Genomic DNA, 56,619 nt, shown 5'->3' on the forward strand with positions numbered 1-56,619 from the left:
TGGCTGGCATAACCGGCCCGCAGTTCCTGGAGCAGGCGCCGCAGGCTGAACGCCATGCCATGGTTGCGCAGGCGCCCGGCCTGCAGTTCGGTGAGGATGAGGATATCGTCGACCATCGCCATCATGTCCTGGGCCGAACCGGTGGCGGTACGATGGTACTGAGCCTGCTCGGCGCTCATGGGCAGGGTGTGCAGCAGCTCCAGCGAACCGATCACGCCGTTCATCGGCGTGCGCAGTTCGTGGGTCACGGTGGCGAGGAACTCGTCCTTGAGCCGGTTGCTGCGTGCCAGTTGCAGGTTCAACTGCTCAAGGGTGCGCCCGGTGTCGCGCAGGGCCTGGGCCTGCTGCTCACGCAAACTGTTGATGCGGTCGGCCAGGGCCAGCGACAACAGCGCCACCTCCAGCGCAGCGCCCAACTGACTGGCGTACATGGTGATGAACAGGTTGGGCAGGTACCCCAGCACCATCAAGGTGTTGACCAGCCCGCCGACGAGGAAGGCCGTCCAGGCGATGATGAACCAGCGGGCCACGCGCAAGCCGCGCCACCAGGCATACAACCCCGCACTGAAGATGCTCACGGTGAACAACAGCGCCAGCAGCGTGGCCATGCGCAGCGCCACGCCGTAACGCAGGGTCACCGCCAGCACCATCACCAGCGCGCCGCCAGCCATCAACCCCTTCAGCAGGCGGTCGAGCCCACGGCTGAGGTTGCCCAGTTGCAGGAAGTGACGGGCGAACTGGCAGCCGAACAGCCCGGCGGCGCCGATGAAAAATGGCGTGGCGGCGTTGGCCCACCAGGGGCTGTCGGGCCAGAAGTAGGCGATGCCGGCACCATTGACCGAGACCTGATAAAGGCCGAACGAAGCGATGTAGAGGATGTAGTACAGGTAGCTGACATCACGCACGCTGAGGTAGAGGAACAGGTTGTACACCAGCATTACCAGCAGCACGCCGTAGATCATGCCCAGCACATAAAGACGCGTGGGCTGGTCTTCCAGATAGGCCTGGGCCGACCACAATGTCAGCGGCGCCTGGATCGAACCCTGGCTGTGCAGACGCAGATAGGCGGTCGTCGCCTGGCCGGGGCGCAGTGGCAGTTCGAACAGGTAGTTGTTCTGGCGGATCTGCCGGCTGGCATAGGGCAAGGCATCACCCGTGCGCTGGGCCAGCCGATAATTGCCCTGGGCGTCCGGCAGATAGAGTTCCAGATGATCCAGCGGCGGGTAGGCAAGCTCCAGCAACCACTGGCGTGGTGCTGGCGAAGGTGTGGCTGCATAGGTGAGATCGACACGGAGCCAGAAAACGGAGGTCGAATAGCCGGCGTTGAGCACCTCGTCGTGATGGGCATGAAAGCGTCCGGCGAATGCGGCGGTACTGACCTGGGCGATGCTGGCGCTGCCATCGTGGTCTTCATAGACCTGCATGTAGCGGCCCAGCGGCAAGCGCCCGGTGGCGTCGTCGAATTCGACCGCTCCGGCCAGCAGGGGCAAGCAGCCCAGAAGCACAATCAGCAAATAGCGCATACAGCCCCAGCATGGCCTGTCCGGTCGCGTCGCGGTTGCCTCCCTTCCCTTTGAGACGACGTGATCCGGCAGAACCCGTTCATCGAGTTATCCGAGCACTCTAGCATAGCCTCCAGCACTGCTCAGCAGCTACTGAGAATTTCAATGCAGAGGCTCTAGAACGCACGTTTCAGAATATCCAACAAAACCAACCTGACCACTTGATCAGCAATTCTCTCGCCGCGACCGAACCGCACAAAAAGGTTTGGTGATAAGCTCGCCGACCATGAATACCTACAGCTCCCGCCCCGTTGTCCTCTGTCTCTCCGGCCACGACCCCAGTGGTGGCGCCGGGCTGCAGGCAGATATCGAAGCCCTGATCGCCCAGGGTTGTCACGCCGCACCCGCCGTGACCGCCCTGACCGTGCAGGATACCGTCAACGTTTCCGACTTCCGCGTGCTTGACCGTGAGTGGGTGCTGGCCCAGGCCAACGCCGTGCTGGCCGACTCCACGGTAGCCGCAGTGAAGCTGGGCATGCTCGGTTCGATCGAGATGGTCGACACCGTCGCCGAACTGCTGGCCGCCCACCCGCACCTGCCACTGGTCTGCGACCCGGTGCTGCGCGCCGGTGGCGGTGGCCGCCTGGGCAAGGACGAGGTCGGCTACGCGTTGCGCGAACGCCTGCTGCCGCTGGCCACCATCGCCACGCCGAACCTGCCGGAAGCACGCATTCTGGCGGAACTGCCCGAAGGCACTGCGGACGAGTGCGCCGAGAAATTGCTGCCGTTCTGTAGACACCTGTTGATTACCGGCGGTCACGGCGACGAGGTGGAAATCCACAACCGCCTGTACAGCCGCGACGGTCAGCAGCACACCTGGACCTGCCAACGCCTGCCGGGGAGCTACCACGGCTCGGGCTGCACCCTGGCCAGCGCCCTTGCCGGCCGCCTGGCCCTGGGCGAAGCATTGAGCAGCGCCGTGCGCAGCGCCCTGGACTACACCTGGCGCACCCTGCGCGACGCAGAACAGCTGGGCAAGGGCCAGTACGTGCCGCGCCGCCTGCCACTGGATTTCTGTTCCTGACACGAGGCCATCCGATGAAGCTCCGCGGTCTGTACGCGATCACCGACAGCCAGCTGCTGGCCGGCCGTTTCCTCTCCCACGTTGAAGCGGCGCTGGAAGGTGGCGTTCGTCTGTTGCAATACCGCGACAAGAGCGACGACACCGCCCACAGACTGCGCGAGGCCGAAGCGCTGAAGACGCTCTGTGAGCGTTACGGCACCGAGCTGATCATCAACGACGACGCCGAACTGGCTGCCCGCCTGGGTGTTGGCGTGCACCTCGGCCAGACCGATGGCCCGCTCACGCCGGCCCGCGCCCTGCTCGGCCGCCAGGCGATCATCGGCTCGACCTGCCACGCCAGCCTCGAGCTCGCCCAGCAGGCCGCCAAAGAGGGCGCCAGCTATGTCGCCTTCGGTCGCTTCTTCAATTCCGTCACCAAACCGGGCGCGCCCGCCGCCAGCGTCGAGCTGCTGGAGCAGGCCCGCGCCCAGGTCAAGCTGCCGATCGCGGTGATCGGCGGCATCACCCTCGACAACGCCGCCCCGCTGGTCGCCCATGGCGCCGACCTGCTGGCGGTGATCCACGGCCTGTTCGGTGCCGACAGCGCGCAGGAAGTCACCCGCCGCGCCCGCGCCTTCAATGCCCTGTTCGCTTGCTGATTTCGAGAGAAGATCCCATGTCCCGTTCCGAAGCCCTGTTCGCCCAAGCCCAGAAACACATCCCCGGTGGCGTCAACTCGCCGGTGCGCGCCTTCAAGAGCGTCGGCGGCACCCCGCTGTTCTTCAAGCACGCCGAAGGTGCTTACGTCATCGATGAAGACGACAAGCGCTACGTCGACTATGTCGGTTCCTGGGGCCCGATGATCCTCGGCCATGCCCATCCGGACGTGCTGGACTCCGTACGCAAGCAGTTGGAGCACGGTTTGTCCTACGGCGCGCCGACCGCCATGGAAACCGAGATGGCCGACCTGGTCTGCTCGATCGTGCCGTCGATGGAGATGGTGCGCATGGTCAGCTCCGGCACCGAAGCGACCATGAGCGCCATCCGCCTGGCCCGTGGCTACACCGGCCGTGACGCCATCATCAAGTTCGAAGGCTGCTACCACGGTCACTCCGACAGCCTGCTGGTCAAGGCCGGCTCCGGCCTGCTGACCCAGGGCGTGCCAAGCTCGGCCGGGGTGCCGGCAGACTTCGCCAAGCACACCCTGACCCTGCCGTTCAACGACATCGCCGCCGTCGAGAAGACCCTGGCCGACGTCGGCCAGACCGTGGCCTGCATCATCGTCGAGCCGGTGGCCGGCAACATGAACTGCGTGCCGCCGGCGCCGGGCTTCCTCGAAGGCCTGCGCGCATTGTGCGACAAGCACGGCGTGGTACTGATCTTCGACGAGGTGATGACCGGCTTCCGCGTCTCCCTCGGCGGTGCCCAAGGCCACTATGGCATCACCCCCGACCTGTCGACCTTCGGCAAGATCGTCGGCGGCGGCATGCCGGTCGGCTGCTTCGGCGGCAAGCGCGAGATCATGGGCTGCATCGCCCCGCTGGGCCCGGTCTACCAGGCCGGTACCCTGTCGGGCAACCCGTTGGCCATGGCCGCCGGCCTGACTACCCTGAAGCTGATCAGCCGCCCGGGCTTCCATGACGAGCTGAGTGCCTTCACCAGCCGCATGCTCGATGGCCTGCAACAGCGTGCCGACGCTGCGGGTATCCCGTTCGTAACCACCCAGGCGGGCGCCATGTTCGGCCTGTACTTCAGCGGCGCCGACGATATCGTCACCTTCGACGACGTGATGGCCAGCGATGCCGAACGCTTCAAGCGCTTCTTCCACCTGATGCTCGAAGGCGGCGTGTACCTGGCGCCAAGCGCCTTCGAGGCGGGCTTCACTTCCATCGCCCATGGCGACAAGGAACTGCAGATCACCCTGGATGCGGCCGAGCGGGCATTTGCCAAGCTGAAGTAAGGGTGTTCCTGTCTCGGCCTGATCGCGGGCTTGCCCCACGATCAGGCCGGACCAAGCAAGCCTGTGAACCCCATCACAACCCGCCACGTCCCATCCTGCTGTAGAAATTCGCGTAAATCTTTGTAAGGTAGGCGCTGCTTATCCCATAATGTGCCACCAGAGACATTGGCCGTAGCTTTGCAGAGGTAAGTCGATCCCCATGAACCGCACCGGCCGCGCCCTTACCCTGGGCTGCCTGTTGCTTCTTCAGCCCCTGCTGGCCTTGGCGGAGGGCGGTAATTCGTTGCTGATTCCAACGACGGGCCGCTGCGCCCTCGATACCGCGCCCGAAGACCTGCCCAATGCCCTGAAGGCCTGCGAGCAGACCGCGCAGACAGGGGACGCCGAAGCGCAGTACGAGCTGGGCGAGTTCTACTACAGCGGCACACCGCGTCAACTCGACAACGCGCTCAAATGGTTCGAGAAAGCCTCGCTGCAAGGCCAGGCGCAAGCACAGTACCGCCTCGGCTCGATGTTCTTCCACGGTGAAGGGGTCAAGGCCAACAACGTGCAAGCCTACATCCTGCTCAAGATCGCCGCGGTCAACGGTGCCGAAGACGCCCTGGACATGGCCGACGAAGTCACCGAGCAAATGCCCCGCGACGAGCTCGAACACGCCACCCAGGTACTCGGCCAGATCTTCCGCAAATACCTGCTGGAACTGCAGAACGCCGAAGGACGCACGCCCTTCTCCCCGCTTCCCTGAACCGTTGCCCGGCCCGGCGCTGGCCCCGGCATCATCGATTCGTCAACTTGCCCTGCCATGCTTGACGCACGGATCGGACGCTTCCCAGCGACCCTTGATCGTTTCAGTGCTTTCGCCACTGCCACTCAAGGGTTATTCTTGAGTTCACATTCATTGCCGTCGAGCGGCTAAAAACGACCTTGAACGCACCCATACAACCCCATCGTTTCATCCTCGAACCCTTCGAGGCCCACCGTTTCGCCAACCTGTGCGGCCAGTTCGACGAGCACCTGCGCCTGATCGAACAACGCCTGGCCATCGAGATCCGCAACCGCGGTAATCAGTTCGAACTGATCGGCGAACCCAAGACCACTTCTGCCGCCGAACAACTGCTGCGCCGCCTCTATCGCGAGACCAAGGCCACCGACCTGTCGCCGGAAACGGTCCACCTCTACCTTCAGGAATCGGCGGTGGAGAGCCTCGAGAATCCGGCCGTCAACGAAGTCAGCGTCTCGCTGCGCACGCGCAAGGGCAACATCCGCCCGCGCGGCGTCAATCAGCAGCGCTACGTCAAGGAAATCCTGGCCAACGACATCAACTTCGGCATCGGCCCGGCCGGTACCGGCAAGACGTACCTGGCCGTGGCCTGCGCGGTCGATGCGCTGGAGCGTGAACAGGTGCGCCGCATCCTGCTGGTGCGCCCGGCGGTCGAAGCCGGCGAAAAGCTCGGCTTCCTGCCCGGCGACCTGGCCCAGAAGATCGACCCGTACCTGCGCCCGCTCTACGACGCGCTCTACGAGATGCTCGGCTTCGAGCACGTGGCCAAGCTGATCGAGCGCCAGGTGATCGAGATCGCGCCGCTGGCCTACATGCGCGGGCGCACCCTGAACAACAGCTTCATCATCCTCGACGAGAGTCAGAACACCACACTCGAACAGATGAAGATGTTCCTCACCCGCATCGGCTTCGGCTCGACCGCGGTGATCACCGGTGACATCACCCAGGTCGACCTGCCCCGCGGCACCAAGTCGGGCCTGGCCCATGTGATCGAGGTGCTCAAGGACGTGCCAGGCATCAGCTTCACCCATTTCCAGCCCAAGGACGTGGTACGCCACCCGTTGGTGCAGCGTATCGTCGAAGCCTACGACCGCTTCGAAGCCCGTCAGTCCAAGCCCGAGGCACCCGGCAAAGATGCTTGAACTCGACCTGCAACGGGCCACGGACGCCGTTGCCCCCGATGACGCCGCCTTCCGCCGATGGTGCGAACTTGCCCTGCGCCAGCGCAGCGCCGACTCGGAAATGACCATCCGCCTGGTCGACGCCGCCGAAGGCCGCGAGCTGAACCACACCTACCGGCACAAGGACTACGCCACCAACGTGCTGTCCTTCCCCGCCGACGTCCCCGACGAGCTGCTCGACATCCCGTTGCTGGGCGACCTGGTGATCTGCGTGCCGGTGGTCGAGCGCGAGGCCGCCGAACAGGGCAAGTCCCTGGAGGCGCACTGGGCGCACCTGGTCATCCACGGCTGCCTGCACCTGCTCGGCTACGACCACATCGAAGACGATGAAGCCGAGGAAATGGAAGCGCTGGAACGACAATTGCTGGCGGAACTGGGTCATCCGGACCCTTACGCCGACGACGAAACCGAAACCATCACACACTGATACTGCAAGGATCACGAGTAACCGCCATGAGCGAAGACCGATCGAGCAACGGGCAAAAGTCCTGGTTGGGTAAGCTGACCCAGGCTTTTGCCCATGAGCCGAAAAACCGCCAGGAGCTCCTCGAGCTGCTGCGCGAAGCCCATCAGAACAAGCTGCTCGACAGCGAAGCGCTGACCATCGTCGAAGGTGCCATCCAGGTCGCTGACCTGCAGGTGCGCGACATCATGGTGCCGCGTTCGCAGATGATCAGCATCAAGGCCAACCAGTCGCCCCGCGAGTTCCTGCCGGCAGTGATCGATGCCGCGCACTCGCGCTACCCGGTGATTGGCGAGAGCCACGACGATGTGCTCGGCATCCTGCTCGCCAAGGACCTGCTGCCGCTGATCCTCAAGGAGAACGGCGACAGCTTCAACATCAAGGACCTGCTGCGCCCGGCCACCTTCGTGCCCGAGTCCAAGCGCCTGAACGTGCTGCTGCGCGAGTTCCGCGCCAACCACAACCACATGGCCATCGTCATCGACGAATACGGCGGCGTGGCGGGGCTGGTGACCATCGAGGACGTGCTTGAGCAGATCGTCGGCGATATCGAGGACGAGCATGACGTCGAGGAAGACAGCTACATCAAGCCGCTGCCCAGCGGCGACTTCCTGGTCAAGGCACTGACCCCGATCGAGAACTTCAACGAGTTCTTCGACAGCGAATTCTCCGATGACGAGTTCGATACGGTCGGCGGCCTGGTGATGAGTGCGTTCGGCCATTTGCCCAAACGTAACGAAACCACCGAGATCGGCGGCTACCGCTTCCGCATTCTCAATGCCGACAGCCGCCGGATACACTTGCTGCGCCTGACACCGATCAACCGTTAAGGACGAACATGCGCTGGATCACCCGCCCCGGCTGGCCCGGTAACCTGCTGGCCATGGCGGCCGGCGCCTCCACCCTGCTGGCCCTGGCCCCCTTCGACATCTGGCCGTTGGCCCTGCTGTCCCTCGCGCTGTTCTATGCAGGGCTGCGCGAACTGAGCCCGCGCCAGGCCCTGGGCCGGGGCTGGTGCTTCGGCTTCGGCCTCTACGGTGCCGGAACCTGGTGGATCTACGTCAGCATGAACACCTACGGCGGCGCCTCGCCGCTGCTGGCGACTCTGCTGCTGCTGGCGTTTTTCGCCTGCCTGGCCTTCTTCTTCGCCTTGCCCGCCTGGCTCTGGGCACGCTGGTTGCGCCGCGACGAGGCGCCGCTGGCCGACGCCTTGTGCTTTGCCGCCCTGTGGTTGCTGCAAGAGGCTTTCCGAGGCTGGTTCCTCACCGGTTTCCCGTGGCTCTACGCAGGTTACAGCCAGCTCGATGGCCCCCTCGCAGGCCTCGCGCCGCTGGGCGGCGTGTGGCTGATCTCGTTCGCCCTGGCGCTCACCGCCGCCCTGCTGTGCAACCTCCATCGCCTGCGCCAGCGCAGCTCGTTCCTGGCCATTGGTGTCGTGTTGCTGGTGGCACCATGGATCATCGGCCTGGCCCTGAAGGATCACGCCTGGACCAAGCCAGCAGGCGATCCGCTGAAGGTCGCGGCCCTGCAAGGCAACGTCGAGCAGGACCTGAAGTGGGACCCGGCGCACGTCAATGCGCAACTGGCGCTGTACCGCGACATGAGCTTCAGCTCGAAACCCGTCGACCTGCTGGTCTGGCCGGAAACCGCCGTGCCGGTGCTCAAGGACCAGGCACAGGGCTACATCGACATGATGGGCAACTTTGCCGCCGAGAGGCACTCGGCACTCATCACCGGGGTGCCGGTGCGGCAGATGGTCCACCACCAGCGCCGCTACTTCAACGGCATCACCGTGACCGGCGAGGGCGACGGCACCTACCTCAAGCAAAAGCTGGTGCCCTTTGGTGAGTACGTGCCATTGCAGGACATGCTGCGCGGCCTGATCGAGTTCTTCAACTTGCCGATGTCGGATTTCGCCCGTGGCCCCGAGGATCAGTCACTGCTGCAGGCCAAGGGATACCAGATCGCCCCGTACATTTGCTACGAAGTGGTCTATCCCGACTTCGCCGCAAGCCTGGCCGCACGCAGCGACCTGCTGCTGACCATCAGCAACGACACCTGGTTCGGCACCTCGATCGGCCCGCTGCAGCACCTGCAGATGGCCCAGATGCGCGCGCTGGAGGCCGGCCGCTGGATGATCCGCGCCACCAACAACGGTGTGACCGCGCTGATCGACCCGTTCGGCAGGATCACCGCGCAGGTCCCGCAGTTCCAGCGGGCCGTACTGTATGGCGAGGTGGTGCCGATGCAACAACTGACGCCGTACCTGCAATGGCGTTCGTGGCCGCTGGCGATCGTCTGCGTGCTGCTGCTGGGCTGGGCCTTGCTGGCCGGGCGTATTGCACGGACCGTCTGAGGTATCCCGGGGCCGCTTAGCGGCCCCAGTCCTTAGTAGAACAGGCGATAACCCACCAACCCCGCCGCCTCGTTGAGCAACTGCCCGCTCTGCCACATTGCCCGGTTTTCCGGCAGCAATCCCGCGAACGGCCGCGCATGATCGCGCCCCAGGAACCCCACCGGCGCCGGCACCACTTCGAACCCGGCCCGCTCGAAACTCCAGCGCGAGCGCTGCATGTGCCAGGCCTGCGTCACCACCACCACCCGCTTGATACCCAGCGGCTGCAACACCTTGGCGCTGAACTCGGCGTTTTCCCAGGTGGTGTGGCTGGCTTCCTCTTTCCAGGAAACCTTTACGCCAAAGTCCGCCTCGAGGCGGTCAGCCATCAGCTGGGCCTCACTGGGCGGCGTGCCATAGTGCAAGCCACCGCTGGTCAGCACCGGCAACCCTGAAGCCTTGGCCAGTTGAGCGGCGTAGCGCATGCGCTCGAGGGCGACGTAGGTTGGCTGATCAAGGCCACCCCAGGCCGGATCGCCGCGCTCCCGCCCGGCGCCGAGGACCACGATGGCGTCGGCCCTGGACGCCAGGCCTGCCCACCCCTCGAGCGCCAACGCAGGTTCTGTTTCAAGGGTTCGGGCAACTTGCTCGACCGTCAGTGGCAAGCTCATCAGCCACAAGCCACCCAGCCCCAGGGTGAAACAGGCCGCGGCCAGGCGCGGACGGCGACGGCGCCACCACCAGGCGGCCAGCAGCAACAGGAACAGGACGCCGGGCGGCATCAACCATTGTTTGATGAAAAAGCGCAGCGGCATCACACACCTCCATGGAAGGCGTGCAGCCTAAGAGGATCGGCGCCGGGCCTCAAGGGCAACCGGCGCCGATCGATGCGTGCATTGTGAAAACCGGCGCGTCGCCGCGCCTGCAACCCTGAACGGCTATCGGGACGGCAATGTCCTGGAGCTGGCTGGGGCGCCGGGGCGCCTGCGGTCCTTGAGCCAGACGATCCTGGCCGAGGACGGCTCCGGTTGCGGGTAGGCACCGGCACTGGCAAATCGGCCTTCCGGGAGGGATTCCAGGTAGGCTTTGATCACCTCGAACTCGGCATGGCTCAGGCCACGCAACTCCAGTTCGGCAGGCATCTCGTCGCGCAATCGCACGGAGGTTCTGGCCACTTCCAGTGCCAGGCCCAAACGGTCGATCAAGCGCTCGTAAAGCTCCGGTTTGCTTGTGGTTAGTTGCGACTCTCCCATCCGTTCACCTCATTGAAGGTAAGAATATCTCCCCCCACAGATGAGCTTAGCGTCACTCGTAAAAGCGGCCGGGCGCCGCGACCAACGGCCCGCGCGGCGGGCGATGCAATCAGGGTTTCCCACGATGCGCGGCGCTCATGTATGCTACGGCGTTCACTCTTGCAGATCCCGGAGTGCCGGACGCAGCGAGGTCGAGCTGCCTGGAACATGTCTCTTATCTCTCAATACAAAGTAGCCATGCACGAACAATACACGCCCCGTGATGTAGAAGCCGCCGCCCAGAATGCCTGGGACGAGCAACAATCGTTCGCTGTCACCGAACAGCCAGGCAAAGACACCTACTATTGCCTATCGATGTTCCCGTACCCGAGCGGCAAGCTACACATGGGCCACGTGCGCAACTACACCATCGGTGACGTGATCGCCCGCTACCAGCGCATGCTGGGCAAGAACGTCCTGCAACCGATGGGCTGGGACGCCTTCGGCATGCCGGCGGAAAACGCCGCGATGAAGAACAACGTCGCCCCGGCCAAGTGGACCTACGAGAACATCGACTACATGAAGACCCAGCTCAAGAGCCTGGGCCTGGCCATCGACTGGTCGCGTGAAGTCACCACCTGCAAGCCGGACTACTACCGCTGGGAGCAGTGGCTGTTCACCCGCCTGTTCGAAAAAGGCATCATCTACCGCAAGAACGGCACCGTGAACTGGGACCCGGCGGACCAGACCGTACTGGCCAACGAGCAGGTCATCGACGGCCGCGGCTGGCGCTCCGGCGCGCTGATCGAGAAGCGCGAAATCCCGATGTACTACTTCCGCATCACCGACTACGCCGACGAGCTGCTGGAAAGCCTCGACGAGCTGCCGGGCTGGCCCGAGCAGGTCAAGACCATGCAGCGCAACTGGATCGGCAAGTCCCGCGGCATGGAAGTGCAGTTCCCCTATGACCAGGCGAGCATCGGTCATGCGGGCACCCTGAAAGTCTTCACCACCCGTCCGGACACCCTGATGGGCGCCACCTACGTGGCCGTCGCCGCCGAACACCCGCTGGCAACCCAGGCCGCCCAGGGCAACCCGGCGCTGCAGGCGTTCATCGACGAGTGCAAGAGCGGCAGCGTCGCCGAGGCCGACATGGCCACGCAGGAGAAGAAGGGCATGGCCACTTCCCTGTTCGTCGAGCACCCGCTGACCGGCGAGAAGCTGCCGGTATGGGTCGCCAACTACGTGCTGATGCACTACGGCGATGGCGCGGTCATGGCCGTGCCGGCGCACGACGAGCGCGACTTCGAATTCGCCCACAAGTACAACCTGCCGGTCAAGGCGGTGGTGCGCACCAGCGTCGGCGACGAAGTCGGCAGCGAGTGGCTGGCCGCCTACGGCGAACACGGCCAACTGATCAACTCCGGCGAGTTCGACGGCCTGGACTTCCAGGGCGCCTTCGACGCCATCGAGGCCGCGCTGATCCGCAAGGACCTCGGCAAGTCGCGTACCCAGTTCCGCCTGCGTGACTGGGGCATCAGCCGCCAGCGCTACTGGGGTTGCCCGATCCCGATCATCCACTGCCCGTCCTGCGGCGACGTGCCGGTGCCGGAAGACCAACTGCCGGTCACCCTGCCAGAAAACGTGGTACCGGACGGTGCCGGTTCGCCCCTGGCGCGCATGCCCGAGTTCTACGAGTGCACTTGCCCGAAATGCGGCACCGCGGCCAAGCGCGAAACCGACACCATGGATACCTTCGTCGAGTCGTCCTGGTACTTCGCCCGCTACGCCTCGCCGAATTACGACAAGGGCCTGGTCGATCCGAAAGCCGCCAACCACTGGCTGCCGGTAGACCAATACATCGGCGGTATCGAGCACGCCATCCTGCACCTGCTGTATGCGCGCTTCTTCCACAAGCTGATGCGTGACGAAGGCCTGGTCACCTCCAACGAGCCGTTCAAGAACCTGCTGACTCAGGGCATGGTCGTCGCCGAAACCTACTACCGCGTCGCCAGCAACGGCGGCAAGGACTGGTTCAACCCGGCCGACGTCGAGATCGAGCGTGATGCCAAGGCCAAGATCATCGGCGCTCGCCTGAAGACCGACGGCCTGCCGGTGGAAATCGGCGGCACCGAGAAGATGTCGAAGTCGAAGAACAACGGCGTCGACCCGCAGTCGATGATCGAGCAGTACGGCGCCGATACCTGCCGCCTGTTCATGATGTTCGCCTCGCCGCCCGACATGAGCCTGGAATGGTCCGACTCCGGCGTCGAAGGCGCCAGCCGCTTCCTGCGCCGCGTCTGGCGCCTGGCCCAGGCCCACGTGGCCCAGGGCCTGCCGGGCACGCTGGACATCACCGCCCTGAGCGACGAGCAGAAGGTCATCCGCCGTGCCATCCATGCTGCGATCAAGCAGGCCAGCACCGACGTGGGCCAATACCACAAGTTCAACACCGCCATTGCCCAGGTGATGACCGTGATGAACGTGCTGGAGAAGGCGCCACAGGCCACCGCCCAGGACCGCGCCCTGCTGCAGGAGGGCCTCGAGGCCGTGACCCTGCTGCTGGCACCGATTACTCCACACATCTCCCATGAGCTGTGGAAAGCGCTGGGCCACGACCAGGCGGCGATCGACGCGGCTTGGCCGACGGTCGACGAGAGCGCACTGGTGCAGGACACCGTGACCCTGGTGGTTCAGGTCAACGGCAAGCTGCGTGGCCAGGTGGAGATGCCAGCCGCCGCCAGCCGCGAGGAAGTCGAGGCCGCTGCCCGCAACAACGAGAACGTCCTGCGCTTCACCGACGGCCTGACCATCCGCAAGGTCATCGTCGTTCCGGGCAAACTGGTCAACATCGTCGCCAACTGATGGCAACGCCCGCCTGCATACCCTGCAGGCGGGCGTAATCGGTCCACGAGGGAGCAACACACATGATCAAACGCAATCTGCTGGTAATGGGCCTGGCTGTGCTGCTCAGCGCCTGCGGTTTCCAGCTGCGCGGCACCGGTACCAACGAACTGAGCATCAAGGAAATTGACCTCAGCGCCCGCAACCTGTACGGCCCGACCGTCATGCAGCTGCGCCGCACCCTGGAAAGCAGCGGCGTGAAGGTCTCCGCCGGTGCACCCTACAAGCTGGTACTCACCAACGAGCAGGAAAACCAGCGCGCCGCGACCTACGACGGTGGCAGCCGCTCGGCCGAATATGAGCTGAGCATCGTGCTCAACTACGCACTGGAAGGCCAGAACGACACACGCCTGCTCGAAGACAAACTGCAGGTGCGCAAGTACTACATTCACGATGGCAACAACATCAACGGCTCTGGCCAGGAAGCCAACCAGGTCCGTGAAGAAATGCGCCGTGATCTGGTACAGGGCATGATGGCCCGCCTGCAGCAGCTGACCCCGGAACACCTCGACGAGCTGCAGCGCAAGGCCAACGAGCGCGCCGAAGCCGAGGCTCGCGCCCTGAAGGAAGCCCAGCGCATCCAGGACGAGACGCCTCAGCAGTCGCCGCTGGAAGTCCCGGCTCCCTGAGCCTGAACGGGGCACCTGAGGTGCCCCGCCCTTCGCCATGAAGCTCTCCCCCGCCCAACTCAACAAGCACCTGCAAGGCCAGCTGGCGCCCGTCTACATCGTCAGCGGCGATGACCCGCTGCTGTGCCAGGAGGCCGCCGACGCCATCCGCGGCGCCGCGCGCCAGCAGGGCTACGACGAACGCCAGGTGTTCAGCGCCGATGCCAACTTCGACTGGGGCAACCTGCTGCTGGCCGGGGCCAGCCTGTCGTTGTTCGCCCAGCGCCGGCTGCTGGAGCTGCGCCTGCCCTCGGGCAAGCCCGGCGACAAAGGCGCTGCCGCGCTGATGGAATACTGCGCCAACCCGGCCGAGGACACGCTGCTGCTGATCAGCCTGCCCAAGCTCGATGGCAGCGCGCAGAAAACCAAGTGGGGCAAGGCCTTGATCGAAGGCGCGCACTGCCAGTTCATCCAGATCTGGCCGGTGGACGCCCAGCAACTACCGCAATGGATCAACCAGCGCCTTTCCCAGGCCGGCCTGTCGGCCCAGCGTGACGCCATCGACCTGATCGCCGCCCGGGTCGAAGGCAACCTGTTGGCTGCCGCCCAGGAGATCGAGAAGCTCAAGTTGCTCGCCGAGGGCAACCAGATCACCGTCGAGACCGTGCAGGCCGCTGTCGCTGACAGCGCCCGCTTCGACGTGTTCGGGTTGGTCGATGCCATTCTCAATGGCGAAGCGGCCCATGCCCTGCGCATGCTCGAAGGGCTGCGCGGCGAAGGTGTCGAGCCGCCGGTCATTCTCTGGGCCCTTGCCCGCGAACTGCGCCTGCTGGCCGGCCTCGCGCAGCAGTTCAGCCAGGGCGTGCCGCTGGACAAGGCCTTCAGCCAGGCGCGCCCGCCGGTGTGGGACAAGCGCCGCCCACTGGTGGGCAAGGCCTTGCAGCGCCTCTCTGCGCAACGCTGGGCCATGCTTCTGCAGGATGCCCAGCGTATCGATGCACAGATCAAGGGCCAGGCCGAGGGCTCGCCGTGGACCAGTCTGGCGCGCCTGTCGCTGCTCATGGCCGGACAGCGCCTGGCGCTGCCCGCCGAATAAAGCGCCCCGCCGCCATAAACACAATCAATTGGCTCACATAGCGCTACAGGCCTACAGTGCGCCCGCAATCCAACTAGACCGGGAATCCACCATGAGCAAGAAGCCGAAAAAGCACGGCCCCAACAAGGCCAAGTCGATCATCGCCCAACCACTGTTCCGCTGCCGCCAGGAACAGGCAGGAAAAGGCAAAGGCAGCTACCGCCGCGAAGCCTTCCAATCGAGAGATTGGGAGGCTTCCTGCTTTATGGCCGCCTGAAAAGGCATGAAATGCGCAGGCATGGTATGGTCGGCACCTGACCTGCAATTCTGGATCTGTGCATGCCCTCTCGTCTCACTCTCCGCTGGCAACCCCGCCAGCTGATCGCGGCCACAAGCTTTATCCTGCTCGTCGCCTGCGCCGAGAAACCCACCGCCGCCGATGCCCTGCCGCTGGCACCCGCCCAGCCCGCACCCGTCGTTACGCTGCCCGGCACCACGCCCGATAGCAGCAGCGAAATCCAGCCCCTGCAGACCTTCGCCCAATGGCAGGCCGGTTTCCGCGAGCAAGCCCTGCAAGCCGGGATCAGCGCCAGTCTGTTCGACCGTGCCTTCCTCGGCGTCACCCCGGACATGGACGTGATCAAGGCTGACCGCAGCCAACCGGAGTTCACCCGCCCGGTCTGGGAATACCTGGACGGCGCCCTGTCGCCGCTGCGCGTACGCAACGGCAAGAAACTGCTCGAACAGAATGCCGAGCTGCTGGCACGCATCGAGCAACGCTACGGCGTCGACCGCCAGGTGCTGGTCTCGGTATGGGGCATGGAGAGCAACTTCGGCCAGTTCCAGGGCAGCAAGTCGGTGATCCGTTCGCTGGCCACCCTGGCCTATGAAGGCCGCCGCCCCCAGTTCGCCCAGGACCAACTGATCGCCGCCCTGCAGATCCTGCAAAACGGCGACATCCAGCCTGACGCGATGCGCGGCTCCTGGGCCGGCGCCATGGGCCAGACCCAGTTCATCCCGACCACTTACCTCACCCACGCGGTGGACTTCGACGGTGATGGTCGCCGTGACATCTGGAACAGCACCGCCGATGCGCTGGCCTCCACCGCGCACTACCTGCAGGCCTCCGGCTGGAAGCGTGGCCAGCCTTGGGGCTTCGAGGTACAGGTACCTTCCGGCTTCGACTGGTGGCTGGCCGATGGCAGCCAGCGCAAGAGTGTCAGCGAATGGTTGCAGCTGGGCGTGAAACTGCCCGCTGGCACCGCATTGCCCGCTGGCAGCAACCAGCTGTCCGCTGCCCTGCTGCTGCCCGCCGGTGCCCGTGGGCCGGCGTTCCTGGTGCTGGACAACTTCCGCGCGATCCTCAAGTACAACAACTCGTCCTCCTACGCGCTGGCGGTGAGCCTGCTGGGGGATCGCTTCTACGGCTGGGGGTTCATTGCCGGCAGCTGGCCGAAAGAAGACCTGCCGCTGAGCCGCAGCGAACGTATCGAGCTGCAGACCCTGCTCAACGCCAGTGGCCATGAGGCAGGCAATCCCGACGGGATCATCGGTGCCAATACCCGCAAGGCCATTCGCAATGCCCAGCAGGCGCAGGGCTGGCCGGCGGATGGTTATCCGACGCACAAGCTGCTCGACAGCCTGCGTCGCTAGAAAGTACTGGGGCCGCAAAGCGGCCCCAACTTTTTCAGGTCTTGAACAAGGCCTGTTCGAGCACCAGCCGCTTTTCTCCCGCTTCGAGCCTGACCCTCGCCCCCAAAGGCAGGCACACATTCGGGTCGCAATGCCCGCTATGCCACCCCGCCAGCACCGGCACCCCGAGCGGACCGAAGGTATCCAACAGCAAGGGCGTCATGGCCGCGACCGTGATCCCGGCAAAATCCCCCACCAGTACACCACGCACGCCCTCCAGCTTGCCGGCCAGGCGCAATTGGGTCAGCAGGCGGTCGACACGATAGAGCGGCTCGTTGACGTCCTCGATGAACAGGATGCTGCCCTGGGTATCGACTTCGCCCAAGGTCGCCAATGTTGCCCCGAGCACCGACAGGTTGCCGCCAACCAACCTGCCACTGGCCACTCCGGGAATGATTCCGGTCAGCGCAAAATCCGCCGGATGGGCAATCTCGTCCCCCGCCACTACCTGCCCGCCAAGCTGGTCGAACAATGAGCGCACGGTCGGCTCCAGCTTCGCTCCCAGCAAGTCGGCATTGAGCATCGCCCCATGGAAAGTCACCAACCCCGCATGCCGGTTGATCGCCGTATGCAACGCGGTGATATCGCTGTAGCCCACCAGTGGCTTGGGGTGACGGCGGATCAAGTCGAAGTCGATTCGGTCCAGCAGGCGCATGCTGCCGTAGCCCCCGCGCATGCACAGGATCGCGTCGATGTCCGGGGCGCGGAACGCGTCATGCAGGTCTCGCAGGCGCTGCTCGTCGCTGCCCGCCAGGTAGCCGTCCGCCTGCAGCACCCCGGGGTAGATCCGGCACTGGTGGCCACGCTTCTCGAACCATTGGCGAGCCTTGTCGGTATCCAGCCGCGCCGGGCCAGCCGGGGCGATGATGGCGAAACGGGCGTTGCCAGGCAGTGCCTTGGGCAACAGGGGTTCAGCGGTCTCCAGGCAATTCATCGCGCCACTCCTTGCAGCTCGTCGCTTGAAACATGCAGCTCAAAAAAAATGCCGATGCCGCCTTCCGGCGCGCATCGGCATATCCCGCTCAAGCCCGACTCAGAGCTTGATCTTGGCTTCGTGAGCCTGCTGGTCGGCATGGTACGACGAGCGTACCAGAGGACCGGAGGCGACGTTCTTGAAGCCCATCTTGTAACCTTCCTCGGCGAACCAGGCGAAGGTGTCCGGGTGCACGAAGCGCTGTACCGGCAAGTGGTTGCGCGACGGCTGCAGGTACTGGCCGAGGGTGAGCATGTCGATATCGTGCTCGCGCATGCGGTGCATCACCTCGATGACCTCCTCGTCGGTCTCGCCCAGGCCCAGCATCAGGCCGGACTTGGTCGGTACGTGCGGGACCATCTGCTTGAACTTCTGCAGCAGGTCCAGCGACCAGTCGTAGTCCGAGCCCGGACGTGCCGCCTTGTACAGGCGCGGCACTGTCTCGAGGTTGTGGTTGAACACATCCGGCGGGGTCTGCGCGGTAATTTCCAGCGCCACGTCCATGCGGCCGCGATAGTCCGGCACCAGGGTCTCAAGCTGCACGCCCGGCGACAGCGCGCGGATCTCGCGGATGCAGTCGGCGAAGTGCTGGGCACCGCCATCACGCAGGTCGTCGCGGTCCACCGAAGTGATCACCACGTACTTCAGGCGCAAGTCGGCGATGGCCACAGCCAGGTTCTTCGGCTCGTCGACATCCAGCGGCTTCGGCCGGCCGTGACCGACGTCGCAGAACGGGCAGCGGCGGGTGCAGATGTCGCCCATGATCATGAAGGTGGCGGTACCACCAGAGAAGCACTCACCCAGGTTCGGGCAGGAGGCTTCTTCGCATACGCTGTGCAGCTTGTGCTTGCGCAGCAGTTGCTTGATGCGGTCGACTTCCGGGGAAACCGGAATGCGCACGCGGATCCAGTCGGGCTTTTTCGGCAGCTCTTCGGTGGGGATGATCTTCACCGGGATACGTGCCACTTTGTCGGCGCCACGCAGCTTCACGCCAGCTTCCACTTTCTTAGGAGCAGGGCGCGGGGTGACGTCTTGCGTCGGGATCAGGTTCGGCACGGCTTCTTGCACAGTTGTCATAATCAGTCGATTCCGCCCGTCAGGGTCGTCTGCTCAGCATAGTCGAGGTGCTTGACCAGCTGTCCGCGCAGCCTTGTCCTGACCTCAATGAGTTCGATCGGACCTGCCAGGTCGCGCAGCTGGGTCATGGCCAGCCCCGCATACCCACAGGGGTTGATTCGGCGGAATGGCGCAAGGTCCATGTCCACGTTCAGGGCAAGGCCGTGGAATGAACGGCCATTGCGGATTCGAAGGCCAAGGGACGCGATCTTCGCGCCATCGACATAGACGCCCGGGGCGTCGGGTTTGGCCACCGCCTGCACGCCATAACTGGCGAGCAGGTCGATGAGGGTCTGCTCGATGCGACTGACCAGCTCGCGCACGCCGATACTCAGGCGACGCACATCCAGCAGCAGGTAGGCCACCAACTGGCCGGGGCCATGGTAGGTGACCTGGCCGCCGCGGTCGGTCTGCACCACCGGTATCTCGCCGGGGATCAGCAGGTGCTCGGCCTTGCCGGCCTGGCCCTGGGTGAACACCGGAGGATGCTCGACCAGCCAGACTTCGTCCAGGCTGTCCGGGCCGCGCTGCTCGGTAAAGCGACGCATGGCCTCCAGCACCGGTTCATAGGGCTGCAGGCCAAGATCGCGAAAACCGAGACAAGCGGGCATCACAGCACCATTTTCACGATGCCGGTAGCACGCAAGGCGCTGTTGATGTCGTGCAGCTGGTCCTCACCGGTGGCAACGATATGCAGCTGCACCGTGGTGTACTTGCCTTCCTTGCTCTGGCGTTCGGCCAGCGTCGAGAGGTCGACCTTGGCGTACTTGCTGAGAATCTCGATTACCGTGTCCTTGAAACCGACAACGGTGTCACCGATCACCTTGATCGGGTAATCCTCGCAGGGGAATTCGATCTTGTGCGACTTGACGTCTTCTTCGCTCATGGCGGAAACGGCCTCGTAAGCCGTGGCAGCAGCGCCCCCGCCTGGTTCACGGGGGCGTGCAAGTCACGTATCAGTTGAACAAACCGTAGAAGAACAGGCGGATGCTGTCCCACATGCGGCCGAAGAAACCTGCTTCCTCGACGCCGTCCAGGGCGATGAGGTCGGCACTGTGAACCACTTTCTCATCCAGTTTGACTTCCACTTTGCCGATCACGTCACCTTTGGCGATGGGCGCGGTCAGTTGCGGGTTCATGGTCATCGAAGCCTGGAGGCGTTTCAATTGGCCTTTAGGCATGGTCATGGTCAGGTCGTTGGCCAGGCCGGCTTTCACCTGGTTGGTCGCGCCTTTCCATACCGGAGCCTGGGTCAGCTCGGTGCCCTTCTGGTAGAAGGTCTGGGTTTCGAAGAAGCGGAAACCGTAGGTCAGCAGCTTCTGGGTCTCGGCGGCCCGCGATTGCTCGCTGTTGGTACCGAACACCACGGCGATCAGGCGCTGGCCGTCACGCACGGCCGAGGCAACCATGCAGTAGCCGGCCTCGTCGGTGTGGCCGGTCTTCAGGCCGTCGACGGTCTTGTCGCGCCACAGCAGCAGGTTGCGGTTAGGCTGCTTGATGTTGTTCCAGAAGAACTCTTTCTGCGAATAGATGGCGTAGTGCGCCGGATCTTCGTTGATGATCGCGCGCGCCAGCAGGGCCATGTCGTGGGCCGAGGAGTAGTGCTCCGGGTTCGGCAGGCCGGTGGGGTTCATGAAGTGGCTGTTGGCCATGCCCAGGTCGGTGGCGGTCTTGTTCATCATGTCGGCGAAGGCATCTTCGCTGCCGGCGATGTGCTCGGACAGGGCGACCGATGCATCGTTGCCGGATTGGATGATGATGCCGTGCAGCAGGTCGCTGACGGTCACCTGGCTGCCGACCTTGATGAACATGCGCGAACCGCCGGTGCGCCAGGCGTTCTCGCTGACGGTCACCGGGTCGTTCTCGCCAATCTGGCCACGACGGATGTCCAGGGTGGCGATGTAGGCGGTCATCAGCTTGGTCAGGCTGGCTGGCGGCAGGCGCTCGTCACCGTTGTTCTCGACCAGCACGTTGCCGCTGGACGCGTCCATGAGTACATAGGACTTGGCGGCCAGTTGCGGTGGTGCCGGCATCATCTGCTCCGCTGCGAAGGCAGCAGGCGTGATCAGCAGCAGAACAGGCAGGCAAAGTCGTTTGGCAAGGTTGGTGATGTTCATCCGTCTCTCGTAAATCGCTAATGGTCTGATGTTCCGTGGGCAAGTTCGTTTGCCCAGCGCCCCGTCAGTCTAGTTTTATGGCCTGTGGCCTGGCCCAAAAAGTGCGGCGTAATGCCGCTGCGGGCAAAAGCGGCATTGTACATACCTGCGACCGGCAATTCATGAACAAACCGACAGGTCGGTGTGCTGATTCATTGCGGGGCATGCCCGCTCCCACGCCGTTCGGACCACCTGGCATGGGCGCGGGTTCGCTGCGCGATGCCGCTCAGTCAGTCACGACTTTCGCCTGGCCGAGATTGGCCAGGCGAATGCTGTCCTGTGCCTGCTGGATCTCGCCCTGGCTGCTGATCGGTCCCAGGCGTACACGGTGCAGGGTCTGCTGGTTGCGCACGACGGAGCTGATGAATACCGGCGCGCTGACCATGGTGCTCAGCTTCGAGCGCAGCAATTCGGCGGCGTCCGGGTTGGCGAACGCGCCCACTTGCAGGATGCTGCCGCCGCTGGCGTTCGGCACATTGTTGCCGCCCACCTGCACGGGCACCACCGGCGCCGCGTGCTGCTGCGGCGGCGGGGTCCACTGCTCGACGCGCCCGGTGCTGGCGGCGATCGGCTGGGCCTGGGCCACCTGCGGCTCCTTGAGCACCATCGGCGGCTGCTGACCACGCTGGGCCCACCATTGCTGCGGGTCGATGCCCTCGACGCGCACGTGCGCGGTGCCGCTTTCGGCATAGCCGAGCTTCTTCGCAGCAGCGTAGGACAGGTCGATGATACGGTCGGAATAGAACGGGCCACGATCGTTGACCCGCAGGATCACGCTGCGCCCGTTAGCCAGGTTGGTTACCCGCACGTAGGCCGGCAGCGGCAGGGTCTTGTGCGCCGCGCTCATGCCGTAGAGGTCATAGAGCTCGCCGTTGGCAGTGTTCTGGCCATGGAACTTGGTGCCGTACCACGACGCGGTGCCCTCGGCGCGGTAGTTGCGCGAGTCCTGCATCGGGTAGTAGGTCTTGCCCAGCACCGTGTAAGGGTTGGCCTTGTAGTTGCCGGTGTGCACGGTCGGGGTGGCGTCGGGGATCTTGTTGACGTCCACGTCCCACCAGGGCGCGCCATCCTTGTGGGCACGGTTGATGTCCAGGCCCGGTTGCGCACGCACGGTGTTGCCGCTCTGCGGGGTGGAGGGCCGGCTCGACGAGCAACTGGCCAGCACCAGGCCGACGGCGACGCAGGTCAGCAGTTTTGCGGCATTTACAGTGAAGAGTTCGCGCATTTACTTGACGCCCCGTGCCAGAACCAGCTGTTCCGAAAGCTGATGCACCGCCATGGCATACATCACGCTGCGGTTGTAGCGAGTGATCGCGTAGAAATTCTTCAGGCCCATCCAGTACTCAGGGCCGTATTCACCTTCCAGACGGAAGGCGGTGACCGGCAGATCATCGCGCAGCGCATCATGACTCGACCAGCCCAGCGCCCGCAACTGCGCGACCGTCTTCACCGGCTCGATGCCGCTGGTCAGGCCTTCGTCGGCGCGCTCGCCACGCACGGTGGCGCGGCTGACCACAGGCTCCCCGGCCACCCAGCCGTGGCGCTTGAAGTAGCTGGCGACACTGCCAATGGCATCGTCCGGGTTGTTCCAGATATTGATGTGCCCGTCGCCGTCGAAGTCCACGGCATAGGCGCGGAAGCTGCTTGGCATGAACTGCGGCAGGCCCATGGCACCGGCGTAGGAGCCCTTGAGCGTGAGCGGATCGAGCTGCTCTTCCCGAGCCAGCAAGAGGAATTCACGCAGCTCCTTGCGGAAGAATTCGGCGCGTGGCGGGTAATCGAAGCCCAGCGTCGACAGCGCGTCGATGACGCGATAGTTGCCGGTATTGCGTCCGAAGAAGGTTTCCACCCCGATGATCGAGACAATCACCTGCGCCGGCACGCCGTATTCCTGCTCGGCGCGGGCCAGCACGGCCTCATGCTGGCGCCAGAAGTCCACGCCACGGGCGATGCGCGCATCGGTGATGAACATCGGGCGGTATTCCTTCCACGGCTTGACCCGTTCGGCCGGCCGCGAGATCGCGTCGAGGATCGCCTGCTTGCGCTGCACCTCGCGAAACACACCCATCAGCTGCTCGCCGGCAAAGCCGTAGTCGCGAGTCATCTCGCCAACGAACTCGGCCACTTGCGGCGAACCGTCATAGTCACCGGCATTGGCCTGCTGGACTGCGCCGAGCAGACCCAACGCGCCGAACCACGGCGCCAGGCGGGCAGCCCAGCCACGCACTGCTTGCATGAAATTCTTCACCTTTTTCAAACCTGTGCGATCCATTTGCGGTGCGTATGGATCGACATCAGAACGCCAAACGCTGACAGCAGCGTCACCAACGAAGTTCCGCCATAGCTGATAAAGGGCAGCGGCACGCCCACCACGGGCAGAAGGCCGCTGACCATACCGATATTGACGAACACATAAACAAAGAAGGTCATGGTCAGGCTGCCCGCGAGCAGCTTGCCGAACAGGGTCTGGGCCTGGGCGGTGATCATCAGCCCGCGACCGATCAACAGGATGTAGATCAGCAGCAGCAGGCAGATGCCGACCAGGCCGAACTCCTCGCCGAGCACGGCGATGATGAAGTCGGTGTGGCTCTCGGGCAGGAAGTCCAGGTGCGACTGGGTGCCCAGCAGCCAACCCTTGCCGAACACGCCGCCCGAACCGATGGCCGCCTTCGACTGGATGATGTTCCAGCCGGTGCCCAGCGGGTCGCTTTCCGGGTCGAGGAAGGTCAGCACGCGCTGCTTCTGGTAGTCGTGCATGACGAAGAACCACATTGCCACTGCCACCGGCACCGCCGCCGCGATCACGCTGACGATCCAGCGCCAGCGCAGCCCGCCCATGAACAGCACGAAAGCGCCGGAGGCGAGGATCAGCAGCGCCGTGCCCAGGTCGGGCTGACGCACGATGAGGATGAACGGCACGCCGATCAGGATCAGGCTGATCGCCACATGTTTGAGGTGCGGCGGCAAGGTGCGCTTGGACAGGTACCAGGCGATGGTCGCCGGCATGATGATCTTCATGAATTCCGAGGGCTGGAAGCGAATCACCCCGGGAATGTTGATCCACCGCGTGGCGCCCATGGCGTTGTGGCCCATGACGTCCACCACGACCAGCAGGAACACCCCTGCCAGGTACGCCAGTGGCACCCAGCGCGCCATGAAGCGCGGCTCGAGCTGGGCGATGATGAACATCGACACCAGGCCGATGCCGAACGAACTGGCCTGCTTCATCAGCAGGTCCCAGTTCTTGCCGCTGGCCGAATACAGCACGAACAGGCTGCCGGCGGCGAGCGTCAGCAGAATAAGCAGCAAGGGGCCGTCGATATGGATGCGCTGCAGGAAGCTGGCGCGCCTGCGCATCACGTCCTCGCTGGAGAGCATGCGGTCGAAGTTGTTCTTCACGGGGCCGATTCCTGGGCGACTGTGGCGGGGGCGAACTCGGGCTTGAGCCGGCCATTCTCGTCAAGCAGCCAGGCATCCATGACCTGACGTACCACGGGGGCAGCGACACCGGAGCCGGACTCACCGTTCTCGACCATCACCGAGACCACGATCCTGGGGTCGTCTGCCGGGGCGAAGGCGACAAACAGGGCGTGGTCGCGGTGGCGTTCCTGGAGTTTGTTGCGGTCGTACTTCTCGCCCTGCTTGATCGCCACTACCTGGGCGGTACCGCTCTTGCCGGCGATGCGGTACTGCGAGCCGATGGCGGCCTTGCGGGCGGTACCGCGGGCGCCGTGCATCACCTGCTCCATGCCGTGGGTGACCCGGGCCCAGTCGGACTTGTCGCGCAGTACGATGTTTTCCATAGGGTTCTCGTCCACCGGTGGCTGGCCTTCGATGGTCTTGGCCAGGTGCGGGCGGTTCCACACGCCCTTGTTGGCGATCAGCGCGGTGGCCTGGGCCAACTGCAGCGGCGTGGTCTGCATATAGCCCTGGCCGATACCGAGAATCAGCGTTTCGCCGGGGAACCAGGCCTGGCGGCGGGTGGCGCGCTTCCATTCGCGGGACGGCATCAAGCCGGGCGATTCCTCGAACATGTCCAGGGCGACCTTCTGCCCGATACCGAACTTGTTCATGTAGCTGGACAGCCGATCGATGCCCATTTTGTGCGCAAGATCGTAGAAATACGTGTCGTTTGACCGCATGATCGCCACATCCAGATCCACCCAGCCATCGCCGGTACGGTTCCAGTTGCGGTATTTGTGATCGTAGTTGGGCAGTTGGTAATAACCCGGGTCGAACACCCGGCTGCCCGCCGTCACCACGCCACTGTCGAGCCCGGCGATCGCCACCGCCGGCTTGATGGTCGAGCCCGGCGGGTAGAGGCCGCGCAGCACGCGGTTGAACAGCGGCCGGTCGATCGAGTCGCGCAGCTCGGCGTAGGCCTTGAAACCGATGCCGGTAACGAACAGGTTGGGGTCGAAACTCGGCTGGCTGACCATCGCCAGCACCTCGCCGGTGCGCGGGTCGAGGGCGACGATGGCGCCACGGCGCCCGCCCAACGCCTGCTCGGCGGCTTCCTGCAGCTTGATGTCGAGGCTCAGGACAATATCCTTGCCCGGCTTCGGATCGGTGCGTTTTAGCACCCGCAGCACCCGGCCCCGAGCGTTGGTCTCGACTTCCTCGTAGCCCACCTGGCCATGCAGTTCGTCTTCGTAGAAGCGCTCGATGCCGGTCTTGCCGATATGGTGGGTGCCGCTGTAGTTCACCGGGTCGAGGGTCTTGAGTTCCTTCTCGTTGATCCGCCCGACATAGCCCACCGAATGGGCGAAGTGCGCGCCCTGGGGATAGTGGCGAACCAGCTGCGCCGCCACCTCTACCCCAGGCAGGCGGAACTGGTTGACCGCGATGCGGGCGATCTGCTCTTCGTTGAGCTCGAACAGGATCGGCACCGGCTCGAACGGCCTGCGCCCCTGCTTCATGCGCTTCTCGAACAGGGCACGGTCGTCAGGGGTGAGCTCGAGCACCTCGACGATCACGTCCAGCACATCCTGCCATTTGCCCGCGTTGCCAGCGCGTTCGCGGGTCATCACCAGGCTGAAGCTGGGGCGGTTGTCGGCCACCACCACGCCGTTGCGGTCGAAGATCAGCCCGCGTGTCGGCGGGATCGGCTGCACATGCACCCGGTTGTTCTCCGACAGCGTCGAGTGATAGTCGTACTGGATGACCTGCAGGTAATACAGCCGGGCGATCAATACGCAGACGAGCAGCACCACCGCCACGGCGCCCACGACGACGCGGTTGCGCACCAGGCGGGCGTCTTTCTCGTGGTCCTTGAGGCGGATCTGCTGCGGCATCGGACAGGCTTACAGGTTCATTTGTGGTAGGGATGCCCGGACAACACGGTCCAGGCGCGGTAGATCTGCTCGCCGATGAGTATCCTTACCAACGGGTGCGGCAACGTCAGCGGCGACAACGACCAGCGCTGCTCGCTGCGTGCGCAGACTTCCGGCGCCAGCCCTTCCGGGCCGCCCACCATCAGGTTGACCGTACGCGCATCCAGGCGCCAACGGTCCAGCTCGCCCGCCAGTTGCTCGGTACTCCAGGGCTTGCCATGGACCTCGAGGGTGACGATGCGTTCCCCAGGCTGCACCTTGCTCAGCATCGCCTCGCCCTCCTGACGGATCAGGCGGGCGACATCGGCGTTCTTGCCGCGGGTGTTCAGCGGGATTTCCACCAGCTCCAGCGCAAGCTCCGGGGGCAGGCGCTTGGCATATTCATGCCAGCCTTCCTCGACCCACTTGGGCATGCGCGAGCCGACCGCGATCAGGCGCAGACGCACGACGCTTCCTTATTCCCGGTCCTTGAGCTTGTCGGAGTACTCGTGAGCGTGCTCCGGGCTGTGGTGCTTGCCGTCGTTGGCGCGGCTCTGCTCGGCGCCCAGCCACAGGCGTTCCAGGTCGTAGAACTGGCGGGCGGCGGCGGTCATCATGTGCACGATGACGTCGTTCAGGTCCAGCAGCACCCAGTCGCTGTCGCCCTTGCCTTCTTCACCCAGTGGCTGTGCGCCCTTGGCCTTGACCGCTTCACGGACCTTTTCCAGCATCGCGTTGATCTGGCGGTTGGAAGTACCGGTGGCGATGATCATGTAGTCGGTCAGGCTGTGCTTTTCACGCACGTCGATGACCTGGATGTCCTGGGCCTTGACGTCTTCCAGCGCGGCCTTGGTCAGTTCGACCAGTTCTTCGCCGCTGATGCCGTTGATTTTCTGCTTGGTCATATAAAACTCGTTCAACTCATTGATTGAGGCGCCCATGGGCGCCGTCAGTTGGACGCACGATACAGGTCGTGCGCCTCGATGTAGGCCAGTACTGCGTCCGGCACCAGGAACCGCACCGACTTGCCGCTGGCCAGCAGCTGTCGGATCTGCGTGGCGGACACCGCGAGCGGGGTCTGCCAGACGAACGAAATGTGCCCCGCCGGGCCGGACATGGCGGTGGGATCGCTCTCCGAGCGCGCCGCCAGCAGGTTGCGCAGCTCGTCAGGGGGTTCGACATCGGCATCCGGGCGTTGCAGCACCAGGATGTGACAGTGTTGCAGCAGCTCTTCCCAGCGATGCCAGCTGGGCAGGCCGCAGAATGCGTCCCAGCCCAGCACCAGGAACAACTGGTCGTGCGCGTTCAGTTCGCCGCGGATCGACTCCAGCGTGTCGATGGTGTACGACGGTTTGTCGCGGGCCAGCTCGCGGGCATCCACGCTCAGGCGCTCGACGCCCTGTACGGCGCCGCGCACCATGGCCAGGCGGTCCTGCGCGGCCACCAGCGGAGTGTCGCGGTGCGGCGGCCGGGCGTTGGGCAGCAGGCGCAGTTCGTCCAGGCACATGAATTCGGCCACTTCCAGCGCACTGCGCAGGTGACCGATATGCACCGGGTCGAAGGTGCCGCCGAGAATGCCGACGCGCCGGACTGCGACAGGGTTGCTCAACTCAGCACGGCTCCTGGCCGCGCAGTTGGCCATCGCCGATCACCACGTACTTCTCGCAGGTCAGGCCTTCCAGGCCGACCGGGCCGCGGGCATGCAGCTTGTCGGTGGAGATACCGATTTCCGCGCCCAGACCGTATTCGAAGCCGTCGGCGAAGCAGGTCGGGGTGTTGAGCATGACCGACGCCGAGTCGACCTCGGCCATGAAGCGCCGGGCCTGGCCCTGGTGCTCGGTGATGATCGAATCGGTGTGGTGCGAGCCATAGTGGTTGATGTGCTCGATGGCCTGCTCCAGGCCGTCGACCACGCGAATCGACAGGATCGCGTCAAGATATTCGGTGTGCCAGTCGTCTTCGCTGGCCGGCTTGGCGTCGATGAACGCCCGGGTGCGCTCGCAACCGCGCAGTTCGACGCCCTTGTCCTGGAAACGGCGGGCCATTTCCGGCAGGAAGCGCTCGGCCACCGACTGGTCCACCAGCAGCGTCTCCATGGCGCCGCAGATACCGTAACGGTAGGTCTTGGCGTTGAAGGCAACGCGCCAGGCCTTGTCCAGGTCGGCGTGGGCATCTACGAAGATATGGCAAATACCGTCCAGGTGCTTGATCACCGGTACCCGGGCATCGCGGCTGATGCGTTCGATCAGGCCGCGGCCGCCACGGGGCACGATGACATCGACGAATTCCGGCATGCTGATCAGCGCGCCCACGGCTTCGCGGTCGGTGGTCTCGACCACCTGCACCACTGCCGGCGGCAGGCCGGCCTCGGCCAGGCCCCGCTGGATGCAGGTGGCGATGGCACGGTTGGAATGGATGGCTTCGGAGCCGCCGCGCAGGATGGTGGCGTTGCCCGACTTCAGGCACAGGCTGGCGGCGTCGATGGTCACGTTGGGGCGCGACTCGTAGATGATGCCGATCACCCCCAGCGGCACGCGCATCTTGCCGACCTGGATCCCCGACGGGCGGTAGCTCATGTCGCGGATGGCGCCGACCGGGTCCGGCAGGCTGGCCACCTGGCGCAGGCCGGTGATCATGCCGTCGATGCGCGCCGGGGTCAGCGCCAGGCGCTCGAGCAGCGCGGGTTCCAGGCCGTTCTTGCGGCCATTGGCCAGGTCCTGTTCGTTGGCTGCGGTGAGCGCGTCGCGGGCCGCGTCGAGAGCGTCGGCGGCGGCCTGCAGGGCGCGGTTCTTCTGCGCGGTGCTGGCACGGCCGATCACCCGCGAGGCCTCACGGGCGGCGCGACCCAGGCGGGTCATGTAGTCAAGAACGGACTCGGTCATGGGTTCGGTGTCTTGGCAAAGGGGAAATCGGCTGATTATAACTGGAGCGCTCGGGTACGCCCAGCAGCGGGTGGCGGATGGTAGAAAATGGTTGCCGCCGATACGTAGGAAAGATGTAACCACCCGTATCGAAAATTACATCGCCATGATCGCGGGGCACGCCCGCTGCCACGCCCGGCGCGCCGTCCAGGCTTTAACGCGGGAGCGGGCGTGCCCCGTGATGGGGTCAATCTGATTCAGCCTCGATTAAGCCATTCATTGCTATCATCCCCGCCTTCACAGCCACGAACCGCCCGTATGTCCGCCCCAGCCCCCTGCCCGGCCCGCGCCCTGCCCGACAGTTTCTTCGATCGCGATGCGCAGACCCTCGCCCGCGACCTGCTGGGCAAGGTCATCCGTCACCGCCATGGCGACCTCTGGCTGGCGGCGCGCATCATCGAAACCGAGGCCTACTACCTCACCGACAAGGGCAGCCATGCGTCCCTGGGCTTCACCGAGAAGCGCAAGGCGCTGTTCCTCGATGGCGGGCATATCTACATGTACTACGCCCGCGGCGGCGACTCACTGAACTTCAGCGCCCAGGGCCCGGGCAACGCGGTGCTGATCAAGTCCGCCTATCCCTGGATCGACGCCATCTCCGACGCCAACAGCCTGGCCCGGATGCAACTGAACAACCCCGACGCCAGCGGCAACCTGCGCCCGCCCGAACGCCTGTGCAACGGCCAGACCCTACTGTGCCGGGCCATGGGCCTGAAGGTGCCGCACTGGGATGCCCGGCGTTTCGACCCCGAGCGCCTGTACGTCGAGGATTGCGGCATCGCGGTACCCCGGGTGATCCAGACCACCCGCCTGGGCATACCCCATGGCCGCGACGAACATTTGCCTTACCGCTTCGTCGATGCCGATTACGCCCGCCACTGCACCCGAAACCCGCTGCGACGCGGCCAGGTCGAAGGGCAAGACTTCTTCATGCTTGAACAAGGAAACTGAACCATGGGCCAATGGCTGGACAGCCTGACCACCTGGCTTGGCGCCAACCCTCAGTGGCTGGGCCTGGCAATCTTCCTCGTGGCCTGCGTCGAATGCCTGGCCATCGCCGGCATCATCGTGCCCGGCACCGTGCTGTTGTTCGCGGTCGCCGTGCTGGCCGGCAGCGGCACCTTCAGCCTGGGCGAAACGCTATTGCTGGGTTTCCTCGGTGGCATGCTCGGCGACGCGATCTCTTATGCCATCGGCAAGTACTTCCACCAGAATATCCGCCGCCTGCCGTTGCTGCGCAGCCACCCGGAGTGGATCGGCAGCGCCGAGGCGTACTTCCAGCGCTATGGTATCGCCAGCCTGCTGGTAGGCCGCTTCATCGGCCCGCTACGGCCGATGCTGCCGATGGTCGCCGGCATGTTCGACATGCCGCTGCCGCGCTTCATCGCGGTAAGCCTGGTGGCTGGCGCCGGCTGGTCGGTGGCCTACCTGCTGCCCGGCTGGGCCACCGGCGCGGCGATGCGCCTGCCACTGCCGGAAGGCTTCTGGCTGGACGCGGGGATTGTCATGGGCACCCTGGCGGTGCTGATCGGCCTGAGCCTGAGCACCAGCATCCGCGATCAACGCCACGGCACCCGCCTGATCGCCGCCCTCAGCGGCCTGGCGGTAGCCGCGCTGTTCATCGGCTGGCGCTACTTGAGCGAATTCGACCAGGGCGTGATGACCCTGGTGCAGGAGCACCGCAGCCAGGCCATCGACGGCGCCGTGGTGGTAATTACCCGCCTGGGCGACTTCCGTACCCAGTTCTTCCTCGGTGGCCTGCTCACGGGCCTGTTGCTGCTGGCCCGGCAATGGCGCCATGCGCTGTTCGCCGGCGCGACGCTGATCGGTACAGCCCTGGCCAACGGCACGCTGAAATGGTTGTTCGCCCGCGCCCGCCCCGAGGTGCTGACCGACCCGCTGACCAGCTACAGCATGCCCAGCGGGCATAGCTCGGCATCGTTTGCCTTCTTCCTGGTGCTGGCGGTGCTGGCCGGGCGCGGCCAACCGCCGCGCATGCGCCTGACCTGGGTGCTGCTGGGGTGCATTCCGGCCCTGGCCATCGCGCTGTCGCGGGTATACCTGGGCGCGCACTGGCCGACCGATATCCTTGCTGGCGCGCTGCTGGCATGCTGCGTGTGCGCGCTGAGCCTGACCCTGGTGCAATATCGCCAGCCGCTCACGGCGCTGCCGCAGCGGGTATGGTGGCTGGTGCTGCCAGCGTGTATCGCGTTGCTGACGTTCTTTGCCCTGCACGCGCTGCCCAAGGCGTTGCTGCGCTACCAATACTGACGGCCATCACTGGGCAGCCCGCTCCTGCCGAACATCGGAGCGGGCCTGGATGGCTCAGGCGAACAATTCGCCCTGGATCCGCTCCAGCAACGCCTGGATCGCTTCCAGCCTCAACTGCGGCGAGTCGATTGCCAGCAGGTCGAGCTTGTCCTCTTCCACGAACGGCAACAGGTAGGCCAACTGGTTGGCCAACGCCTGTCGCCCGTCGACATCCCGCGGCATGTCCAGCGCCTCGACCATAGGGTGTTCGCCCAAGGCCAGCAGCAGCGCCAGCAGGTCATCGTCCTGCTCCTGCAGCGGGCCGTCCGCCAGCTCCGACAGCCACTGCACCTCGCCGATCATCAACTGGTCCTTCCGCACCTCGGTGCGCTCGACACGAAAACGCCGCACGCCTTCGACGCGAATGCCCAGCAGGCCGTTGTCCTGCTGCACGAAGTCGCGGATCAGTGCCTCGCAGCCGACCGACGCCACCACCGGCGCCGCCTTGCCCACCTGCTCGCCTTCCAGGATGCATACCACGCCGAAGCCTTCACCCTGCTTCATGCAACGGCCGATCATGTCCAGGTAGCGCGCCTCGAAGATCTGCAGATCGAGCAGGCAACCGGGGAAGAGCACGGTATTGAGGGGAAACAGCGGTAATGTCATCTCGATTCCTCAAGCCACCAGGCTGACCGCCAACGGCAGGAACACCGCCGTGGCCACCCCCATAAGGCTCATCGCCAGCGCGGCGAAGGCGCCGCATTCGTCACTTTCCTGCAAGGCCACCGACGTGCCCACCGCGTGAGCGGTGACGCCCAGCGCCATGCCCCGGGCCTCGGGGCTGAGCACGTCGAAGCGGCTCAGCAGCGCCGGGCCGAAGATCGCGCCGATCACCCCGGTGATCAGCACGAACACCGCGGCCAAGGCCGCCACACCACCAATCTGCTCAGCTACCAGCATGGCGATCGGCGAGGTGACCGACTTTGGCGCCATGGTCATCAGGATCATGTGCTCGGCGCCAAACCACCAGCCCAGCGCCAGGCATGCCACGGTGGCGAACAGGCCTCCGATTACCAGCGTAGTAAATGTCGGCCAGAACAGCTGGCGGATCCGCCGCAGGTTCAGGTAGAGCGGCACTGCCAGGGCCACGGTGGCCGGGCCCAGGAGGATGTTCATGATCTCGGTGCTCTTGCGGTACTCGGTGTAGTCGATGCCGCAGACAAGCAGGATGCCGATCACCACCAGCATCGACACCAGCACCGGTTGCAGGAAGATCCAGCGGGTCTTTTCGTAACCTGCCAGCACCAACTGGTAGGCGGCCAGCGTGATGCCGATACCGAACAGTGGATGGTGGATGACCGCGTCGAGCGCGCCGTGCCAATCGAGGATCATGGCTGCTCCTCGTGCCTGCCCTGGCGCTGGATGAGCTTCTGCATCAGCACGCCGACGAACACCAGGGTCGCCAGGCAGGAGATCAACAGCGCCCCGACGATGGCCCAGAAGTCGGCGGCGATGTCCCTGGCATAGACCATCACCCCCACCGCCGGCGGCACCAGCAGCAGCGGCAGGTAGCGCAGCAGGCTGCCAGCGGCTTCGTTGAGCGGCTGGCCGACTTCGCCACGAACCATCAGGAACACCAGCAGCAGCAACAGGCCGATGATGGGCCCGGGCAGGATGTGCAGGAACAAATGGTTGATCGCCGTTCCCAGCAACTGGAACAGCACCAGCCAGGTCAGACCACGCAACAGCATAGGGACCTCCGTCAGAACATGGCGGCCATTATAAGCACGCTAAGCAATTGCCTATAAGGCGATATTCGGCGAAAAGCGGGCAACTTGACTGAAACGGTGCAGCGTGCTGATCTTGAACATTCGTACCAAATGACAATCTGGAGATGTCGCGATGCCCTATGTACCCGTTACAGAGCTTTCGCAGTACGTTGGCAAGGAGCTGGGCCGTTCCCAATGGCTGAAGATCGACCAAGAACGCATCAACCTGTTCGCCGAAGCCACCGGCGATTTCCAGTTCATCCATGTCGATCCGGTGAAAGCGGCAAAGACCCCGTTCGGCAGCACTATCGCCCATGGTTTCCTTACCCTGTCGCTGATCCCCAAGTTGATGGAGGACATCCTCGTGCTGCCCGAGGGGCTGAAGATGGTGGTCAACTATGGCCTGGACAGCGTGCGCTTCATCCAGCCGGTGAAGGTCGACAGCCAGGTACGACTCAAGGTTGACCTGACCGACGCCACCGAGAAGAAGCCCGGGCAATGGCTGCTCAAGGCCACCGTGACCCTTGAAATCGAAGGCGAAGAGAAACCGGCCTACATCGCCGAGCCACTGTCACTCTGCTTCGTCTGACCACCACACCGCGCCTGGAGCAGACGCACGGGGCGCGCAGCGCCCCAATTCACGGCCTGGCGTATTCTGCGGCATACTCGGCGCATCGTTTTCCCCGGAAGCCGCCATGCGCCCCCTGCTCCCCCTGACCCTGATCCTGCTGCTCGCCGCCTGTGGCGAAGGCGAATCCCTGTCTCCGCCGGACGCGCGCCTGCCCGACGGCGGCCGCTACCGTGGCCAGGTGGTGAACGGCCTGCTGCAGGGCGAGGGGCGCATCGACTACCCCAACGGCAGCTGGTACGCCGGCAGCTTCAAGGACGGCCAGTGGCACGGCCAGGGTGAATGGCACGGCAGCAACGGCGAGGTCTACCGTGGCCAGTTCAGTGAAGGCCTGTTCCAGGGCCTGGGCGACCTGACCACGCCCGGCAGCCACTACGCCGGCACCTTCAAGCATGGCCGCCGGGATGGCGAAGGCACCCTCAAGCAAAACGACCAGACCTACCGCGGCCAGTTCAAGGACGACCAGTACGAAGGCGCGGGGCAGCTGGAGCTGGCTGACGGCAGCCGCTACCAGGGCCTGTTCGCCAAGGGCAAACCGAACGGTGCCGGGGTGCGCAGCGATGCCAGTGGCAACCAGTTCAGCGGGCACTTCATCGATGGCCAGCTACAGGGTGCCGGCACCTACGACAGCGCCGACGGCGAACAGTACATCGGCGAGTTCAAGGATAATCGCCTCGAGGGCCGTGGCCGCTACGAGAGCACCGACGGCGACGTCTGGATCGGCGACTTCAAGGACGGATCGCTTGCCGGCCAGGGCGAACTGCTGGGCAGCGACGGCAGCCGCTACAAGGGTGGCTTCCGTGACTGGCGCTTCGCTGGCACCGGCACCTTGCAACTGGCCGACGGTAGCCAGTATGTCGGCGGTTTCGCCGACGATGCCTACCACGGGCGTGGCAAGCTGACCCACCCGGACGGTCGCAGCGAAGCCGGTACCTGGGTCAACGGCGTGCGCGTGCGCGACGCCCAGGGCAAGCTTTTGCCCGACCCGCTCGACCTGGCCCTGCTCAACCAGGGCAAGCTGCTGGCCGAAGCGCTGGCCAAGGTGCCGGCGTCAGTCCCGCCAGTGCAGTTGTACAGCCTGGTGGTGGCCGGCGACGGCCAGCAGAGCGTGTTCCTGCGCGAGGCCGACTATGTCAGCAACATGCTCAAGGTGCGTTTCGGCGCCCATGGCCAGATCACCTTGGTCAACCATCGCGACCATCTGGCCGACCGGCCCATGGCCACCCGCGAGAATATTACCCGCGCTGCCCGCACCCTGGCCGAGCGCAGCGGCCCCGAGGACCTGGTGTTCATCTACCTGACCAGCCATGGCAGCCACGACCACCAACTGGTGCTCGACCAGCCACGCCTGCAACTGGCCGACCTCTCCGCCGACGAGCTGGCCAGCGCCCTCGCCCCGCTGAAGGACCGCGACAAGGTGATCGTCATCTCCGCCTGCTACTCCGGTGGCTACATCGCCCCACTCAAGGACGACCGCACCCTGGTCATGACCGCCGCCCGGCCTGACCGGGTGTCATTCGGCTGTTCGGAAGAGGCCGACTTCACCTACTTCGGCGACGCCCTGTTCGCCCAGGCATTGAACCAGACCGACGATCTGAAACAGGCGTTTGAACTGGCGCGGCAAAGCGTTGCCGAACGAGAACGAAGGGAAGGTTTCGAAGCCTCTGAGCCGCAGCTCTGGGCGCCGCCGGCGGTGATCAGCCACTGGCAGCGCCTGCGCCGCCAACAAGCCGAGCAAGCCCTGCGCAATGAAGCCCAGCCAGCCTCGGGGGATCAGGCAAAAAACCCTGGCGCCCACTAAGCTGTGTAGTAACGAGGGAGAGACACCATGTACCTGACGCCTCAGCATGTCCTGCTTGCCGGTGCCACGGGTCTGACAGGTGAACACCTGCTCGACCGCCTGCTCAACGAGCCCACCATCAGCCGCGTGCTGGCGCCGACCCGCCGCCCGCTGGCCGAGCATCCACACCTGGAAAACCCGGTGGGTGACCCGGCCATGTTTCTCCCGCAACTGGCCGGCCGTGTCGACATCGCCTTCTGCTGCCTGGGCACCACCCTCAAGCAGGCCGGCTCCGAGACGGCCTTCCGCGCCGTGGACCTGGACATGGTCGTGGCCTTCAGCAAGCGCGCCCGGGAGTTGGGCGCCCGCCACCTGCTGGTGATCAGCGCCCTGGGCGCCGATGCGAAGTCGTCGATCTTCTACAACCGGGTCAAGGGCGAGATGGAGGAAGCCCTCAAGCAGCAGGATTGGCCGCAATTGACCATCGTGCGACCTTCACTGTTGCTGGGCGAGCGGATCGAGCCACGGCTGGGTGAGCGCATGGCGGCACCGTTCGCCCGCCTAATACCGGGCAAGTACCGCGGCATCGAGGCTTGCACCCTGGCCCGGGCGCTGTGGCGCCTGGCGTTGGAGGAGGAGGACGGGATTCGCGTGGTCGAGTCGGACGAGTTGCGCAAGCTGGGCAAGAAGTAAGGCATCAAGCCCGCTCCCACGCTACGGGCTATCGCTCAAGGGCGTGGGAGCGGCGGTTCGCCGCTGCGACTTGCCCCGCGATGCTTTTAAAACCCACCGGTAGCGTTGAACCCCACCCCCGCCGCCGTCAATAACGACAACGGCAGCAGCAAGGTATCAAGCAACGCGCTCCCAGGCAGGTCCAGCCCCGGATAGGCCGGTGCCTCGGCCCCGAAGCGATCTTCTGGGCAGCACCCGCCATTGATCACGTACAGGTCAAGCCGTGTCCCGGCATACACCACCGGCGCCCCGGGCTTGTTGGCATCCAGGGTGCGCACCGTGGCGCAGCCACCGAGCTGGGCCAGCACCAGCAACCCCAGCACAAACCGCCTCAATCATCGACTCCATGATGATGCTCGCCCCAGCGCGGCAGCATGTCCTGCGGGATATTCAGCAGGTTCAGGATGCGTGCCACGACGAAGTCGACCAGGTCGTCAATGGTCTGCGGCTGGTGGTAGAAGCCCGGCGCCGCCGGCAGGATCACCGCGCCCATCTGCGACAGCTTGAGCATGTTCTCCAGGTGGATGGTCGAGAATGGTGCCTCGCGCGGAACCAGGATCAACTGACGACGCTCCTTGAGGGTCACGTCAGCCGCCCGCTCGATCAGGTTGTTGCAGGCACCGGTGGCAATCGCCGACAGGGTGCCGGTGGAGCACGGCACCACCACCATCGCCGCCGGCGCGCCGGAGCCCGAGGCCACCGGCGACATCCAGTCTTCCTTACCATACACGCGGATCTGCCCGTCGGCCGCGCCGGTGTACTCGGTCAGGAACGCCTGCATGGCCTGGGGCTTGGCTGGCAACACCACGTCGGTTTCTGTAGCCATCACCAGTTGCGCGGCCTTGGAGATGAGGAAATGCACCTCGCGGTCCTCACGCACCAGGCAATCGAGCAGGCGCAGGCCATACTGCGCCCCGGAGGCGCCTGTCATGGCCAGGGTGATGCGTTCCGGCCCGCTCACTTCAGCGCCTCGGCCAGCTTGCCGTGCAGGCCGCCGAAGCCTCCGTTGCTCATGATCACCACATGGGTGCCCGGGCGGGCCTGGCCCTTGATCCGTTCGATGATCGCCTCGAGGCTGTCGGCGACCACACTCGGCACCTTGCACTGCGCGGCGGTGCCGGCCAGGTCCCAGCCCAGGTTGGGCGGTGCATACCAGATCACCTGGTCGGCGTCGTTGACGCTTTCCGGCAGGCCGTCGCGATGCGCGCCCAGCTTCATGGAGTTGGAACGCGGCTCGATCACCGCGATCACTGGCGCCTCGCCAACGCGCTTGCGCAGGCCATCGAGGGTGGTGGCGATGGCGGTCGGGTGGTGGGCGAAGTCGTCATAGATGGTCACGCCCTGAACCTCGGCAACCAGTTCCATGCGGCGCTTGACGCTCTTGAACCCGCTCAGGCCTTCGATACCCATGGCCGGCGCCACGCCGACATGGCGGGCGGCGGCCAGGGTGGCCAGGGCGTTGGCGACGTTGTGCTGGCCGGTCAGCGCCCAATCCACCACGCCTTGCGCCTGGCCTTCGAACAGCACTTCGAAACGCGAGCCATCGGCGCTGAGCAGGCGCGCCTGCCACTGACCACCCTCGCCCGTGGTCTGCACCGGGGTCCAGCAGCCCATGCCGATGACGCGCTCCAGTGCCTGCTCGGTGGTTGGGTGAATGACCAGGCCCTCACTGGGAATGGTGCGAACCAAGTGGTGGAACTGCCGCTCGATGGACGCAAGGTCGGGGAAGATGTCCGCGTGATCGAACTCGAGATTGTTGAGGATCGCGGTGCGCGGATGGTAGTGCACGAACTTGGAGCGCTTGTCGAAGAAGGCGCTGTCGTACTCGTCGGCCTCGACCACGAAGAACGGCGTATCGCCCAGGCGCGCCGACACCGAGAAGTTCTGCGGCACGCCGCCGATCAGGAAGCCCGGGCTCATGCCGGCGTGTTCCAGCACCCAGGCCAGCATGCTGCTGGTAGTGGTCTTGCCATGGGTGCCGGCCACGGCCAGTACCCAGCGCCCCTGCAATACATGGTCGGCCAGCCACTGCGGGCCCGATACGTACGGCAGGCCCTTGTTCAGCACGTACTCCACCGCCGGGTTGCCCCGCGACATGGCGTTGCCGATCACCACCAGATCCGGTGCCGGCTCCAGCTGGGCCGGATCGTAGCCTTGGGTCAGCTCGATGCCCTGGGCTTCGAGCTGGGTGCTCATCGGCGGATACACGTTGGCGTCGGAGCCGGTGACACGGTGGCCAAGGTCCTTGGCCAGCACCGCCAGCGAACCCATGAAAGTGCCGCAAATACCGAGAATATGAATGTGCATGATCGACCTCGCAAAACGTCGAGGCAGGGTAGCCCAGGGCGAGGGAAATCGCACCCGCTGTTTCGCTCAGCAGGCCTTGGCTATGCCATGTTTGCGCAGTTTTCGATACAAGGTATTGCGGCTGATGCCCAGGTGCTCGGCGACGCGGGTCATGTGCCAGTGGTTTGCCTCCAGGGCGCTGAGCAAGGCCTGGCGTTCGGCATCGCCAAGACACACACGACCATCGTGGGAGCGAGCTTGCCCCGCGATGGCGTTGGCAGGCCCCACTCCCACATTGCGCACCATTTGCGGGAGGTCCGGATACTCGATCCGCCCCTCCTCGCACAACGCCACCAACGTGCGCAGCACATTGCGCAACTGCCGCACGTTCCCTGGCCAGGCAAAGTCCAGCAACGCTTGTCGTGCTTTCGGTTCGATTTCGATGACCTGTCCTTCGGCCTCCTGCGCCAGCAGGAAGTCCAGCAGCGGCGCCTTGTCGCTGCGCTCGCGCAGCGCCGGCAGGGCCACCTCCAGGCCATTGAGGCGGTAATAGAGGTCTTCGCGGAACCCGCCTTGCGCCACCCGCTCCAGCAAGTCACGGTGGGTGGCGCTGATGATCCGCACATCCACCGCCTGCGGCTCACCACCGATCGGCACCACCTGGCGCTCTTCCAGTACCCGCAGCAAGCGAGTCTGCAGCGCCAACGGCATGTCGCCGATCTCATCCAGCAGCAAGGTGCCGCCATCGGCCTGCAGCAGCTTGCCGCGCATGCCTTCCTTGCGCGCACCGGTGAAGCTGCCACCGCGATAGCCGAACAGCTCGCTCTCGATCAGGCTCTCCGGGATCGATGCGCAATTGATCGCCACGAATGGCTTGTCACGGCGTGCGCTGGCTTGGTGCACCGCCTGGGCAAAGGCCTCCTTGCCGCAACCGGTTTCGCCGCGCAACAGCAGCGGCACGTCACGCTCGAACACTCGCACGGCGCGACGGAAGTCCTCGCGCAAGGCCGGATCGAGCAGGCAGATGCCCGGCGCAGCGGTCTGAGGCAAGGCCACCGGCACCGACCACACCGGCGCCCGCGCCTGACCACGCAGGCTGGCGAATACCTGACGACCGTCGCGGGTGTGCAGCGGCCAGGCAGTACTGCCCTGGAGAGTGGCGCGGCTGAACATTTCATCGTGGCTGCAGGCGAAGAACCTGTCCAATGGCTTGCCCAGCACGCCACCGCGAATGGTCCCCAGCAGGTTCAACGCACTCTGGTTGGCGGCGCAGATCCGCCCGTCGCCATCGAAGGCCAGCAGGCCCTCGCTGAACAGCCCGACCGACTCGGCCTGCAAATGGAAACGCAGTAGCCATTGCTGCTCGAAGTGGCGCAGGAAGTAGCAGCTCTCGATCATCTTCGCCGACAGGTTGACCAGCGCCATGGTGTGAAACTGGCTCTGGCGCGAGACATCGGGCCGCGCCGACGACACATCGAGTACCGCCAGCAACTCGCCATGTGGGTCGAACACCGGGCTGGCCGAGCAGGTCAGCCCGGTATGGCGGCCACGGAAGTGCTCGTCCTGGTGAATGGTCAGGGCCTGGCGCTCGACCAGGCAGGTACCGATACCGTTGGTGCCCTCGCGGGCCTCGCTCCAGTCGGCGCCGAGCCACAGCCCGGCACGCTCGAAGATGCGCCGCTCGCTGGGCGCGGTGACGCAGTTGAGGATCACCCCGCGAGCATCGGTCAGCAGCACCGCGTGCCCGGCACCGGACAATTGCTGATGCAGGCTGTTCATCTCGTTGTCGGCGATCTGCAGCACCTGGCGCAAGCGCTCGCGGCTCTCCAGCAGGCGGCCGTGCTCGAGCACCACCGGTGCCTGGACCCGCGCGGGGTCGAGGTGATAGTCCTCCAGGCAACGCAGCCAGGAGCGGGCGATGGACGGGTCGCTGCCCGGCCCGCTGGTCTGGCCTTGGGCGACCGTGAGCACTTGCTGGGCATGGCGGCTGAACGGATTGCTCTGCATTTCTTGTTGTTCTCCGCAGATAGAGCGTGCCGTCAGCATCCTCCAGGCGTGGACGCTTTGCAACGTTGCACCGACCCTGCGGTCACGGCCTGTGTCGCAAAGGGTACAAAGTGTCACCCTGGCCGTGCCGAGGCTGGCACAGGTCATTTCGATAGCGGCGCCGTCCTTGACCCAAGTCATTGATACACAAGGGCCTCCAGGCACTGGCCCGACCTTTGCTCTACGCTTGGTAACTCCGCAACAATCACAACGACCAGGAGACACATCATGCGTTATGCACATCCCGGCACCGAAGGCGCGAAGGTCAACTTCAAGAGCCGCTACGGCAACTACATCGGTGGTGAGTTCGTGGCGCCGGTGAAGGGGCAGTATTTCGAGAACACCTCCCCGGTCAACGGCAAGCTGATCGCCGAGTTCCCCCGCTCCACCGCCGAAGACGTCGAAAAGGCCCTCGACGCGGCCCACGCCGCCGCCGATGCCTGGGGCCGCACTTCGGTGCAGGACCGCTCCAACGTCCTGCTGCGCATCGCCGACCGCATCGAACAGAACCTCGAGCTGCTGGCCATCACCGAAACCTGGGACAACGGCAAGCCGATCCGCGAGACCCTCAACGCCGATATCCCGCTGGCAGTCGATCACTTCCGCTACTTCGCCGGCTGCATCCGCGCCCAGGAAGGCGGCGCCGCCGAAATCAACGAAACCACCGTGGCCTACCACATCCATGAGCCGCTGGGCGTGGTCGGGCAGATCATCCCGTGGAACTTCCCGCTGCTGATGGCCGCCTGGAAGCTTGCCCCGGCCCTGGCCGCCGGCAACTGCGTGGTGCTCAAGCCCGCCGAACAGACCCCGCTGGGCATCACCGTGCTGATGGAACTGATCGGCGACCTGCTGCCCAAGGGCGTGCTCAACGTGGTGCAAGGCTACGGACGTGAAGCGGGCGAGGCCCTGGCCACCAGCAAGCGCATCGCCAAGATCGCCTTCACCGGCTCCACTCCGGTGGGCGCGCACATCATGAAATGCGCCGCCGAGAACATCATCCCGTCCACCGTCGAACTGGGCGGCAAGTCGCCGAACGTGTACTTCGAGGACATCATGCAGGCCGAGCCGAGCTTCATCGACAAGGCGGCCGAAGGCATGGTGCTGGCGTTCTTCAACCAGGGCGAGGTGTGCACCTGCCCGTCGCGTGCCCTGGTGCAGGAATCGATCTACCCGCAGTTCATGGAAGTGGTGATGAAGAAGGTGCTGCAGATCAAGCGCGGCGACCCACTGGACACCGACACCATGGTCGGCGCCCAGGCCTCGCAGCAGCAGTTCGAGAAGATCCAGTCCTACCTCAAGATCGCCCAGGAAGAGGGCGCCGAGCTGCTTACCGGCGGCAAGGTGGAGCAACTTGAAGGCGCGCTGGCCAGCGGTTACTACATCCAGCCGACCCTGCTCAAGGGCAATAACAAGATGCGCGTGTTCCAGGAGGAGATCTTCGGCCCGGTGGTCAGCGTCACCACCTTCAAAGACGAAGCCGAGGCCCTGGCGATTGCCAACGACACCGAGTTCGGACTGGGCGCCGGCGTGTGGACCCGCGACATCAACCGCGCCTATCGCATGGGCCGCGGCATCAAGGCAGGCCGCGTGTGGACCAACTGCTACCACCTGTACCCGGCGCATGCCGCGTTCGGTGGCTACAAGAAGTCCGGCGTCGGCCGTGAAACCCACAAGATGATGCTCGACCACTACCAGCAGACCAAGAACCTGCTGGTGAGCTACGACATCAATCCGCTGGGCTTCTTCTAAGTTCGGCTCATCGCGGGGCGACCCGACTTGCCCCGCGATGAGGCCTGTCAGACCAGCGCGGCTCGCGTGCACGAGCCGCTCTGGCCCGCTTCCTGCAAAACGAATCACCAGTAGCCGGCAGTCCCTCCGGCAACCTAAGAAAAACAACAGGTGAACCCTATGCCAAGCGATCATTCCGGCAGCGCGCCGGCGAGTTCCTCCGTCGACTTCGAAAAGGTCGGCTCGGACTATTTCCAGCAACGTGAACTGAAGAAAGGCGCCGCCGGCTGGGTCCTGCTGGTGGGCCTGGGCGTGGCCTATGTGATCTCCGGCGACTACGCCGGCTGGAACTTCGGCCTGGCACAAGGCGGCTGGGGCGGCATGTTCCTCGCCACCCTGCTGATGGCCACCATGTACCTGTGCATGTGCTTCTCCCTGGCGGAACTGTCGTCGATGATCCCCACCGCCGGCGGCGGCTACGGCTTTGCCCGCAGCGCCTTCGGCCCCTGGGGCGGCTTCCTCACCGGCACGGCGATCCTCATCGAGTACGCCATCGCACCCGCAGCCATCGCCGTGTTCATCGGTGCCTACTGCCAGTCGCTGTTCGGCATCGGCGGCTGGATGATCTACCTGGCCTTCTACATCGTGTTCATCGGCATCCACATCTTCGGCGTCGGCGAGGCGCTGAAGCTGATGTTCATCATCACCGCGGTTGCCGCCATCGCCCTGGCCGTGTTCCTGATCGGCATGGTGCCGCATTTCGATGCAGCGAACCTGTTCGACATCGCCAAGACCGACGCCGTCGGCGCCAGCAGCTTCCTGCCGTTCGGCTATGTCGGTGTCTGGGCGGCGATCCCCTATGCGATCTGGTTCTTCCTCGCGGTCGAAGGCGTGCCACTGGCCGCCGAAGAGACCAAGAACCCGAAGCGTGACCTGCCCCGTGGCCTGATCGGCGCGATGCTGGTGCTGCTGGCCTTCGCCTTGTTGATCCTCGTGGTCGGCCCCGGTGGCGCCGGTTCCGAAGCCCTCAAGGCCTCGGGCAACCCGCTGGTCGAGGCGCTGTCGAAGGCCTACGGCGGTTCGACCTGGATGGGCGGCTTCGTCAACCTGGTGGGCCTGGCCGGCCTGATCGCCAGCTTCTTCTCGATCATCTACGCCTATTCGCGGCAGATCTTCGCTCTCTCCCGCGCCGGCTACCTGCCACGCAAACTGTCCGAGACCAACAAGAGCAAGGCCCCGGTACTGGCCCTGGTGATCCCCGGGATCATCGGCTTCGCCCTGTCGCTGACCGGCCAGGGCGACCTGCTGATCCTGGTGGCGGTGTTCGGCGCCACGCTGTCCTACGTGCTGATGATGGCCGCGCACATCACCCTGCGTATCCGCCGCCCGAAAATGGAGCGTCCGTACCGCACCCCCGGCGGCATCTTCACCTCGAGCGTGGCCCTGGTACTGGCCTGTATCGCCGTGGTCGCCGGCTTCCTGGTCGATCCGCGGGTGGTGATTGGCGCCGCGGTGATCTATGCAGTATTAATTGCCTACTTTGCGTTCTACAGCCGCCACCACCTGGTGGCCGGTACACCGGAAGAGGAATTCGCCGCGATCCAGAAGGCCGAAGAGGCCCTGCACTGATTGCCGACTTGCGCCGCAGGCCAGCCCTGCGGCGCCCTGGAGATTCTGTATGGTAAGTTTCACGCATACCGTGGGCCACCAGGTCTACCGCTTCGACAGCCTCAAGGAGGTAATGGCCAAGGCCAGCCCGGCACGCTCGGGCGACTACCTGGCCGGCGTCGCCGCCAGCAACGACGGCGAGCGGGTGGCCGCGCAGATGGCCTTGGCCAACATCCCGCTCAAGCACTTTCTCAGCGAAGCGCTGATCCCCTACGAACAGGACGAAGTCACCCGCCTGATCATCGACACCCACGATGCCGCGGCCTTCGCCGCGGTCAGCCACCTGACCGTCGGCGGCTTGCGCGACTGGCTGCTCAGCGACAAGGCCGACGAACACAGCCTCAGGGCCCTGGCCCCCGGCTTGACGCCGGAAATGGCCGCGGCGGTGTCGAAGATCATGCGCGTGCAGGACCTGGTGCTGGTGGCGCAGAAGATCCGCGTGGTCACCGCGTTCCGCGGCACCATGGGGCTGCGCGGGCGGCTGTCGACCCGCCTGCAGCCCAACCACCCCACCGACGAGCCGGCCGGTATCGCCGCGAGCATTCTCGACGGCCTGCTGTACGGCAACGGTGATGCGATGATCGGCATCAACCCGGCCACCGACAGCATCGCCTCGATCTGCGCGCTGCTGGAAATGCTCGATGCGATCATCCAGCGTTACGACATCCCCACCCAGTCCTGCGTGCTGACCCACGTCACCACCTCGATCGAGGCGATCAACCGCGGCGTGCCGCTGGACCTGGTGTTCCAGTCCATCGCCGGCACCGAGGCAGCCAACGCCGGCTTCGGCATCAACCTCAACGTGTTGCAGGAGGGCTACGAGGCCGGCCTGTCACTCAAGCGCGGCACGGTCGGGCAGAACCTGATGTACTTCGAGACCGGCCAGGGCAGCGCCCTGTCGGCCAACGCCCACCACGGCGTCGACCAGCAGACCTGCGAAACCCGCGCCTATGCGGTGGCCCGGCACTTCAAGCCGTTCCTGGTCAACACCGTGGTCGGCTTCATTGGCCCTGAGTACCTGTACAACGGCAAGCAGATCATCCGCGCCGGCCTCGAGGACCACTTCTGCGGCAAGCTGCTGGGCGTGCCAATGGGCTGCGACATCTGCTACACCAACCACGCCGAAGCCGACCAGGACGACATGGACACCCTGCTGACCCTGCTGGGCGTGGCCGGGATCAACTTCATCATGGGCATCCCCGGCTCCGACGACATCATGCTCAACTACCAGACCACCTCGTTCCACGACGCGCTCTATGCCCGCCAGACCCTGGGCCTCAAGCCCGGGCCGGAATTCGAGGCGTGGCTGGAACGTACCGGTATCTTCACCCAGGCCGATGGCCGCATCCGCTTCGGCGACAACCTGCCGGCGGCCTTCCGCCAGGCCCTGGCACAGCTGGCCTAGAGGTGAGCATGGAACGACACACCCCCACCCCCGACAACCCCTGGCTGGCCCTGCGCAACCTGACGCCGGCACGCATCGCCCTGGGCCGTACCGGTATCAGCCTGCCGACCGGCGCCCAACTGGACTTCCAGTTCGCCCATGCCCAGGCCCGCGACGCCGTGCACCTGCCCTTCGACCACGTCGGCCTGCGCCAGCAACTCAGCGACCGCGGGCGCGACAGCCTGCTGCTGCACAGCGCCGCCAGCGACCGCCACCAGTACCTGCAACGCCCGGACCTGGGTCGGCGCCTGCACGAGGACTCGGCCCAATGCCTGCGCGAGCACGCCCAGGCCAACCCAGGCGGTGTCGACCTGGCCATCGTTGTTGCCGATGGCCTGTCGGCGCTGGCCGTGCACCGCCACACCCTGCCCTTCCTGAGCCGTTTCGAGGAGCAGGCCGCCGCCGATGGCTGGAGCAGCGCCCCGGTTGTCCTGGTGGAGCAAGGTCGGGTCGCGGTGGCCGACGAAGTGGGTGAACTGCTCGGCGCGCGCATGACGGTGATGCTGATCGGCGAACGCCCAGGCCTGAGTTCACCCGACAGCCTGGGCCTGTATTTCACCTACGCGCCGAAGGTCGGCCTGACCGACGCCTACCGCAACTGCATCTCCAATGTACGCCTGGAAGGCCTGAGCTACGGCATGGCCGCTCATCGCCTGCTGTACCTGATGCGCGAGGCCTGCAGGCGCCAGCTGTCGGGGGTGAATCTGAAGGACGAAGCCGAGGTCCATAGTATCGACAGCGAAGATTCTGCCGGGAAAAGCGGAAACTTCCTGCTCGGTGAAGGGTAAAAAACATGTCACCGAAGGCGGATTGCGCTTCTAGCCTGCTTTAGGCAGCATGCCAGTGGACGCTGCTGGCAATCCGCCGTATTCCCAATGGACTCAGAGGCCCGCCCATGCGCATCATCCAGGCAACCTTGGAACACCTTGACCTGCTCACCCCGCTGTTCGTGAAATACCGCGAGTTCTATGGGCAACTGCCTTACCCGGACAGTTCGCGGGCCTTCCTCGAGAAGCGCCTCAAGCGCAAGGAATCGATCATCTACCTGGCCCTGCCGGATGATGGCGATGACCGCCTGATGGGCTTCTGCCAGCTCTACCCGAGCTTCTCGTCGCTGTCGCTCAAGCGCGTGTGGATCCTCAACGATATCTATGTGGCCGAAGACTCGCGGCGCATGCTGGTAGCCGACAACCTGATGCGCGAGGCCAAGAAGATGGCCAAGAAATCCAACGCCGTGCGCATGCGCGTGTCCACCAGCAGCGACAACGAGGTGGCGCGCAAGACCTATGAATCCATGGGCTTTCGCAAAGACACCGAGTTCGAGAACTACATCCTGCCGATCAGCCAGGATTGAGCAAGCCACGTACCATGGGAGCGGGCTTGTCCCGCGATGGCCCCAGCGCGGGGCAAGCCCGCTCCCACGCACGCGATCACGCAGTCGTAACCCCTCGCTACAAACTCTCCGGGCACAATCCGGACTTCGCCGTATAATCCCCCTCCTGTCATGTGCGAAAAGTTACCGGCACAACCGGTAAACCCTCCCCAACCATGGCGCTGTCCGTCATCGCGTGCCCGTGGAAGCGGGTCAAGAACACAGGTGCTGTACATGGATTTCAACCCGCTGGACCTCATCCTGCATCTCGATGCCTACCTCGATCTGCTGGTCAACAACTACGGTCCCTGGATCTACGCCATCCTCTTCGCCGTGATCTTCTGCGAGACCGGCCTGGTGGTCATGCCGTTCCTGCCGGGTGACTCGCTGCTGTTCATCGCCGGCGCCGTGGCCGCCGGTGGCGGGATGGACCCGGTACTGCTGGCCGGCCTGCTGATGGCCGCGGCAATCCTCGGCGACAGCACCAACTACGTGATCGGGCGCACGGCGGGCGAACGCCTGTTCCGCAACCCCAACTCGAAGATTTTCCGCAAGGACTACCTGCAGCGCACCCACGAGTTCTACGAGCGCCATGGCGGCAAGACCGTCACCCTGGCGCGCTTCCTGCCGATCCTGCGTACCTTCGCGCCGTTCGTCGCCGGTATCGCCCACATGCACTACCCGCGCTTCCTGACCTTCAGCGTGGCCGGCTCGCTGCTGTGGGTGGGCGGCCTGGTGACCCTGGGCTACTTCTTCGGCAACGTGCCGTTCATCAAGCAGCACCTGTCGCTGATGGTGGTGGCGATCATCCTGCTGTCGCTGATACCGATGATCCTTGGCCTGCTGCGCGGCCGCTTCGGTCGCACGGCCAAGGCCCACTGACCTGGGCATGTGGTCGTTCAGCGCCTGGCGGCGCCGGCGCACCCTGGCCCGCTATCCGGTCGATCCACAGCTGTGGCAGGTTATCCGTGATCGCCTGCCGCTGCTCGACGGCATCAGCGACGAAGAAGACCGCTGGTTGCGTGACGCCTGCGTGCTGTTCCTGCACGACAAGCACCTGACCACCCTGCCCGGCGTCGAGCTGGACGACGAGCAGCGCCTGTTCCTCGCCGCCCAGGCCCAGCTGCCGCTGCTGCACCTGGGCGAACTGAACTGGTACCAGGGCTTCCACGAGATCATCCTCTACCCGGACGACTTCAAGAGCCCCCAGCGCCACCGCGACAGCAGCGGGGTCGAGCATGTCTGGGACGCCGAGCACAGCGGCGAAGCCTGGCAGCAGGGGCCGGTGATCCTTGCCTGGCCCGGCGTCCTGAGCAGTGGCGGCTGGGAGGCCTACAACCTGGTCATCCACGAACTGGCGCACAAGCTGGACATGCTCAACGGCGATGCCAACGGCCTGCCGCCCTTGCACAACGGCATGCGCGTGGAGGACTGGGCCCAAGCCATGCAGCAGGCCTACGACGAGCTGAACCGCCAGCTCGACGCCAACCCCGACGCCGAGACGGCCATCGACCCCTATGCCGCGGAAAACCCGGCCGAGTTCTTCGCCGTCACCAGCGAATACTTCTTCAGCGCTCCCGACCTGCTGCATGAGGCCTACCCGAAGGTCTACCAACAGATGTCGCTGTTCTACCGTCAGGATCCGCTGGGCCGCCTGGCACGCCTGCAGGCCGAGCACCCGGACTACCGCGCCAGCCACGGCTGAAAGCCGCGCATCAGGCCGGGCGTGGCACCCAATGTGGGAATGTGCCTATAATCGCCGCCACTTTTTTGATCAAACACGGGGGCATTGCCCAATGAGCTACAGCAAGATTCCAGCCGGCAAAGACCTGCCGAACGACATCTACGTCGCCATCGAGATCCCGGCCAACCACGCGCCGATCAAGTACGAGATCGACAAGGACAGCGACACCCTGTTCGTCGACCGCTTCATGGCCACCCCGATGTTCTACCCGGCCAACTACGGTTTCATCCCCAACACCCTGGCCGACGACGGTGATCCGCTGGACGTGCTGGTCGTGACCCCGTACCCGGTCGCCCCAGGCTCGGTGATCCGCGCCCGTCCGGTTGGCGTGCTGAACATGACCGACGACGGCGGCGGCGACGCCAAGGTCATCGCCGTTCCTCACGACAAGCTGTCGCAACTGTATGTCGACGTGAAGGAATACACCGACCTGCCTGCCCTGCTGATCCAGCAGATCGAGCACTTCTTCGCGAACTACAAGGATCTCGAAAAGGGCAAGTGGGTCAAGATCGAAGGCTGGGAAGGCGCCGACGCCGCCCGCGCCGCGATCACCAAGTCGGTCGCAGCCTACAAGGGCTGAACCTGACACGAAGAAAACCCTGCTCCGGCAGGGTTTTTTTATGGGCGCCATCAGCCACCCGGCGGCGGGCCTGAGGCAGCGTTTTGGCTCTGCAATTGGGCGTCATATCGAATCGTCCTACCCGATCCTCAGCAACCGCCTACAAACCGCCACGTTTCCTACAAATACCCTCGACATCGGGTTGATTTCCACACCGTTCGACGGGCGATAGACTCGCCATCATGAAAACATCCGGTGACCGTCTCAAAGCCCTCCTGCTGGAGTGCAACCTGACCCCTTCCGACTTTGCCGCGCAGCGCAGGATCACGCCGCAGCACGTCAACAACTGGTTCAAACGCGGCGTGCCCCTGGCCCGGCTCGAGGAACTGGCCGACCTGTTCTGCGTACGCAAGCGCTGGCTGCGCAGTGGCGAAGGCCCGAAGCATCCGACCCCGCTTGTCTGCGCACGCCCCGCCTCTTCGGCCCCCCCCTTGCCGCCGCCACTACTGGCCCTGGACACTGACATGGCGCATCTGCCCCTGCATCACGTGGAGCAAGGTCGCCTGCAAGCCCTGCCTGGGCACTACCAGCCGCTTCCCCGCCGGGCCTTGGAGGCCGTGCAGGTCTCTGCGGAGAAAGCCATCTGCCTCGGCATGCCGGGCAACAACATGGCTCCCTTGCTGCCCCAAGGCACCCTGCTGGCCATCGACTGCGGCTTTACCCGCATCGTGGAGGGCGAGTGCTATGCGCTGCTGCACAATGGCCGCCTGCGTGTTCAGCGCCTCTCCGTTGGCCAGAACGGCACGCTGTGCCTGCACAGCCATGACCGCCTCAACCACCCCAGCGAACGCTACACCGCCTATCAACGCCGCGTGCAGAAGCTGGAAATCCTCGGCTGGGTGTTCTGGTGGTCATGCCTGCACCCTGCGCGTCCAGGCTGAAACACCTCGCACCACTTTTTGCTGGGCAGGTGCCCCGCACACGGGTATGCTACGCGGCACATCATGCCCCCTGATGGTGCAAGCCGCATTCCAGAGGGCCTGGCGACGCCTCACACAGCCGTCCGCCATCTTTTTCAGGCCATGTTGCCAACCGTTTAAGGCGGTTGCGGCTTATCAAAAATGAGCCAAGACCGTCCCCGAGAAGCCGGCCACAAGCCGGCTTTTTAATGCCTGTCGACAAGCAAGGCACCCCTCAGAACCGCGCCACCATCCCCACCCGCCAGGTCCGTCCAGGTGCCGGCATGAAGCTCTGCGCCAGCGGATCCAGGTAGTAGCGGTCCGTCAGGTTCTGCACCGACACGTTCAGTTCGGTGTGTTCCAGCACTTTGTACTTGAGGAACAGGTCGAACAGCGCCACCGAGCGGTAGTCGATCTGCGGCGTGGTCGCGCCGGTCTGCCAGGGCTTATCCATCTGCGCGGTGGGCCCCGAGGTATAGGTCATGCGCCCGCCCACGGTCAGCGCCTCGTCGAAGAATCGCAAGCCGGTCAGCAGGTTGGCCGAGAAGCGTGGCGGGTTCTGCGTGTTGGTGTACGAGCCCATGTAGCTGCCCGGCGTGCAGTCCGGGGTGTCGTGGGTGCGCTGATACTGATTGGCGCTGGCGCGCAGCTTACCGGCAAAGGCCGCGTCGCAGGTCTCGGTCATCAGGTAGTAGGTGGCCGACAGGTCGGCGAACACCCGTCCGGCATCGTAGTGCGATTGCAGCTCCAGGCCGCGGGTGTGGAAGCTGTCGGTGTTGCTGAACGTCATCTGCCCCCACAGCCCCGGGCTTGGGTCGTAGTAGCGGGTGATGTAGTTCTTGATGTCATTGTCGAACCAGGCCAGCTTCGCCGACGCCTCGTCGCCCGCGGTCAGCAGGTCGCTGCGCAAGGCACTCACGCCGACTTCCCAGCTGCGTGAGCGCTCGGGCTTGAGGTGCTTGCCCGGGGTGACCTGCTGGGTACCCTGGCTGGTCTCGAACAGCGAAGGCAGGCGCAGGCCCTGGGTGTAGGACGCGTACACGAAAGTGTCGGGGAGGAACTCGACATTGATGCCGAAGGCCGGCGAGAAGCCTCCGCCGCTACTCTTGCCCTGCGGGGTGTAATCATAGCCGGTGACCACTCGGTTTACACCTTCAGGATGGACCACGACGTTGGTCGCGCCGGACTCGTTGAACGGCACGCCATTGAACGGCTCGTTGCTGTTCTCGAAGACAATGCCGTTGTTCAGGCGCGGATCGGTGGCGTCGGTGTACTGGCCGTTCTGGTCCGGGAACCACATCATGCTGCCCCAGTGCCCCGGGCTGCTGGCGGTGATCCAGCGCATTTCGCGCTCCTCGCGGCGCGCCTCGGCCAGCACCGTGTTGTCCTTGGTTCGGTAGTGGGCATAGCGGCCGCCGCCCCACAGCGTCACCGTCTCGACGGGCTTGTACTCCAGGTTGCCGTTGAAGCTGAACTCCTGACGCGAGGCATCACGCAACATGCGGTTGGCGTTGATGTCGTGCTGGGTGGCCAGCACGCTCTTCTGCGGCTGCAGGTCCTCGAGCTGGAAGGCACCGCCCAGGTCGAGCTTGAAATCGCCATGGGCAGTGGTGAAGCGCGACACGTTGTTTAGGTCGCCGCCAATGCGGCGGTTGTCCTGGCGCGACCAGGCGCGGTCGGTGCGGAACAGCTGCGACTTGGGCGCCATCCAGGCCGCGCTCAAGGTGCTGGTCTTCGAGTCGGTCATCCACAGGTTGCTGGTGAGGTCCACCCACGGATTGCCCTCGGGCAGGTAGTGATAGCGCGCGGTGTAGGTGTCGATCTCGATTTCGCTGGTGGGGTACTGGTAGATGCCAGCGGTGCCGTAGCGGAAGATGTCCGACGGCATGATCTCGCCCATGTGCCCGTCGAAGCGCCGGTAGCCGAGGTCAAGGGTGTGGTCGTCGGCCAGCCGCCAGGTGGTCTTGAGCAGGTAGGAGTCGGTCTCGGCCGACGAGTTGAGCACTTCCTCGCCGGCATTGTAGGTGTTGGCGACACTGGCCTGCTCGTCTCCCCAGCGGTCAAAGAGACGGTAGCGGTCCTGGCCCTTCTTGCCGGAGAAGTAGTTGCCCTGGTTGCGGTGCGCATAGGCCGCCACCAGGTCGAAGCGCTCGTGGGAATAGGCGAAGGCGGCGCTGCCGGATTCGGCCTTGGAGCCGAACAGGCTGCCGCGCTCATCACGCGGCGCCGCACTCAGGTCCTCATCGCGGGAATGGCGGTTGCGGTGCTCCGGTTCGACGCCGTTGTTCCACAGGTTGCCGGTCAGGCGCACGCCGACGTCCTTGCCATCGACCAGGATGTCATCCACGCCGATGGTCTTCATCTCCACCGAACCGCCAATCGCCCCGGAGCGGGTGCTCGGGCCCTTGTTCACGGTGACGCTGCTGATCAGGTCCGGGTCGATGTAGCTGCGTTGCTGGGTACCGCCGTAGCCACGGTACACATCCAGCGCCTGCTCCGCGCCATCGACCCTGACCGCGACCCGACTCTGCCCCTGAATGCCGCGAATGTTGACGTCCAGCGCGCCGCCGTTGCGGCTGTCGCCCACCTGCACGCCGGCCACGCCCTTGAGCATGTCGCCCACCGATACGGTGCTGAAGCGGTCGAGGTCTTCACGCGAAAGGTGCACCGTCGAGCGCGGCGCGCGGTAGGTGTCACGCTGCGGGTCGACCATTTCGCTGGAGGCGACCACGGTAGGTGTCAGCTCGGTTGCCATCGCCGATGCCTGGGCCTGCGGGATGAGGATGTACGCCCCCCGTGAGTTGGGCAGCAGTTGCAGGCCGGTATTGGCCAGCAGGCGCCGGGCGCCCTCCTGCACGGTGTAGCGCCCCTTGAGCGCTGGCGCGGCGCGGCCGCGGGTCAGGTCGGGGTCGTAAGACAGCAACAGCCCCGATTGCTTGGCGAACACGCCCAGCGAGGTGCCCAGCGGCCCCTGGGCGATATCGTAGTCGCGGCGCGTGGCGTCGTCGGGCCGGGTGTTCTCGGTTGCCGCCGGGGCAGCCTGGGCCAGGCTTGCGCCTGAGCCCAGCAAACAGCCGAGCACCGCGCACCGTACGGCGAAGCTGATCGGGGACAAGCGTTGCGATGGGCGCGAAACAGGGGGAAGCCGATAGCTGGCGGGCATGCTTTTCTCGCTCGTGAGGTCAGTGCCCGGCACTCGATGCGGGCTTGCACCCCTTCTGTCGCACGACAGCGAAAAAGGTATATGCGTGCGATTCGCATTTTCACTTGATCTTGTGATTTAGCCAAATCTAGTGATAATTGTTTGCATTTACACCCTTGACCACGCTGCCCATGACCCTCTTCAAGAACCCGCCACGGCACATCGAGCACTGCGCCGTGACCACGCTGTACGTCGAACACCACGCCTGGTTGCGCGGCTGGCTGGCGTACCGCTTGCGCTCCTGGGGGCGTGGCGTGGCCGATGACCTGGCCCAGGACATTTTCGTGCGCGTGCTGGCCAGCCGCGACACCACCCAGCCTGATACCTTGCGCCAGCCACGTGCCTACCTGGCCCGTATCGCCAATTGCGTGCTGGTCAGCTGGCGTCGGCGGCATTCCCTTGAGCAGGCCTGGCTCGAGGCTCTGGCGTTGGTGCCCGAAATCGAACATCCGTCGCCCGAGCAGCAGAGCGTGATTCTCGAGACCCTGCACGAGATCGATGCCGTGCTCGACAGCCTGCGGCCACGGGTCAGGCAAGCCTTCCTGATGGCAACACTGGACGGCATGAAGCAGAAAGACATCGCCCAGGCACTGAACATCGCCTTGCCGACGGTGAAGAAATACATTCACGAGGGCTACGTCGCCTGCCTGAGCCAGATGCCCGATGAGTGAACAGCCCCCCATCGCCCAGGCCATTCTCGCCCAGGCCGCCGCCTGGCTGCTGTTGATGCAGGAAGGACCGCTGACGCCGGCACAACAGCTCGAACTGGAGCATTGGCGATACCGCGATGCCGAGCACGAACGCGCCTGGAACCGGGCGCAGCGCCTGCTCACCCGCCTCGGCACCCTGCCTCCCACCCTGGCCCGACAGACGCTGGTGCGCCCGGACAGCAGCCGGCGCACCGTGCTGCGCAGCCTGCTGGTATTGCTGGGCGCGGCCCCTCTGGGTTGGTGGGCATGGCGGCGCAGCGAGGGTGGCATCGACTACTTGACCGCCCTGGGCGAGCGCCGGGATGTGCTGCTGGCCGACGGCACCCAGGTTTCTCTCAACAGTGACAGCGAGCTGAGCGTGCGCTTCACGGCCGAGCAGCGCCTGCTGCACTTGCGCCGGGGCGAGATATACATCGTCACCGCGGCGGACCCGTCGCGGCCTTTGCGGGTGCGCACCGGGCAAGGCCTCATGCAGGCGTTGGGCACCCGTTTCAGCGTGCGCCAGTTCCCCCAGGAGACCCTGCTCGCGGTCTACGAAGGCGCCGTTCAGGTCCAGCCCGAAGCCGCCGGCGGTGTCATCGTCCAGGCAGGCTCGCAGCTGCGCTTCAGCCGTGATCGATTCGATCCACTGGAGGATGCACGCGACGCCCAGCTGGCCTGGCGCAATGGCCTGCTGGTAATCGACGAGATGCCGTTGTTGCAATGGACCCAGGAACTGATGCGCTACAGCGACCAGCGCCTGGTCTGCGACCCAGCGTTGGCCGAGTTGCGGGTTTCGGGCAGTTTCCCGATCGATGACCTGCCCCTGGCCCTGGCCATGTTGGCCCAGAGCCATAAGCTGCGTACCCGCAGCGAGGCCGGCGGGATATTCATCAGCCGCTGAAATCACGCAGGCCGCCCCTGCCGGTTCCGTGTAACGCGACGAAATGCCAGCACCTGGCCATTGCCGCGGCACCGTCGCCAATGGGATGATTCGTATTTGCAACGCATTCTCATCAAGGTCATCCCGTGTCCCCCAAGCTTCTCCTAGCCGAAGACGACCCTCGCCTGCGCCAGGACCTGGAACAGCACTTCCTGCGCCGTGGCTTCCGCGTCCAGGCCTGCGAGAACGGCACCCAAGCCTTGAATGCGATACACCAGATGCCTTTCGACCTGCTGCTGCTGGACATCATGCTCCCAGGTGTCGACGGCCTCAGCCTGCTCGACGAATTGCGCCGGCACCAGGCCGTACCGGTGATGCTGATGTCGGCCCTGGGTGCCGAGCAGGACCGCATCAGCGGTTTCACCCGTGGCGCCGACGACTACCTGCCCAAGCCCTTCAGCCTGGCCGAGCTGGATGCCCGGGTCGACGCCCTGCTGCGCCGGGTGGCGCTGGACCGGCGCCCAGCCGCCCCGCGCAATGCCTGCGTATTGGACTTCGACACGGCCAACCATGATGTCGCGCACCATGGCCAGAACGCCGGGCTGACCGGTTCCGAGTACCGCTTGCTGGCGACCTTGCAGGCCCACCCCGGCGAGACACTGAGCAAGGCCTTCCTCTACCAGAGCGTCCTGCACCGGGCCTACACCCGCCTCGACCGTGGCCTGGACGTGCATGTCTGCAATCTGCGCCGCAAGCTCGCCGCCATCGGTGCGGGGCACCTGGAGATCCAGGCCGTGCGCGGCCAGGGCTATATCCTGGTCGACTCAGGTAGCGCCTGATGCGCCGACATCCGCTGCTGTGGAAACTGGCGCTGCTGCAGGTGTGCTTCTGCCTGCTGCTGACCTGGCTGATCTGGACCTGGGGGCTGTCGGTCGAGCGCAGCACCTACTTCCTGGCCCCCGCCGACCGGGTGTACCTGGCAGGCTTCGCCGAACAGGCCGAGCAGGCCTGGCGCACAGACGGCGCCGACGGCGTGGAGCGCCTGCGCCGCCGGCTGCAAGCCGAGGAGGACACCTGGGTCGCCATCATCGGCCCGCGCCTGCAGAGCCTCGGTTCCACCCCGCTGAGCGCCGAGGAGGCCAGCCGCCTGACCTTCATGCGCAAGCTCGACTGGCCCATGAGCCGGCGCCTGCAGGACGAGCTGCCCTATGTGAGCATCGAGTTCCCCACCCGCCCCCAGGACGGCCGCCTGGTCATCCAGCTCCCTGAACACCTGCTGCCCACCGGGTTGACCCCCTGGACCCACGTCATTACCCACGGCGTTGCCCCCGCCCTGCTCGCCTTGTTGCTGGGCCTGGCGTTGTACCGCCACCTGGTCGTACCCCTCAACCGCCTGCGCGACCGCGCCGACGCCTTGCGTGCAGACGACCTGGACGGCCCCGGCCTACCCCTGCAGGAGCGTCGCGACGAACTGGGCGAGCTGGCCCAGGCCTTCGAGCACATGGCCGTGCGCCTGCGCAGGAGCCTGGACCAGCAACGCCTGCTGCTGCGCACCCTGTCCCACGAACTGCGCACGCCGCTGGCGCGCCTGCGCATCGCCCATGAC

At 65.0% G+C, this 56,619-nt stretch carries 55 protein-coding genes (2 of these 55 running past the window's edge); 31 read left to right on the forward strand and 24 right to left on the reverse strand.

Annotated elements, in window-relative coordinates; translation table 11 throughout:
• Positions 1-1,523, reverse strand: the 5' portion of a protein-coding gene (locus tag ACODS9_RS13820) for a sensor histidine kinase (protein ID WP_489094068.1). Its footprint begins 469 nt before the window's first position; only the first 1,523 of its 1,992 coding nucleotides appear in the window; its start codon is at positions 1,521-1,523; the stop codon falls past the left edge of the window.
• A gap of 265 nt (positions 1,524-1,788) precedes the next feature.
• On the opposite strand from ACODS9_RS13820, the gene ACODS9_RS13825 reads away from it, so the two are divergent.
• The 8 genes from ACODS9_RS13825 (at position 1,789) to lnt (ending at position 9,306) form a co-directional block, all read left to right on the forward strand.
• Positions 1,789-2,586, forward strand: coding sequence for a hydroxymethylpyrimidine/phosphomethylpyrimidine kinase (locus ACODS9_RS13825; RefSeq protein ID WP_401109791.1), 798 nt, complete (start codon positions 1,789-1,791; stop codon positions 2,584-2,586).
• Positions 2,587-2,600: 14 nt separating this feature from the next.
• Complete coding sequence (gene thiE / locus ACODS9_RS13830; RefSeq protein ID WP_489094069.1) at positions 2,601-3,224, forward strand: thiamine phosphate synthase; 624 nt, start codon at positions 2,601-2,603, stop codon at positions 3,222-3,224.
• Positions 3,225-3,241: 17 nt separating this feature from the next.
• Positions 3,242-4,525: a glutamate-1-semialdehyde 2,1-aminomutase gene (gene hemL, locus ACODS9_RS13835; protein ID WP_038707284.1), complete on the forward strand. Its 1,284-nt coding sequence runs from the start codon at positions 3,242-3,244 to the stop codon at positions 4,523-4,525.
• 199 nt (positions 4,526-4,724) lie between these two features.
• A complete protein-coding gene (locus ACODS9_RS13840; RefSeq protein WP_367857227.1) occupies positions 4,725-5,270 on the forward strand; it encodes a tetratricopeptide repeat protein in 546 nt (181 codons plus the stop codon).
• Between the two features lie 179 nt (positions 5,271-5,449).
• The gene (locus ACODS9_RS13845) at positions 5,450-6,448 is read left to right on the forward strand and encodes a PhoH family protein (RefSeq protein ID WP_023630354.1); all 999 of its coding nucleotides are present in this window, start codon (positions 5,450-5,452) and stop codon (positions 6,446-6,448) included.
• Entirely contained in the window at positions 6,441-6,914 is a 474-nt protein-coding gene (gene ybeY / locus ACODS9_RS13850; protein ID WP_489094070.1) for an rRNA maturation RNase YbeY, read from the forward strand. The genes ACODS9_RS13845 and ybeY overlap by 8 nt, the downstream gene beginning before the upstream one ends.
• Positions 6,915-6,940: 26 nt before the next feature.
• Entirely contained in the window at positions 6,941-7,780 is an 840-nt protein-coding gene (locus ACODS9_RS13855; protein ID WP_023630352.1) for a CorC family transporter, read from the forward strand.
• An 8-nt stretch (positions 7,781-7,788) separates the two neighbouring features.
• Positions 7,789-9,306: an apolipoprotein N-acyltransferase gene (gene lnt / locus ACODS9_RS13860; protein WP_489094071.1), complete on the forward strand. Its 1,518-nt coding sequence runs from the start codon at positions 7,789-7,791 to the stop codon at positions 9,304-9,306.
• A 32-nt stretch (positions 9,307-9,338) separates the two neighbouring features.
• Here the strand turns inward: lnt and ACODS9_RS13865 are convergent, their stop codons facing one another.
• Both ACODS9_RS13865 and ACODS9_RS13870 read right to left on the reverse strand, forming a co-directional pair.
• Positions 9,339-10,100 (reverse strand): YdcF family protein, encoded by a 762-nt coding sequence (locus ACODS9_RS13865; protein ID WP_489094072.1) that lies wholly within the window; start codon positions 10,098-10,100, stop codon positions 9,339-9,341.
• Between the two features lie 123 nt (positions 10,101-10,223).
• On the reverse strand, positions 10,224-10,538 hold the full coding sequence (locus tag ACODS9_RS13870; protein ID WP_401109777.1) for a hypothetical protein: 315 nt from the start codon (positions 10,536-10,538) through the stop codon (positions 10,224-10,226).
• Between the two features lie 237 nt (positions 10,539-10,775).
• Here ACODS9_RS13870 and leuS point away from each other — a divergent pair, with 237 nt between their 5' ends.
• From leuS to ACODS9_RS13895, 5 genes are all read left to right on the forward strand, one after another.
• Positions 10,776-13,382 (forward strand): leucine--tRNA ligase, encoded by a 2,607-nt coding sequence (gene leuS / locus ACODS9_RS13875; protein WP_489094073.1) that lies wholly within the window; start codon positions 10,776-10,778, stop codon positions 13,380-13,382.
• Positions 13,383-13,444: 62 nt separating this feature from the next.
• Positions 13,445-14,050 carry an LPS-assembly lipoprotein LptE gene (locus ACODS9_RS13880; RefSeq protein ID WP_401109771.1) on the forward strand — a complete coding sequence of 202 codons (606 nt, stop codon included), beginning with the start codon at positions 13,445-13,447 and terminating at the stop codon, positions 14,048-14,050.
• 37 nt (positions 14,051-14,087) lie between these two features.
• A complete protein-coding gene (gene holA / locus ACODS9_RS13885) occupies positions 14,088-15,125 on the forward strand; it encodes a DNA polymerase III subunit delta (RefSeq protein ID WP_489094074.1) in 1,038 nt (345 codons plus the stop codon).
• A gap of 91 nt (positions 15,126-15,216) precedes the next feature.
• Positions 15,217-15,381 (forward strand): alternative ribosome rescue factor ArfA, encoded by a 165-nt coding sequence (arfA, locus tag ACODS9_RS13890; protein ID WP_023630277.1) that lies wholly within the window; start codon positions 15,217-15,219, stop codon positions 15,379-15,381.
• Between the two features lie 62 nt (positions 15,382-15,443).
• Entirely contained in the window at positions 15,444-16,757 is a 1,314-nt protein-coding gene (locus ACODS9_RS13895; protein ID WP_489094075.1) for a lytic murein transglycosylase, read from the forward strand.
• A 34-nt stretch (positions 16,758-16,791) separates the two neighbouring features.
• Here the strand turns inward: ACODS9_RS13895 and ACODS9_RS13900 are convergent, their stop codons facing one another.
• The 13 genes from ACODS9_RS13900 to ACODS9_RS13960 form a co-directional block, all read right to left on the reverse strand.
• On the reverse strand, positions 16,792-17,730 hold the full coding sequence (locus ACODS9_RS13900; RefSeq protein ID WP_489094076.1) for a S66 peptidase family protein: 939 nt from the start codon (positions 17,728-17,730) through the stop codon (positions 16,792-16,794).
• A 99-nt stretch (positions 17,731-17,829) separates the two neighbouring features.
• Entirely contained in the window at positions 17,830-18,846 is a 1,017-nt protein-coding gene (lipA, locus tag ACODS9_RS13905; protein WP_046857277.1) for a lipoyl synthase, read from the reverse strand.
• A 2-nt stretch (positions 18,847-18,848) separates the two neighbouring features.
• Positions 18,849-19,496 carry a lipoyl(octanoyl) transferase LipB gene (gene lipB / locus ACODS9_RS13910; protein WP_110703220.1) on the reverse strand — a complete coding sequence of 216 codons (648 nt, stop codon included), beginning with the start codon at positions 19,494-19,496 and terminating at the stop codon, positions 18,849-18,851.
• Positions 19,496-19,771 carry a DUF493 domain-containing protein gene (locus ACODS9_RS13915; RefSeq protein ID WP_023630272.1) on the reverse strand — a complete coding sequence of 92 codons (276 nt, stop codon included), beginning with the start codon at positions 19,769-19,771 and terminating at the stop codon, positions 19,496-19,498. Before ACODS9_RS13915 ends, lipB begins: the two co-directional genes overlap by 1 nt.
• A gap of 70 nt (positions 19,772-19,841) precedes the next feature.
• Positions 19,842-21,002, reverse strand: a complete 1,161-nt coding sequence (locus tag ACODS9_RS13920) for a D-alanyl-D-alanine carboxypeptidase family protein (RefSeq protein ID WP_046857279.1) — start codon at positions 21,000-21,002, stop codon at positions 19,842-19,844.
• A gap of 265 nt (positions 21,003-21,267) precedes the next feature.
• Positions 21,268-22,266 carry a septal ring lytic transglycosylase RlpA family protein gene (locus tag ACODS9_RS13925; RefSeq protein ID WP_367857234.1) on the reverse strand — a complete coding sequence of 333 codons (999 nt, stop codon included), beginning with the start codon at positions 22,264-22,266 and terminating at the stop codon, positions 21,268-21,270.
• Positions 22,267-23,277 carry a lytic murein transglycosylase B gene (gene mltB / locus ACODS9_RS13930; protein WP_031315361.1) on the reverse strand — a complete coding sequence of 337 codons (1,011 nt, stop codon included), beginning with the start codon at positions 23,275-23,277 and terminating at the stop codon, positions 22,267-22,269.
• 17 nt (positions 23,278-23,294) lie between these two features.
• Entirely contained in the window at positions 23,295-24,398 is a 1,104-nt protein-coding gene (gene rodA / locus ACODS9_RS13935; RefSeq protein ID WP_046857913.1) for a rod shape-determining protein RodA, read from the reverse strand.
• Positions 24,399-24,436: 38 nt separating this feature from the next.
• Entirely contained in the window at positions 24,437-26,335 is a 1,899-nt protein-coding gene (gene mrdA / locus ACODS9_RS13940; protein WP_046857281.1) for a penicillin-binding protein 2, read from the reverse strand.
• A gap of 17 nt (positions 26,336-26,352) precedes the next feature.
• On the reverse strand, positions 26,353-26,820 hold the full coding sequence (gene rlmH, locus ACODS9_RS13945; RefSeq protein WP_023631106.1) for a 23S rRNA (pseudouridine(1915)-N(3))-methyltransferase RlmH: 468 nt from the start codon (positions 26,818-26,820) through the stop codon (positions 26,353-26,355).
• Between the two features lie 9 nt (positions 26,821-26,829).
• Complete coding sequence (gene rsfS / locus ACODS9_RS13950) at positions 26,830-27,258, reverse strand: ribosome silencing factor (protein WP_031315360.1); 429 nt, start codon at positions 27,256-27,258, stop codon at positions 26,830-26,832.
• 44 nt (positions 27,259-27,302) lie between these two features.
• Positions 27,303-27,995, reverse strand: a complete 693-nt coding sequence (gene nadD, locus ACODS9_RS13955; protein ID WP_489094077.1) for a nicotinate-nucleotide adenylyltransferase — start codon at positions 27,993-27,995, stop codon at positions 27,303-27,305.
• Complete coding sequence (locus ACODS9_RS13960; protein ID WP_401109757.1) at positions 27,964-29,235, reverse strand: glutamate-5-semialdehyde dehydrogenase; 1,272 nt, start codon at positions 29,233-29,235, stop codon at positions 27,964-27,966. Before ACODS9_RS13960 ends, nadD begins: the two co-directional genes overlap by 32 nt.
• A 297-nt stretch (positions 29,236-29,532) precedes the next feature.
• Here ACODS9_RS13960 and ACODS9_RS13965 point away from each other — a divergent pair, with 297 nt between their 5' ends.
• A complete protein-coding gene (locus ACODS9_RS13965; protein ID WP_401109755.1) occupies positions 29,533-30,225 on the forward strand; it encodes a DNA-3-methyladenine glycosylase in 693 nt (230 codons plus the stop codon).
• Between the two features lie 3 nt (positions 30,226-30,228).
• Positions 30,229-31,545 (forward strand): bifunctional DedA family/phosphatase PAP2 family protein, encoded by a 1,317-nt coding sequence (locus tag ACODS9_RS13970; RefSeq protein WP_094012291.1) that lies wholly within the window; start codon positions 30,229-30,231, stop codon positions 31,543-31,545.
• A gap of 54 nt (positions 31,546-31,599) precedes the next feature.
• Here ACODS9_RS13970 and ACODS9_RS13975 read toward each other — a convergent pair whose 3' ends face one another.
• The 3 genes from ACODS9_RS13975 to ACODS9_RS13985 are packed head-to-tail and all read right to left on the reverse strand — an operon-like array spanning position 31,600 to position 33,275.
• Positions 31,600-32,190: an LON peptidase substrate-binding domain-containing protein gene (locus ACODS9_RS13975; protein WP_489094078.1), complete on the reverse strand. Its 591-nt coding sequence runs from the start codon at positions 32,188-32,190 to the stop codon at positions 31,600-31,602.
• A 9-nt stretch (positions 32,191-32,199) separates the two neighbouring features.
• The gene (locus tag ACODS9_RS13980; protein WP_489094079.1) at positions 32,200-32,916 is read right to left on the reverse strand and encodes an LrgB family protein; all 717 of its coding nucleotides are present in this window, start codon (positions 32,914-32,916) and stop codon (positions 32,200-32,202) included.
• The gene (locus tag ACODS9_RS13985; RefSeq protein ID WP_046857288.1) at positions 32,913-33,275 is read right to left on the reverse strand and encodes a CidA/LrgA family protein; all 363 of its coding nucleotides are present in this window, start codon (positions 33,273-33,275) and stop codon (positions 32,913-32,915) included. Before ACODS9_RS13985 ends, ACODS9_RS13980 begins: the two co-directional genes overlap by 4 nt.
• Before the next feature lie 151 nt (positions 33,276-33,426).
• On the opposite strand from ACODS9_RS13985, the gene ACODS9_RS13990 reads away from it, so the two are divergent.
• The 3 genes from ACODS9_RS13990 (at position 33,427) to ACODS9_RS14000 (ending at position 36,394) form a co-directional block, all read left to right on the forward strand.
• Positions 33,427-33,882: a MaoC family dehydratase gene (locus ACODS9_RS13990; RefSeq protein WP_023631661.1), complete on the forward strand. Its 456-nt coding sequence runs from the start codon at positions 33,427-33,429 to the stop codon at positions 33,880-33,882.
• 106 nt (positions 33,883-33,988) lie between these two features.
• Entirely contained in the window at positions 33,989-35,722 is a 1,734-nt protein-coding gene (locus ACODS9_RS13995) for a C13 family peptidase (RefSeq protein ID WP_401109751.1), read from the forward strand.
• A gap of 27 nt (positions 35,723-35,749) precedes the next feature.
• Positions 35,750-36,394: an oxidoreductase gene (locus tag ACODS9_RS14000; RefSeq protein ID WP_046857291.1), complete on the forward strand. Its 645-nt coding sequence runs from the start codon at positions 35,750-35,752 to the stop codon at positions 36,392-36,394.
• An 86-nt stretch (positions 36,395-36,480) separates the two neighbouring features.
• Here ACODS9_RS14000 and ACODS9_RS14005 read toward each other — a convergent pair whose 3' ends face one another.
• From ACODS9_RS14005 to ACODS9_RS14020, 4 genes are all read right to left on the reverse strand, one after another.
• A complete protein-coding gene (locus tag ACODS9_RS14005) occupies positions 36,481-36,768 on the reverse strand; it encodes a YceK/YidQ family lipoprotein (RefSeq protein WP_489094080.1) in 288 nt (95 codons plus the stop codon).
• Positions 36,765-37,394: a flavin prenyltransferase UbiX gene (gene ubiX, locus ACODS9_RS14010; protein WP_011532009.1), complete on the reverse strand. Its 630-nt coding sequence runs from the start codon at positions 37,392-37,394 to the stop codon at positions 36,765-36,767. Before ubiX ends, ACODS9_RS14005 begins: the two co-directional genes overlap by 4 nt.
• Entirely contained in the window at positions 37,391-38,740 is a 1,350-nt protein-coding gene (mpl, locus tag ACODS9_RS14015; protein ID WP_489094081.1) for a UDP-N-acetylmuramate:L-alanyl-gamma-D-glutamyl-meso-diaminopimelate ligase, read from the reverse strand. The genes ubiX and mpl overlap by 4 nt, the downstream gene beginning before the upstream one ends.
• 66 nt (positions 38,741-38,806) lie before the next feature.
• Positions 38,807-40,726 carry a sigma-54-dependent Fis family transcriptional regulator gene (locus ACODS9_RS14020; RefSeq protein WP_489094082.1) on the reverse strand — a complete coding sequence of 640 codons (1,920 nt, stop codon included), beginning with the start codon at positions 40,724-40,726 and terminating at the stop codon, positions 38,807-38,809.
• A gap of 267 nt (positions 40,727-40,993) precedes the next feature.
• On the opposite strand from ACODS9_RS14020, the gene exaC reads away from it, so the two are divergent.
• The 9 genes from exaC (at position 40,994) to ACODS9_RS14065 (ending at position 50,221) form a co-directional block, all read left to right on the forward strand.
• Positions 40,994-42,514 carry an acetaldehyde dehydrogenase ExaC gene (exaC, locus tag ACODS9_RS14025; RefSeq protein ID WP_401109742.1) on the forward strand — a complete coding sequence of 507 codons (1,521 nt, stop codon included), beginning with the start codon at positions 40,994-40,996 and terminating at the stop codon, positions 42,512-42,514.
• Between the two features lie 159 nt (positions 42,515-42,673).
• Positions 42,674-44,122: an ethanolamine permease gene (gene eat, locus ACODS9_RS14030; RefSeq protein ID WP_084941828.1), complete on the forward strand. Its 1,449-nt coding sequence runs from the start codon at positions 42,674-42,676 to the stop codon at positions 44,120-44,122.
• 49 nt (positions 44,123-44,171) lie between these two features.
• The gene (locus ACODS9_RS14035) at positions 44,172-45,566 is read left to right on the forward strand and encodes an ethanolamine ammonia-lyase subunit EutB (RefSeq protein WP_489094083.1); all 1,395 of its coding nucleotides are present in this window, start codon (positions 44,172-44,174) and stop codon (positions 45,564-45,566) included.
• An 8-nt stretch (positions 45,567-45,574) separates the two neighbouring features.
• A complete protein-coding gene (eutC, locus tag ACODS9_RS14040) occupies positions 45,575-46,393 on the forward strand; it encodes an ethanolamine ammonia-lyase subunit EutC (protein ID WP_489094084.1) in 819 nt (272 codons plus the stop codon).
• A 107-nt stretch (positions 46,394-46,500) separates the two neighbouring features.
• On the forward strand, positions 46,501-46,959 hold the full coding sequence (locus tag ACODS9_RS14045; RefSeq protein ID WP_023629652.1) for a GNAT family N-acetyltransferase: 459 nt from the start codon (positions 46,501-46,503) through the stop codon (positions 46,957-46,959).
• A gap of 252 nt (positions 46,960-47,211) precedes the next feature.
• On the forward strand, positions 47,212-47,859 hold the full coding sequence (locus ACODS9_RS14050; protein ID WP_401109736.1) for a DedA family protein: 648 nt from the start codon (positions 47,212-47,214) through the stop codon (positions 47,857-47,859).
• Positions 47,860-47,866: 7 nt separating this feature from the next.
• A complete protein-coding gene (locus ACODS9_RS14055; protein WP_489094085.1) occupies positions 47,867-48,682 on the forward strand; it encodes a M90 family metallopeptidase in 816 nt (271 codons plus the stop codon).
• 91 nt (positions 48,683-48,773) lie between these two features.
• Positions 48,774-49,301, forward strand: a complete 528-nt coding sequence (ppa, locus tag ACODS9_RS14060; protein WP_003255365.1) for an inorganic diphosphatase — start codon at positions 48,774-48,776, stop codon at positions 49,299-49,301.
• Between the two features lie 221 nt (positions 49,302-49,522).
• Complete coding sequence (locus tag ACODS9_RS14065) at positions 49,523-50,221, forward strand: LexA family transcriptional regulator (RefSeq protein ID WP_489094086.1); 699 nt, start codon at positions 49,523-49,525, stop codon at positions 50,219-50,221.
• 253 nt (positions 50,222-50,474) lie between these two features.
• On the opposite strand, the gene ACODS9_RS14070 is transcribed toward ACODS9_RS14065, so the two are convergent.
• Positions 50,475-53,402 (reverse strand): TonB-dependent receptor, encoded by a 2,928-nt coding sequence (locus ACODS9_RS14070; protein WP_489094087.1) that lies wholly within the window; start codon positions 53,400-53,402, stop codon positions 50,475-50,477.
• Between the two features lie 170 nt (positions 53,403-53,572).
• On the opposite strand from ACODS9_RS14070, the gene ACODS9_RS14075 reads away from it, so the two are divergent.
• From ACODS9_RS14075 to ACODS9_RS14090, 4 genes are all read left to right on the forward strand, one after another.
• Positions 53,573-54,112, forward strand: coding sequence for a sigma-70 family RNA polymerase sigma factor (locus tag ACODS9_RS14075; RefSeq protein ID WP_489094088.1), 540 nt, complete (start codon positions 53,573-53,575; stop codon positions 54,110-54,112).
• Positions 54,105-55,034, forward strand: coding sequence for a FecR domain-containing protein (locus ACODS9_RS14080; protein WP_489094089.1), 930 nt, complete (start codon positions 54,105-54,107; stop codon positions 55,032-55,034). Before ACODS9_RS14075 ends, ACODS9_RS14080 begins: the two co-directional genes overlap by 8 nt.
• A gap of 125 nt (positions 55,035-55,159) precedes the next feature.
• Positions 55,160-55,852, forward strand: coding sequence for a response regulator transcription factor (locus ACODS9_RS14085; protein WP_489094090.1), 693 nt, complete (start codon positions 55,160-55,162; stop codon positions 55,850-55,852).
• Positions 55,852-56,619: the 5' portion of a HAMP domain-containing sensor histidine kinase gene (locus ACODS9_RS14090; RefSeq protein WP_489094091.1), read on the forward strand. 570 nt of this gene lie beyond the right edge of the window; the window shows 768 of its 1,338 coding nt (coding positions 1-768); the start codon lies at positions 55,852-55,854; the stop codon falls past the right edge of the window. Before ACODS9_RS14085 ends, ACODS9_RS14090 begins: the two co-directional genes overlap by 1 nt.

The organism is Pseudomonas sp. FG36, assembly GCF_057809275.1.

Coding starts and splice junctions, on each gene's coding strand:
- ybeY (WP_489094070.1), top strand. CDS start 6,441: ATGCTTGAACTCGACCTGCAACGGGCCACGGACGCCGTTGCCCCCGAT.
- lipB (WP_110703220.1), bottom strand. CDS start 19,496: ATGCCCGCTTGTCTCGGTTTTCGCGATCTTGGCCTGCAGCCCTATGAA.
- mpl (WP_489094081.1), bottom strand. CDS start 38,740: ATGCACATTCATATTCTCGGTATTTGCGGCACTTTCATGGGTTCGCTG.
- eutC (WP_489094084.1), top strand. CDS start 45,575: ATGGAACGACACACCCCCACCCCCGACAACCCCTGGCTGGCCCTGCGC.
- ACODS9_RS13995 (WP_401109751.1), top strand. CDS start 33,989: ATGCGCCCCCTGCTCCCCCTGACCCTGATCCTGCTGCTCGCCGCCTGT.
- ACODS9_RS13870 (WP_401109777.1), bottom strand. CDS start 10,538: ATGGGAGAGTCGCAACTAACCACAAGCAAACCGGAGCTTTACGAGCGC.
- ACODS9_RS14020 (WP_489094082.1), bottom strand. CDS start 40,726: ATGCAGAGCAATCCGTTCAGCCGCCATGCCCAGCAAGTGCTCACGGTC.
- ACODS9_RS13990 (WP_023631661.1), top strand. CDS start 33,427: ATGCCCTATGTACCCGTTACAGAGCTTTCGCAGTACGTTGGCAAGGAG.
- nadD (WP_489094077.1), bottom strand. CDS start 27,995: ATGGCCAACTGCGCGGCCAGGAGCCGTGCTGAGTTGAGCAACCCTGTC.
- lipA (WP_046857277.1), bottom strand. CDS start 18,846: ATGACAACTGTGCAAGAAGCCGTGCCGAACCTGATCCCGACGCAAGAC.
- ACODS9_RS13825 (WP_401109791.1), top strand. CDS start 1,789: ATGAATACCTACAGCTCCCGCCCCGTTGTCCTCTGTCTCTCCGGCCAC.
- ACODS9_RS14070 (WP_489094087.1), bottom strand. CDS start 53,402: ATGCCCGCCAGCTATCGGCTTCCCCCTGTTTCGCGCCCATCGCAACGC.
- ACODS9_RS13965 (WP_401109755.1), top strand. CDS start 29,533: ATGTCCGCCCCAGCCCCCTGCCCGGCCCGCGCCCTGCCCGACAGTTTC.
- leuS (WP_489094073.1), top strand. CDS start 10,776: ATGCACGAACAATACACGCCCCGTGATGTAGAAGCCGCCGCCCAGAAT.
- rsfS (WP_031315360.1), bottom strand. CDS start 27,258: ATGACCAAGCAGAAAATCAACGGCATCAGCGGCGAAGAACTGGTCGAA.
- ACODS9_RS13915 (WP_023630272.1), bottom strand. CDS start 19,771: ATGAGCGAAGAAGACGTCAAGTCGCACAAGATCGAATTCCCCTGCGAG.
- eat (WP_084941828.1), top strand. CDS start 42,674: ATGCCAAGCGATCATTCCGGCAGCGCGCCGGCGAGTTCCTCCGTCGAC.
- ACODS9_RS14075 (WP_489094088.1), top strand. CDS start 53,573: ATGACCCTCTTCAAGAACCCGCCACGGCACATCGAGCACTGCGCCGTG.
- ACODS9_RS13895 (WP_489094075.1), top strand. CDS start 15,444: ATGCCCTCTCGTCTCACTCTCCGCTGGCAACCCCGCCAGCTGATCGCG.
- ACODS9_RS14065 (WP_489094086.1), top strand. CDS start 49,523: ATGAAAACATCCGGTGACCGTCTCAAAGCCCTCCTGCTGGAGTGCAAC.
- ACODS9_RS13970 (WP_094012291.1), top strand. CDS start 30,229: ATGGGCCAATGGCTGGACAGCCTGACCACCTGGCTTGGCGCCAACCCT.
- ACODS9_RS13900 (WP_489094076.1), bottom strand. CDS start 17,730: ATGAATTGCCTGGAGACCGCTGAACCCCTGTTGCCCAAGGCACTGCCT.
- ACODS9_RS14000 (WP_046857291.1), top strand. CDS start 35,750: ATGTACCTGACGCCTCAGCATGTCCTGCTTGCCGGTGCCACGGGTCTG.
- ACODS9_RS14045 (WP_023629652.1), top strand. CDS start 46,501: ATGCGCATCATCCAGGCAACCTTGGAACACCTTGACCTGCTCACCCCG.
- ACODS9_RS13925 (WP_367857234.1), bottom strand. CDS start 22,266: ATGCGCGAACTCTTCACTGTAAATGCCGCAAAACTGCTGACCTGCGTC.
- ACODS9_RS14080 (WP_489094089.1), top strand. CDS start 54,105: ATGAGTGAACAGCCCCCCATCGCCCAGGCCATTCTCGCCCAGGCCGCC.
- thiE (WP_489094069.1), top strand. CDS start 2,601: ATGAAGCTCCGCGGTCTGTACGCGATCACCGACAGCCAGCTGCTGGCC.
- exaC (WP_401109742.1), top strand. CDS start 40,994: ATGCGTTATGCACATCCCGGCACCGAAGGCGCGAAGGTCAACTTCAAG.
- arfA (WP_023630277.1), top strand. CDS start 15,217: ATGAGCAAGAAGCCGAAAAAGCACGGCCCCAACAAGGCCAAGTCGATC.
- rodA (WP_046857913.1), bottom strand. CDS start 24,398: ATGCGCAGGCGCGCCAGCTTCCTGCAGCGCATCCATATCGACGGCCCC.
- ACODS9_RS14035 (WP_489094083.1), top strand. CDS start 44,172: ATGGTAAGTTTCACGCATACCGTGGGCCACCAGGTCTACCGCTTCGAC.
- mrdA (WP_046857281.1), bottom strand. CDS start 26,335: ATGCCGCAGCAGATCCGCCTCAAGGACCACGAGAAAGACGCCCGCCTG.
- lnt (WP_489094071.1), top strand. CDS start 7,789: ATGCGCTGGATCACCCGCCCCGGCTGGCCCGGTAACCTGCTGGCCATG.
- ACODS9_RS14050 (WP_401109736.1), top strand. CDS start 47,212: ATGGATTTCAACCCGCTGGACCTCATCCTGCATCTCGATGCCTACCTC.
- holA (WP_489094074.1), top strand. CDS start 14,088: ATGAAGCTCTCCCCCGCCCAACTCAACAAGCACCTGCAAGGCCAGCTG.
- ACODS9_RS13960 (WP_401109757.1), bottom strand. CDS start 29,235: ATGACCGAGTCCGTTCTTGACTACATGACCCGCCTGGGTCGCGCCGCC.
- ACODS9_RS13880 (WP_401109771.1), top strand. CDS start 13,445: ATGATCAAACGCAATCTGCTGGTAATGGGCCTGGCTGTGCTGCTCAGC.
- ACODS9_RS13980 (WP_489094079.1), bottom strand. CDS start 32,916: ATGATCCTCGATTGGCACGGCGCGCTCGACGCGGTCATCCACCATCCA.
- ACODS9_RS13985 (WP_046857288.1), bottom strand. CDS start 33,275: ATGCTGTTGCGTGGTCTGACCTGGCTGGTGCTGTTCCAGTTGCTGGGA.
- mltB (WP_031315361.1), bottom strand. CDS start 23,277: ATGCAAGCAGTGCGTGGCTGGGCTGCCCGCCTGGCGCCGTGGTTCGGC.
- ACODS9_RS14055 (WP_489094085.1), top strand. CDS start 47,867: ATGTGGTCGTTCAGCGCCTGGCGGCGCCGGCGCACCCTGGCCCGCTAT.
- ACODS9_RS13975 (WP_489094078.1), bottom strand. CDS start 32,190: ATGACATTACCGCTGTTTCCCCTCAATACCGTGCTCTTCCCCGGTTGC.
- hemL (WP_038707284.1), top strand. CDS start 3,242: ATGTCCCGTTCCGAAGCCCTGTTCGCCCAAGCCCAGAAACACATCCCC.
- ppa (WP_003255365.1), top strand. CDS start 48,774: ATGAGCTACAGCAAGATTCCAGCCGGCAAAGACCTGCCGAACGACATC.
- ACODS9_RS13855 (WP_023630352.1), top strand. CDS start 6,941: ATGAGCGAAGACCGATCGAGCAACGGGCAAAAGTCCTGGTTGGGTAAG.
- ACODS9_RS13865 (WP_489094072.1), bottom strand. CDS start 10,100: ATGCCGCTGCGCTTTTTCATCAAACAATGGTTGATGCCGCCCGGCGTC.
- ACODS9_RS13920 (WP_046857279.1), bottom strand. CDS start 21,002: ATGAACATCACCAACCTTGCCAAACGACTTTGCCTGCCTGTTCTGCTG.
- ACODS9_RS13840 (WP_367857227.1), top strand. CDS start 4,725: ATGAACCGCACCGGCCGCGCCCTTACCCTGGGCTGCCTGTTGCTTCTT.